Annotated in this window: 59 protein-coding genes, 3 pseudogenes and 1 riboswitch (2 of these 63 cut by a window edge); of the genes and pseudogenes, 49 read left to right on the top strand and 13 right to left on the bottom strand. The window is 48.7% G+C overall.

Annotation, left to right across the window (positions count from 1 at the left end; translation table 11 throughout):
- From ACWGOO_RS12640 to ACWGOO_RS12605, 8 genes are all read left to right on the top strand, one after another.
- Positions 1-512, top strand: the 3' portion of a protein-coding gene (locus ACWGOO_RS12640) for a ThuA domain-containing protein (RefSeq protein ID WP_354450123.1). Its footprint begins 127 nt before the window's first position; only the last 512 of its 639 coding nucleotides appear in the window; its start codon lies beyond the left edge, outside the window; its stop codon occupies positions 510-512.
- 102 nt (positions 513-614) lie between these two features.
- A complete protein-coding gene (locus ACWGOO_RS12635; protein ID WP_452483844.1) occupies positions 615-974 on the top strand; it encodes a phasin family protein in 360 nt (119 codons plus the stop codon).
- Between the two features lies 1 nt (position 975).
- Positions 976-2,646 carry an ABC1 kinase family protein gene (locus tag ACWGOO_RS12630; RefSeq protein ID WP_452484019.1) on the top strand — a complete coding sequence of 557 codons (1,671 nt, stop codon included), beginning with the start codon at positions 976-978 and terminating at the stop codon, positions 2,644-2,646.
- Positions 2,647-3,032: 386 nt separating this feature from the next.
- The gene (locus tag ACWGOO_RS12625; protein WP_452483842.1) at positions 3,033-4,481 is read left to right on the top strand and encodes a SulP family inorganic anion transporter; all 1,449 of its coding nucleotides are present in this window, start codon (positions 3,033-3,035) and stop codon (positions 4,479-4,481) included.
- A 215-nt stretch (positions 4,482-4,696) separates the two neighbouring features.
- On the top strand, positions 4,697-5,362 hold the full coding sequence (locus ACWGOO_RS12620; RefSeq protein ID WP_452483840.1) for an amino acid ABC transporter permease: 666 nt from the start codon (positions 4,697-4,699) through the stop codon (positions 5,360-5,362).
- Positions 5,343-6,020, top strand: coding sequence for an amino acid ABC transporter permease (locus tag ACWGOO_RS12615; RefSeq protein ID WP_452483838.1), 678 nt, complete (start codon positions 5,343-5,345; stop codon positions 6,018-6,020). Before ACWGOO_RS12620 ends, ACWGOO_RS12615 begins: the two co-directional genes overlap by 20 nt.
- An 18-nt stretch (positions 6,021-6,038) precedes the next feature.
- Complete coding sequence (locus tag ACWGOO_RS12610) at positions 6,039-6,794, top strand: amino acid ABC transporter ATP-binding protein (RefSeq protein ID WP_452483836.1); 756 nt, start codon at positions 6,039-6,041, stop codon at positions 6,792-6,794.
- Between the two features lie 16 nt (positions 6,795-6,810).
- On the top strand, positions 6,811-7,689 hold the full coding sequence (locus tag ACWGOO_RS12605) for a cysteine ABC transporter substrate-binding protein (protein ID WP_452483834.1): 879 nt from the start codon (positions 6,811-6,813) through the stop codon (positions 7,687-7,689).
- A 755-nt stretch (positions 7,690-8,444) separates the two neighbouring features.
- Here ACWGOO_RS12605 and ACWGOO_RS12600 read toward each other — a convergent pair.
- The 4 genes from ACWGOO_RS12600 to ACWGOO_RS12585 form a co-directional block, all read right to left on the bottom strand.
- Positions 8,445-9,275 carry a MetQ/NlpA family ABC transporter substrate-binding protein gene (locus ACWGOO_RS12600; protein ID WP_452483832.1) on the bottom strand — a complete coding sequence of 277 codons (831 nt, stop codon included), beginning with the start codon at positions 9,273-9,275 and terminating at the stop codon, positions 8,445-8,447.
- Between the two features lie 14 nt (positions 9,276-9,289).
- The gene (locus ACWGOO_RS12595) at positions 9,290-9,958 is read right to left on the bottom strand and encodes a methionine ABC transporter permease (RefSeq protein WP_452483830.1); all 669 of its coding nucleotides are present in this window, start codon (positions 9,956-9,958) and stop codon (positions 9,290-9,292) included.
- Positions 9,951-10,976, bottom strand: coding sequence for a methionine ABC transporter ATP-binding protein (locus ACWGOO_RS12590; RefSeq protein ID WP_452483828.1), 1,026 nt, complete (start codon positions 10,974-10,976; stop codon positions 9,951-9,953). Before ACWGOO_RS12590 ends, ACWGOO_RS12595 begins: the two co-directional genes overlap by 8 nt.
- A 94-nt stretch (positions 10,977-11,070) precedes the next feature.
- Positions 11,071-11,379, bottom strand: a complete 309-nt coding sequence (locus ACWGOO_RS12585) for a hypothetical protein (RefSeq protein ID WP_452484017.1) — start codon at positions 11,377-11,379, stop codon at positions 11,071-11,073.
- Between the two features lie 322 nt (positions 11,380-11,701).
- Between ACWGOO_RS12585 and ACWGOO_RS12580 the strand changes: the two genes are divergently transcribed.
- From ACWGOO_RS12580 to ACWGOO_RS12540, 9 genes are all read left to right on the top strand, one after another.
- Positions 11,702-13,225: a DEAD/DEAH box helicase gene (locus ACWGOO_RS12580; protein ID WP_452483826.1), complete on the top strand. Its 1,524-nt coding sequence runs from the start codon at positions 11,702-11,704 to the stop codon at positions 13,223-13,225.
- Positions 13,226-13,463: 238 nt separating this feature from the next.
- Entirely contained in the window at positions 13,464-14,432 is a 969-nt protein-coding gene (locus ACWGOO_RS12575) for a cation diffusion facilitator family transporter (protein ID WP_452483824.1), read from the top strand.
- A 277-nt stretch (positions 14,433-14,709) separates the two neighbouring features.
- Entirely contained in the window at positions 14,710-15,873 is a 1,164-nt protein-coding gene (locus ACWGOO_RS12570) for an AI-2E family transporter (RefSeq protein WP_452483822.1), read from the top strand.
- A 97-nt stretch (positions 15,874-15,970) separates the two neighbouring features.
- Positions 15,971-16,990, top strand: coding sequence for an LLM class flavin-dependent oxidoreductase (locus ACWGOO_RS12565; RefSeq protein WP_452483821.1), 1,020 nt, complete (start codon positions 15,971-15,973; stop codon positions 16,988-16,990).
- 231 nt (positions 16,991-17,221) lie between these two features.
- Positions 17,222-18,115, top strand: coding sequence for an ABC transporter ATP-binding protein (locus tag ACWGOO_RS12560; protein WP_452483819.1), 894 nt, complete (start codon positions 17,222-17,224; stop codon positions 18,113-18,115).
- A gap of 231 nt (positions 18,116-18,346) precedes the next feature.
- Entirely contained in the window at positions 18,347-18,493 is a 147-nt protein-coding gene (locus ACWGOO_RS12555; RefSeq protein ID WP_452483817.1) for a hypothetical protein, read from the top strand.
- A gap of 121 nt (positions 18,494-18,614) precedes the next feature.
- Entirely contained in the window at positions 18,615-19,091 is a 477-nt protein-coding gene (locus tag ACWGOO_RS12550; RefSeq protein WP_452483815.1) for a glutathione peroxidase, read from the top strand.
- A 383-nt stretch (positions 19,092-19,474) separates the two neighbouring features.
- Positions 19,475-20,836, top strand: a complete 1,362-nt coding sequence (locus ACWGOO_RS12545; protein ID WP_452483813.1) for an FAD-dependent oxidoreductase — start codon at positions 19,475-19,477, stop codon at positions 20,834-20,836.
- Between the two features lie 404 nt (positions 20,837-21,240).
- Entirely contained in the window at positions 21,241-22,089 is an 849-nt protein-coding gene (locus tag ACWGOO_RS12540; RefSeq protein ID WP_452483812.1) for a formate/nitrite transporter family protein, read from the top strand.
- A gap of 11 nt (positions 22,090-22,100) precedes the next feature.
- Here ACWGOO_RS12540 and ACWGOO_RS12535 read toward each other — a convergent pair whose 3' ends face one another.
- On the bottom strand, positions 22,101-22,376 hold the full coding sequence (locus ACWGOO_RS12535) for a hypothetical protein (protein WP_452483810.1): 276 nt from the start codon (positions 22,374-22,376) through the stop codon (positions 22,101-22,103).
- A 71-nt stretch (positions 22,377-22,447) separates the two neighbouring features.
- Between ACWGOO_RS12535 and ACWGOO_RS12530 the strand changes: the two genes are divergently transcribed.
- The 3 genes and pseudogenes from ACWGOO_RS12530 (at position 22,448) to ACWGOO_RS12520 (ending at position 26,101) form a co-directional block, all read left to right on the top strand.
- On the top strand, positions 22,448-24,580 hold the full coding sequence (locus ACWGOO_RS12530; protein WP_452483808.1) for a molybdopterin-containing oxidoreductase family protein: 2,133 nt from the start codon (positions 22,448-22,450) through the stop codon (positions 24,578-24,580).
- A gap of 17 nt (positions 24,581-24,597) precedes the next feature.
- Positions 24,598-25,504 (top strand): annotated as a pseudogene (locus ACWGOO_RS12525) (MFS transporter); the annotation flags it as partial.
- 102 nt (positions 25,505-25,606) lie between these two features.
- Positions 25,607-26,101 carry an N-acetyltransferase family protein gene (locus tag ACWGOO_RS12520; protein ID WP_452483806.1) on the top strand — a complete coding sequence of 165 codons (495 nt, stop codon included), beginning with the start codon at positions 25,607-25,609 and terminating at the stop codon, positions 26,099-26,101.
- A gap of 108 nt (positions 26,102-26,209) precedes the next feature.
- Here the strand turns inward: ACWGOO_RS12520 and ACWGOO_RS12515 are convergent, their stop codons facing one another.
- Both ACWGOO_RS12515 and ACWGOO_RS12510 read right to left on the bottom strand, forming a co-directional pair.
- Entirely contained in the window at positions 26,210-26,758 is a 549-nt protein-coding gene (locus ACWGOO_RS12515; RefSeq protein ID WP_452483804.1) for a GNAT family N-acetyltransferase, read from the bottom strand.
- A gap of 89 nt (positions 26,759-26,847) precedes the next feature.
- Entirely contained in the window at positions 26,848-27,576 is a 729-nt protein-coding gene (locus ACWGOO_RS12510) for a copper amine oxidase (RefSeq protein WP_452483802.1), read from the bottom strand.
- 206 nt (positions 27,577-27,782) lie between these two features.
- Between ACWGOO_RS12510 and ACWGOO_RS12505 the strand changes: the two genes are divergently transcribed.
- The gene (locus tag ACWGOO_RS12505) at positions 27,783-29,462 is read left to right on the top strand and encodes a glutamine--tRNA ligase/YqeY domain fusion protein (protein WP_452483800.1); all 1,680 of its coding nucleotides are present in this window, start codon (positions 27,783-27,785) and stop codon (positions 29,460-29,462) included.
- Positions 29,463-29,655: 193 nt separating this feature from the next.
- Here the strand turns inward: ACWGOO_RS12505 and ACWGOO_RS12500 are convergent, their stop codons facing one another.
- Positions 29,656-30,879, bottom strand: a complete 1,224-nt coding sequence (locus tag ACWGOO_RS12500; protein WP_452483798.1) for an MFS transporter — start codon at positions 30,877-30,879, stop codon at positions 29,656-29,658.
- A 195-nt stretch (positions 30,880-31,074) separates the two neighbouring features.
- Here ACWGOO_RS12500 and mobA point away from each other — a divergent pair, with 195 nt between their 5' ends.
- Together mobA and ACWGOO_RS12490 are read left to right on the top strand one after the other, a co-directional pair.
- Entirely contained in the window at positions 31,075-31,755 is a 681-nt protein-coding gene (gene mobA, locus ACWGOO_RS12495; RefSeq protein ID WP_452483796.1) for a molybdenum cofactor guanylyltransferase, read from the top strand.
- 137 nt (positions 31,756-31,892) lie between these two features.
- Positions 31,893-32,081: pseudogene (locus ACWGOO_RS12490) on the top strand (Lrp/AsnC ligand binding domain-containing protein); the annotation flags it as partial.
- Positions 32,082-32,169: 88 nt separating this feature from the next.
- On the opposite strand, the gene ACWGOO_RS12485 reads toward ACWGOO_RS12490, so the two are convergent.
- The 4 genes from ACWGOO_RS12485 to ACWGOO_RS12470 form a co-directional block, all read right to left on the bottom strand.
- Positions 32,170-33,102 carry a 1-phosphofructokinase family hexose kinase gene (locus ACWGOO_RS12485; RefSeq protein ID WP_452483794.1) on the bottom strand — a complete coding sequence of 311 codons (933 nt, stop codon included), beginning with the start codon at positions 33,100-33,102 and terminating at the stop codon, positions 32,170-32,172.
- A 14-nt stretch (positions 33,103-33,116) separates the two neighbouring features.
- On the bottom strand, positions 33,117-33,431 hold the full coding sequence (locus ACWGOO_RS12480; protein WP_452483792.1) for a DMT family transporter: 315 nt from the start codon (positions 33,429-33,431) through the stop codon (positions 33,117-33,119).
- On the bottom strand, positions 33,431-33,772 hold the full coding sequence (locus ACWGOO_RS12475; RefSeq protein WP_452483790.1) for a DMT family transporter: 342 nt from the start codon (positions 33,770-33,772) through the stop codon (positions 33,431-33,433). The genes ACWGOO_RS12480 and ACWGOO_RS12475 overlap by 1 nt, the downstream gene beginning before the upstream one ends.
- An 84-nt stretch (positions 33,773-33,856) precedes the next feature.
- The gene (locus ACWGOO_RS12470; protein WP_452483788.1) at positions 33,857-33,982 is read right to left on the bottom strand and encodes a hypothetical protein; all 126 of its coding nucleotides are present in this window, start codon (positions 33,980-33,982) and stop codon (positions 33,857-33,859) included.
- 274 nt (positions 33,983-34,256) lie between these two features.
- On the opposite strand from ACWGOO_RS12470, the gene cls reads away from it, so the two are divergent.
- The 4 genes from cls (at position 34,257) to ACWGOO_RS12450 (ending at position 37,697) form a co-directional block, all read left to right on the top strand.
- Positions 34,257-35,768, top strand: coding sequence for a cardiolipin synthase (cls, locus tag ACWGOO_RS12465; RefSeq protein WP_452483786.1), 1,512 nt, complete (start codon positions 34,257-34,259; stop codon positions 35,766-35,768).
- 214 nt (positions 35,769-35,982) lie between these two features.
- Positions 35,983-36,408, top strand: a complete 426-nt coding sequence (locus ACWGOO_RS12460) for a DMT family transporter (RefSeq protein ID WP_452483784.1) — start codon at positions 35,983-35,985, stop codon at positions 36,406-36,408.
- Between the two features lie 57 nt (positions 36,409-36,465).
- The gene (locus tag ACWGOO_RS12455) at positions 36,466-37,167 is read left to right on the top strand and encodes a Crp/Fnr family transcriptional regulator (RefSeq protein WP_452483782.1); all 702 of its coding nucleotides are present in this window, start codon (positions 36,466-36,468) and stop codon (positions 37,165-37,167) included.
- 38 nt (positions 37,168-37,205) lie between these two features.
- The gene (locus ACWGOO_RS12450; protein WP_452483780.1) at positions 37,206-37,697 is read left to right on the top strand and encodes a DMT family transporter; all 492 of its coding nucleotides are present in this window, start codon (positions 37,206-37,208) and stop codon (positions 37,695-37,697) included.
- A 124-nt stretch (positions 37,698-37,821) separates the two neighbouring features.
- On the opposite strand, the pseudogene ACWGOO_RS12445 reads toward ACWGOO_RS12450, so the two are convergent.
- A pseudogene (locus tag ACWGOO_RS12445) lies at positions 37,822-38,582 on the bottom strand (Rpn family recombination-promoting nuclease/putative transposase).
- A gap of 511 nt (positions 38,583-39,093) precedes the next feature.
- On the opposite strand from ACWGOO_RS12445, the gene ACWGOO_RS12440 reads away from it, so the two are divergent.
- From ACWGOO_RS12440 to ACWGOO_RS12335, 22 genes are all read left to right on the top strand, one after another.
- A complete protein-coding gene (locus tag ACWGOO_RS12440; protein WP_452483778.1) occupies positions 39,094-39,354 on the top strand; it encodes a DapH/DapD/GlmU-related protein in 261 nt (86 codons plus the stop codon).
- A gap of 212 nt (positions 39,355-39,566) precedes the next feature.
- On the top strand, positions 39,567-40,667 hold the full coding sequence (gene fni, locus ACWGOO_RS12435; protein WP_452483777.1) for a type 2 isopentenyl-diphosphate Delta-isomerase: 1,101 nt from the start codon (positions 39,567-39,569) through the stop codon (positions 40,665-40,667).
- Positions 40,664-41,158: a GNAT family N-acetyltransferase gene (locus ACWGOO_RS12430; RefSeq protein WP_452483775.1), complete on the top strand. Its 495-nt coding sequence runs from the start codon at positions 40,664-40,666 to the stop codon at positions 41,156-41,158. The genes fni and ACWGOO_RS12430 overlap by 4 nt, the downstream gene beginning before the upstream one ends.
- 142 nt (positions 41,159-41,300) lie before the next feature.
- A complete protein-coding gene (ychF, locus tag ACWGOO_RS12425) occupies positions 41,301-42,401 on the top strand; it encodes a redox-regulated ATPase YchF (protein WP_014278491.1) in 1,101 nt (366 codons plus the stop codon).
- 214 nt (positions 42,402-42,615) lie between these two features.
- Entirely contained in the window at positions 42,616-43,683 is a 1,068-nt protein-coding gene (gene prfA / locus ACWGOO_RS12420; protein ID WP_452484015.1) for a peptide chain release factor 1, read from the top strand.
- Positions 43,684-43,686: 3 nt separating this feature from the next.
- Positions 43,687-44,586, top strand: coding sequence for a peptide chain release factor N(5)-glutamine methyltransferase (gene prmC, locus ACWGOO_RS12415; RefSeq protein ID WP_452483772.1), 900 nt, complete (start codon positions 43,687-43,689; stop codon positions 44,584-44,586).
- A gap of 75 nt (positions 44,587-44,661) precedes the next feature.
- A complete protein-coding gene (locus ACWGOO_RS12410; protein WP_452483770.1) occupies positions 44,662-45,855 on the top strand; it encodes an FtsW/RodA/SpoVE family cell cycle protein in 1,194 nt (397 codons plus the stop codon).
- Positions 45,856-46,108: 253 nt separating this feature from the next.
- Complete coding sequence (gene spoIIR / locus ACWGOO_RS12405; protein ID WP_452484013.1) at positions 46,109-46,801, top strand: stage II sporulation protein R; 693 nt, start codon at positions 46,109-46,111, stop codon at positions 46,799-46,801.
- Between the two features lie 182 nt (positions 46,802-46,983).
- Positions 46,984-48,222 carry an L-threonylcarbamoyladenylate synthase gene (locus ACWGOO_RS12400; RefSeq protein ID WP_452483768.1) on the top strand — a complete coding sequence of 413 codons (1,239 nt, stop codon included), beginning with the start codon at positions 46,984-46,986 and terminating at the stop codon, positions 48,220-48,222.
- Between the two features lie 172 nt (positions 48,223-48,394).
- The gene (locus ACWGOO_RS12395; RefSeq protein WP_452483766.1) at positions 48,395-48,955 is read left to right on the top strand and encodes a manganese efflux pump MntP; all 561 of its coding nucleotides are present in this window, start codon (positions 48,395-48,397) and stop codon (positions 48,953-48,955) included.
- 85 nt (positions 48,956-49,040) lie between these two features.
- Positions 49,041-49,625, top strand: coding sequence for a low molecular weight protein arginine phosphatase (locus ACWGOO_RS12390; protein ID WP_452483764.1), 585 nt, complete (start codon positions 49,041-49,043; stop codon positions 49,623-49,625).
- Between the two features lie 78 nt (positions 49,626-49,703).
- Positions 49,704-49,785: riboswitch (ZMP/ZTP riboswitch) on the top strand.
- 285 nt (positions 49,786-50,070) lie between these two features.
- Positions 50,071-50,658: a TIGR01440 family protein gene (locus ACWGOO_RS12385; RefSeq protein WP_452483762.1), complete on the top strand. Its 588-nt coding sequence runs from the start codon at positions 50,071-50,073 to the stop codon at positions 50,656-50,658.
- Positions 50,659-50,788: 130 nt separating this feature from the next.
- A complete protein-coding gene (locus ACWGOO_RS12380; protein WP_452483760.1) occupies positions 50,789-52,039 on the top strand; it encodes a serine hydroxymethyltransferase in 1,251 nt (416 codons plus the stop codon).
- Between the two features lie 171 nt (positions 52,040-52,210).
- Entirely contained in the window at positions 52,211-52,531 is a 321-nt protein-coding gene (locus ACWGOO_RS12375) for a hypothetical protein (protein ID WP_452483758.1), read from the top strand.
- A gap of 355 nt (positions 52,532-52,886) precedes the next feature.
- Positions 52,887-53,516: a uracil phosphoribosyltransferase gene (gene upp, locus ACWGOO_RS12370; protein ID WP_452483756.1), complete on the top strand. Its 630-nt coding sequence runs from the start codon at positions 52,887-52,889 to the stop codon at positions 53,514-53,516.
- A gap of 109 nt (positions 53,517-53,625) precedes the next feature.
- Positions 53,626-54,795, top strand: a complete 1,170-nt coding sequence (gene wecB, locus ACWGOO_RS12365; protein WP_452483754.1) for a non-hydrolyzing UDP-N-acetylglucosamine 2-epimerase — start codon at positions 53,626-53,628, stop codon at positions 54,793-54,795.
- A gap of 171 nt (positions 54,796-54,966) precedes the next feature.
- Complete coding sequence (locus ACWGOO_RS12360) at positions 54,967-55,221, top strand: AtpZ/AtpI family protein (protein WP_452483752.1); 255 nt, start codon at positions 54,967-54,969, stop codon at positions 55,219-55,221.
- A complete protein-coding gene (locus tag ACWGOO_RS12355) occupies positions 55,214-55,594 on the top strand; it encodes an ATP synthase subunit I (RefSeq protein WP_452483751.1) in 381 nt (126 codons plus the stop codon). Before ACWGOO_RS12360 ends, ACWGOO_RS12355 begins: the two co-directional genes overlap by 8 nt.
- A 29-nt stretch (positions 55,595-55,623) precedes the next feature.
- Positions 55,624-56,448, top strand: coding sequence for a F0F1 ATP synthase subunit A (gene atpB / locus ACWGOO_RS12350; RefSeq protein ID WP_452483749.1), 825 nt, complete (start codon positions 55,624-55,626; stop codon positions 56,446-56,448).
- Positions 56,449-56,553: 105 nt separating this feature from the next.
- A complete protein-coding gene (gene atpE / locus ACWGOO_RS12345) occupies positions 56,554-56,778 on the top strand; it encodes a F0F1 ATP synthase subunit C (RefSeq protein ID WP_452483747.1) in 225 nt (74 codons plus the stop codon).
- A gap of 110 nt (positions 56,779-56,888) precedes the next feature.
- Positions 56,889-57,377 carry a F0F1 ATP synthase subunit B gene (gene atpF / locus ACWGOO_RS12340; RefSeq protein WP_452483745.1) on the top strand — a complete coding sequence of 163 codons (489 nt, stop codon included), beginning with the start codon at positions 56,889-56,891 and terminating at the stop codon, positions 57,375-57,377.
- Positions 57,374-57,400, top strand: partial view of a F0F1 ATP synthase subunit delta gene (locus tag ACWGOO_RS12335; protein WP_452483743.1) — the beginning only. It continues 519 nt past the right edge of the window; the window shows 27 of its 546 coding nt (coding positions 1-27); the start codon lies at positions 57,374-57,376; its stop codon lies off the right edge, out of view. The genes atpF and ACWGOO_RS12335 overlap by 4 nt, the downstream gene beginning before the upstream one ends.

The raw sequence follows: 57,400 nt of genomic DNA, 5'->3' as shown, positions 1-57,400 counted from the left end.
GTAAAATGCTGCTCAAGGAAAATCTGGCCTCATTTGATTTATGCATCTCGTACTGCGACAGCCGCAAGGAGGTTCTGTCTCCTCAGCAAACAGCAGGGCTGCTATCTTATGTCAGTGGCGGGGGTGGACTGCTCGTGCTACATAACGGAATTACGTTGCAAGGCCGGTATGAAATTGCACAGCTCATCGGGGCGCGCTTTTTGCGGCATCCTGCTGCGGGTCAGTTGTCTTTCAAGGTGACGGAGCCGGACCATCCGATTATGGAGGGGATTGAACCGTTTGAGATTGAGGAGGAGCCGTATCGGTTTGATTTTGATCCGTTTACTGAAAAAACACTGTTGATGGAATACGAACACGAGGGCCAACGGTGGCCAGCAGCTTGGTCGTTGTCCTATGGCTTGGGGCGGGTCGTCTACTTGATGCCTGGACACAATCAGCCAAGCTTCCAGCATGAAGGATATCGTAAGCTGATTCTTCAGGCTGCCAAGTGGGCTGGACGCTTGCCGGGCTAACATAGCTGATGTTGTCAAACTAGGGAGGGGAGCTGCAGACTTTATGCGGCTCCCCTTTTCGGGTTATACTATTAGGTAATTACAGGTAGGGGAGGATATATCATGAGCGATTTGTTCAAAAAAGCCATCTCATTGGGATGGGGCCTCACCATTGTCAGCAAAGAAAAGGTGGAAAAAGCCGTCGAGGATCTTGTGAACCGGGGAGAACTTGCACCCTCGGAATCCAAAGCGCTGGTGGATCGTCTGATCGAACGGGGCGCAGAGGAACAGGGACAATTCAAAACGGTGATCCGCGAGCAGGTTAGCCGCATTTTGCAGGAGCTGGATGTACCTACCGAAAATGATATCGCAAGTATGGAGCAACGTGTGGCATCGCTGGAAAAACAAGTAGCGAAGCTGGAAAAAGAAAAGGCGGCGCTTACGGGTTCGAGCGATGCTGAAGAAGGGAAACGACTGGATTAAAATGGTGGTTCGTATAAAGCACGCCGGTCGTTACCGGGAAATTGCCATGGCGCTGGCTCGTCATGGCTTTGGCTATATGGTGGAGGAAATGGGTCTGTTCCAGCTATTATCGCTGCCCCGTAAGTGGCTAACGAGAGAAACGCCAGAGTCCAAAACGCTGGGCGAACGGATTCGGCTGGTGCTGGAGGATCTGGGGCCTGCGTTCATTAAGCTTGGACAGTTGGCGAGTACGCGCGCAGACCTGTTGCCGGAGCCCATTATCCGTGAGCTGGTCAAGCTTCAGGATCAGGTGCCGCCTTTTTCCCACGAAACAGCACGTGGCATTCTGGAACAGGAGTTGGACACGTCATTGGAGGATATCATGTCCCGTTTTGACGATGTTCCACTGGCTGCTGCTTCCATTGGTCAGGTGCATCTGGGTAAGCTGCACAGTGGAGAACGGGTCGCCATTAAAATCCAACGTCCCGGCGTTAACCGTATCATTCGGCGGGATCTGGATATTTTGCGGGAACTGACGGCAATGGCGGTCAAACGCTGGGAATGGGTGGAACGCTATCAGCTGAGCCAGATGGTGGAGGAACTGGGCAGATCACTTATTCAAGAACTGGATTACAACCATGAAGCCCGCAATACGGAGAAAATATCGCTCCAGTTCGAGCAGGACCCGCATATCCATATTCCGAAAATATATTGGGACCATACCTCTTCACGTGTTTTGACGATGGAGTTTTTGGATGGTACTCATTTGGGCAATCGCGAAGAGTTATTACGTCGTGGATATGATTTAAAAGAGCTTGCGCAGCAACTGGTAAACAGTATGCTGCATCAAATTTTTATTGAAGGCTTTTTTCACGCCGATCCTCATCCGGGAAATTTGCTTGTCCTGAAAAATGGCAATCTTGCTTATTTGGACTTCGGCATGACCGGGCGGCTGAGTGAGGATATGAAGAACCATCTGGCCTCGCTCATTATCGCGCTGATGCGCAAAAATACCGATGCCATGGTTCGGGCTATCGAACGGCTGGGGCTGGTTGATCCAGATACCGATATGAACGCGCTGCGTGCCGATCTGGATAAAATGCGCGAAGATTACTCGGACGTTCCATTCTCGCAGGTCAGCATCGGGGATGCCCTGAACGACCTGTTCGGCGCAGCACAGCGGCACCGGATCGGCCTGCCTTCAGACGTCTTGCTGCTCGGCAAGTCGCTGCTGACGCTGGAAGGGGTCGTTGAGCATCTCGACCCTGATCTCAGCATTTTTGCTCTGGCGGAGCCTTTTGGTAACAAGCTGCTAAAGGAGCGCTTTAGCAGCCGTCGTATCCGGGGCAAGCTGCTGGGCGGTGCGACCGAGCTGGTCGAGACGCTGATGGAGCTGCCGGGGCAGGCGAGGCATTTAGCTTCGATTATCAGCAAAGGCAAGCTCAAGCTGGAGGTCACCGTGCCGGAGTTGGACATGCTTCTGCGCAGGCTGGATCAAATCAGCAATCGCCTGTCGTTCAGCATCGTTCTGCTGGCGTTCAGCATCATTATGGTCGGCCTGATTATCGCTTCATCGCTGAATCATCAGACGACCATGCTGTGGAATGTGCCTGCGATTGAAATTGGCTTTGTCGTCGCTCTCTTAATGGTTGCCTTTTTGCTGTATTCTATTTTTAAATCAGGAAGATTTTAGATACCGATCGGAAAGGATGAGCCATGCTGACTTTGAGAGCATGCTCCAGCATAGCTCTGACGCGGATATTCCTGACTCCCTAATGGGGCTTACACAGGAATTACGAAAATTTTAAATATAAGAAAACGAATCAAATGAAGAAAACGGTCGATATATCAAGAGAACGAATGGTTTCTTTCTGTAAACAGCCTCTTACCTGACTCGTTTCTGCGAACCCCTTACGTTATAATGATGGACTGAATGTAACGGGCGGGTTCGTGTGAGAGAAACGAACGGAATCATAGGAGAGCCTATGCGATTGGCCGCTGGACGGAGGCTCGGAACGACACCGGGCTGCGGGTCAACACGCTGTTCTCCGTTAATATAGGAGGCTGAAACGAGACTGTATGAATCTTAGACAACAATGGTTCGGTAACATCCGGGCTGATATACTTGCAGGCATGACCGTGGCGCTGGCGCTGATCCCGGAGGCGATTAACTTCTCGATCATTGCGGGTGTCAATCCGATGGTCGGACTGTACGCCTCCATTTCAATGGCTATTGTCATTTCTTTTGCAGGCGGGCGTCCGGCGATGATCTCGGCAGCAACCGGGGCTGTAGCGGTGGTGGTCGTGGGTTTGGTGAAGGATCATGGCGTGGAATATCTGTTTGCGGCTACTATTTTAGCAGGTATTATTCAGGTGCTGCTGGGTGTTTTGAAAATAGGGCGCTTTATAAGCTTTATTTCGCAGCCGGTCATGACCGGGTTTGTGAATGCGCTGGCGATTCTCGTCTTTATTGCGCAGCTCACCCACTTTCACGGAGCCAATTGGGTCATGTACGCGATGGTAGCGGGTACGCTACTCATTGTGTATATTTTGCCGAAGTTTGTGAAAAGCATTCCCGCTCCATTGACGGCAATCGTCATCATGACGATCATCACGTGTGCGTTCGGGTTAAATGTCAAAACCGTAGGCGATATCGGTACGCTGACTAGCTCACTGCCCTCATTCCATTTGCCGCAAATTGAGTGGTCGTTGCATACTTTGTGGATCTTGCTGCCGTATTCCTTTACGATGGCGCTGGTTGGACTGCTGGAATCGCTGCTGACAGCCAGTATTTTGGATGAAATGACCGAAACGAAAAGCAATAAAAACCGTGAAGCCCGTGGGCAAGGAATTGCCAACTTTGTAAATGGTTTTTTCGGCGGTATGGGGGGGTGTGCCATGATTGGACAATCCGTTATTAATGTTAGCTCGGGAGGCAGAGGGCGTTTGTCCACTTTCACGGCAGGGGTGTTTCTGGCCTTTCTGCTGCTGGTGCTCGGCGGGGTTGTGAAGGAAGTACCGATGGGCGCACTGGTGGGAGTCATGTTCATGGTGTGTATCGGGACAGTGGACTGGAATTCACTCCGCAATATCGCTAAGGTTCCCAAGGCGGACACATTTATCATGGTTACGACGGTCGTCATTGTGGTGGCTACGCATGATTTGTCCAAGGGTGTAATTGTGGGCGTGCTGCTGAGTGCCTTGCATTTTGGCTGGAAAATGGCTAAAATCCGCATCAGCGCGACAGAGGACAACGATGAAAAGGTGTACCATGTTAGAGGTCCGATGTTTTTCGCTTCGACGACTCATTTTGTCGACCATTTTGATCCTTCGGATGATCCGAAGCGCGTTGTGGTGGATTTCAGCCAATCGCATATTTGGGATGATTCTGCGGTAACTGCTATTGGGAAGGTGCTGCAAAAGTACACGAAGTCCGGTAAATTGATTACCCTGCGGGGACTGAACGAGGAAAGCCGCTTGATTGTGGAAAAGCTCGGCGTTCCTATAGTTACGGAGCCGCTGGTGTGATAATCGCATAGAATAAATCAAAGCCTGGAATAGGATTTAGCCATTTCAGGCTTTTTTGTATGCATTCTGAAATAAAACAAAGGTTTCCTTCCTGAATAGATAAATATGACAAATTTTCGTCAAAGCATTGACGTAATAATTGCGCTGGAATACAATCAATATTATTAAACTTACAAAATACATAGGATTAATTGAAAATCGAAAGGTATGTACATATGAATTTAGACTGGGAGTTTATCGTAGAGAGCTTGCCGCTGTATGGCGAGGCGATGTGGCTTACACTGAAGATTGCTTTTTGGGCCATTCTCTTTTCGCTGATCGTCGGTTTGCTGTGCAGTATCGTGTTGTATTACAAAGTGAAAGGTATCAGTGGCATTATTGTGGCGTATATCGAGCTTTCCCGAAATACACCGCTGCTGGTACAGTTGTATTTTCTGTACTATGGGTTCACAAAAATCGGTCTGCATATGAGCGAAATGACGTGCGCCATCGTTGGTATGACCTTTTTGGGCGGAGGGTATATGGCAGAGGCCTTCCGTGGCGGGATTGAAGCGGTGAGTAAAACTCAGACGGAATCCGGGCTTAGTCTGGGATTGTCCAAGGTGCAACTGGCGCGATATGTTATTTTGCCACAGGCCTTTACTATCAGTGTTCCATCGTTAGGTGCGAATGCGATTTTTCTGCTCAAAGAAACCTCTATTGTTGGCGCCATTGCATTGCTAGATATTATGAATGTGGCAAAAGATCTGATCGGCATGTACTATAAAACGGCGGAATCGCTGATTCTGCTGGTGCTGGCTTATCTCATCCTGCTTTTGCCTTTGTCGATGCTGCTGACATGGGTGGAAAGGAAGGTGCGATATGCAGAATTCGGGGATTAATGTGCTTTTTGAAGGTTCCAATTTTGAGCGTCTGTTAGGTGGATTACTCGTTACGATGGAAATTGCATTTATTTCGATTGTGATCGGCACAGTGCTGGGCATCGTGATGGGGCTATTGCGCACTTTAAAGTCGGGACCGACTCGATTTGTATTACGGCTTTATCTGGAGACGTTTCGCATTATTCCGATTTTGGTTTGGCTGTATGTCGTGTACTTCGGCTTAACGCCTTTGCTGAATGTGAACATTAGCGGGGAGCTGACAGCAATTATCGTGTTTAGCTTATGGGGGGCGGCGGAGATCGGTGACATCGTTCGTGGTGCGCTCGAATCGTTGCCCAAACATCAGGTGGAATCCGGGCAAGCGCTCGGTCTGACGTATGGACAGTTGTACCGTCATGTGCTCATTCCTCAGGCGGTGCGCCGAATGCTGCCGGGTTCTATTAATTTGGCGACACGGATGATCAAAACAACGTCATTGGTGGTGCTGATTGGCGTGGTAGAGGTGGTAAAGGTCGGACAACAGATTATTGAGCTTGGCGTGATTAAAGCGCCGGCGGCATCCTTTTGGGTGTACGGCTTTATTTTTATACTCTATTTTCTCGTATGTTATCCGTTGTCCAGACTTTCCAAAAGATTCGAACGCAGATGGAAAAATTAGCAGGATGGGGTGGGCGTAATGGCAGAGGCTGTGGAGATTTTGCTGGAGATTCGAGGGCTGGACAAAAGCTTCGGTGATCGAAAGGTACTCCAACAGATTGATCTGGAGGTAACGAAGGGGGAGGTCGTGGTTGTTCTTGGCCCTTCGGGCTGCGGAAAAAGCACACTTCTGCGATGCCTCAATGGTCTGGAGCCAGTCCAAGGCGGAGAAATCCGATATAGAGGGCAGGATCTTACGGACAAAAAGGTGAATTGGCGGGAGATACGGCAGCATATCGGGATGGTATTCCAGAACTATGAGCTGTTTCCCCATATGACCGTTTTGGACAATATATTGCTAGGCCCGCTTAAAGTGCAGCGGAGAAACAAGCAGGAAGTGCTCAAGCAAGCGGAACAATTATTGGAACGGGTCGGTCTATTGGATCGCAAAGATGCGTATCCGAGAGAGTTATCAGGCGGACAAAAGCAGCGGATTGCCATTGTACGCGCACTGTGTATGAACCCTGAAATCATGCTTTTTGACGAAGTGACAGCATCCTTGGACCCGGAAATGGTCAGGGAGGTACTGGATGTGATGCGAGAGCTGGCACGACAGGGGATGACGATGATTATCGTGACGCATGAGATGGGATTCGCCAAGTCGGTGGGGGACCGCATCGTTTTTATGGATCAAGGACAAATATGCGAAATGACTACGCCACAGCAATTTTTCACCCAACCGGAAACAGAGCGTGCCCAGCACTTTCTGGATATATTTCAGTACGAAACGATATAAACAGGGGGATAATACGATGAAAAAAGGGTTGAAGTTAACGGCGTTGTTGCTGGCTGTAGGCTTGTTGCTTATTGGAATGACGGGTTGTGCGGGAGCAGGCGGCAATGCCAACGGCAGTTCAGGCTCGGCAAAATTTTCCTCGATTGAGGACATTAAAAAGAACGGCAAAATTCGAATTGGTGTATTCGCGGATAAGCCACCTTTTGGCTACGTGGATTCGGAAGGGAAAAATCAGGGCTTTGACGTGTATATTGCGAAACGATTTGCCAAGGACCTTTTGGGTGATGAGTCCAAAGTAGAATTCGTTTTGGTGGATGCCGCCAGCCGGGTCGCTTATTTGCAATCCAACAAGGTGGACATCATCATGGCTAACTTTACCGTGACGGACGAACGCAAAGAAAAGGTCGATTTTGCTAATCCATACATGAAATTATCCTTTGGTATTGTATCACCTAACAGCGCTCCGATCACCACGATTGATCAATTGAAGAACTCGGATCAGAAGCTGATTGTCGCAAAAGGAACGACGGCTGAGACCTATTTTACGAAAAATTATCCTGACATTAAGCTGCTCAAATTCGATCAGTACACAGAAATTTTCTCAGCTCTCAAAGACAAGCGCGGCGCTGCCATCGCTAACGATAATACAGAGCTGATCGCTTGGGCGAAAGCCAATCCCGGCTTCACTGTAACCATTCCCGCCTTTGGCGGTCAGGACACGATTGCTCCTGCGGTAGCGAAGGGGAATAAAGAGCTAGCGGACTGGATCAACAATGAGCTGAATACGCTGGGTAAGGAAAACTTTGTTCATCAAGCCTACAAGAACACACTGACCTCCGTTTATGGAGAAGGCTTCACAGACCAATTGGTCGTAGAAGGCGGCAAAGTGAACTAATTATTGTAAGGTTGGGTAAAGAGCACTCGACACGTTTATACAATCATTTTAAAATGTAATTAAGTTATAAATGTCGTAAATCTATATATTTGCATAATGAATTCCTTTAAAGCAAAAAGACTCAGACTTCCAAGTGTTGGGTCTTTTTGCTTTCAACGTTACAAATAATTATGTTTACGTTTCTGTACTTGAGACAGACTAATTGTAATGATAGCAAGGTTACTGGCTGATTTTGTCATATGAAATCTCAAATCATGTTCAAGTGTCAAACTAAATTTATTCTCATGGTGCGTTACCTTTACATTGAATGAATAAAGAGTTCCATTAATTTCTATTTCTTCTTGTATGGTTTCTGATAACCTTGTTATCCTTCCCATATGTAGCGGGAATTTTTCGAATTGTTCTGGTGCTCCATAAACAGTAAAGTCATGATCAAAAATATTGCTCGTGGCTTCTTGGTTTGGATTGTAAGTTAAACTTGAGAGGCATGTACAACGTGAAGACATAGATGTGATTACAGAGATGGTCGAACGATTGCGCAACATGGATGCATTAAGTTTTCTTATAGACGAATTGTTATGGAACACATGTCGGGAAGATATAGACTTTGATTTATATAATGTAACACAGAAGCGTAAAAGGGTGAAATAAACTCCACCATACGCAAGGTACATAGTTACTTCCCCAAATGTCTTGCATACTTGTACAATCCAGAAAATATAAAAAAACCGCACCCTTTTGGATGCGGTTAGCCATTAATTGTCTACAGGAATTACTGCACCTTTGTAGGTTGTGTTAATGAAATCTTGAACTTCCTTGGAGTGAAGAGCCTCCACTAATGCTTTAATTTTATCCAGTTTCTCATCGCCTTCACGAACCGTAATAATATTGGCAAACGGGTTGTTTTCTTTAGATTCGACTGCAATCGGGTCCTTAACCGGGTCCAGGCCTGCATCAATAGCGTAATTTGCATTAATAACGACAGCGTCACCTTCATTGTTTTTGAACACTTGTGGTAACAATCCGCGTTCTACATCTGCCTTGAAAGTCAAGTTTTTAGGATTATCCGTAATATCCGATATTCTTGCAGTTACTGCATCGACTCCAGATTTTAATTTAATCACGCCTTCCCTCTGGAAAATAGAGAGGATACGCCCTTGCTCAGCTACCGCGTCACCCAGAATTACGAGGCCGTTTTGAGGAAGGTCTTTTAAGCTTTTATATTTCTGGGAGTAGATGCCGATGGGTTCAATATGAATTCCGCCAGCGTTGACAAATTTATAATCCTTATGCTCTTCCAGTACAGTGTTCAAATAAGGTACGTGTTGAAAATAGTTCGCATCAATTTCTTTGTTTGCCAATGCCGTGTTAGGCAGTATGTAGTCCTGAAATACTTTAATCTCAAGATCATATCCTTTTTCTTTCAGAAGGGGCTTGGCAGCTTCCAGAATTTTGGAATGAGGAATGTTAGATGCGCCGACCACAATTTTCTTATTATTATCCTCGGAAGAACTGTTTTTTCCGCAAGCAGTTACTAATAAAACTACAGCTATTAAAGCAGTTAAAGTTGTAATTATTTTTTTCATAAAAGATTTCCCCCTTAACGTTTATCAATTTTGTTTATAATGAAATCACCAATAAATTGGATGATAAATACAATGACCAGGATAAGCACGGTTGCCACAAAAGTTACGTCATTATGGCTCCGCTGAAATCCTTCAAGATAAGCCAGATTTCCTAAGCCACCGGCACCGATTGCGCCTGCCATGGCGGTGTAGCCGACCAGAGCGATCGTTGTCACGGCGAGACCCGATATTAAAGCGGGCAGCGATTCGGGGATAAGCACCTTCAAAATGAGCATGCTCGTTTTAGCTCCCATGGATCTGGCTGCTTCAATAACGCCCTTGTCGATTTCACGAAGTCCGATTTCAACCATGCGGGCATAAAAAGGTGCTGCACCAATAATTAAAGCGGGCAAAGCCGCGTCGGCTCCAAGCATTGTTCCGACTACCACTTTCGTAAACGGGATGAGAAGGACAATCAGTATAATGAACGGAATGGAACGAAATATATTGACGAATACTGAAATAAATGAGTACAACGACTTGTTTTCCCACAGTTGGCCTTTTGAAGTTAGGAATAACAAGAGCCCGATGGAGAGACCGAAAAAAAATGTTGCTACACCGGCAATGCCTGTCATATACAGGGTCTGTCCCGTTGCCTCAACGACTGATTCGGGAGTGACATTCGGAAATAATTGCTCAAGCATACGTCATTACCTCCACTTTTACTCCCTGTTCATGGATATAAGCAATGACTTTACTGATCTCGTCTTCTTGTCCATCGATGTGAACAAACAAGGTTCCGTAAGCTCCTGCCTGTGTATAGGAAATCTTTCCCTGAAATATGTTAACTGTCACACTAAAATGGCTCTGAATTTTCGAAATTAAAGGCTGCTCTGCTTTGCCTCCAACAAACGTTAGCTGGACAATTTGCCCGCTCGGATTGGTTTCCTGCAATTGCTTGATGGCTTCAAACGTTTCCTCAGGCTCTGAAAGCTGCCGTACGAAACGTTTTGTAACTTGTTGCTGCGGGTTTCTGAATACGTCTAGGACATTTCCTTCTTCCACTATGGAGCCTTTCTCCATAACGGCAACCCGGTGGCATATTTTACGAATAACATGCATTTCATGGGTAATAAGCAATATCGTTAATCCAAACTTCTTATTAATATCCACCAGCAGATCTAAGATGGAATCGGTTGTTTGCGGATCAAGCGCCGAGGTCGCTTCGTCACACAGCAACACTTTCGGATTATTGGCAAGAGCCCTCGCTATTCCGACCCGCTGTTTTTGCCCGCCGCTTAGTTGGGAAGGATAAGCTTCTTCTCGCCCTTCTAACCCGACAAGTTTGATTAACTCATCCACACGGGCTAGCCGCCTGGATTTGGAGAAACCCGCTACTTCCAGCGGGAACGAAATATTTTCACGAACCGTACGGGACCAAAGTAAATTAAAGTGTTGAAAAATCATACTGATCTCCTGCCTTGCTTTACGGAGCTGCGGGCCTTTGATCTGTCCCATGTTATTACCTGCAATCTCTACCATTCCTTGCGTAGGGGTTTCCAGTCCGTTCAATAAACGGATTAATGTGCTCTTGCCCGCTCCGCTGTAGCCAATAATCCCGTATACTTCACCTTGTTGTATTGAAAAATTCACCTTATGGACAGCTGTTACTTTTCCATTCTTGGCATCATAGATTTTAGATACATCCATTAATTTTATCAATTTTATCCACCTTATTTAATGAAGATTATAATAAACGATTAGTTTGCGCAATACTAAATACAACAATTCTAATGTGATTTATATGAATTAGAATTTACCACTTCATTTTAGTTTCGTCAATGATCTTTCCAAACTCGTTATCGAATGTGTTAATGTGCTCTGCGGTCAGCGCGTGTTGCTGTATCTCTAAAAAAGTAAAGTTCACCGCGTAACGGGGTAACGTTGCCGTTGAAGACGTGGAAAGCGAAGGCTGTTCAGCCGAAGGGGTCAGATCGGGTGATTTGGGTGTCAGTTTGGTAGCGGGTGATAGTTCAATCGTTAATAATATCTGGTCTTTTGTGATATCTGTTGCTGTATTTTGGTCATAATGAAAGGGAGGGAAATATCCGAGCTTTCCACGAATTACTACTTCTTCTGTTCATAATAAATGGCATGGCAACTAAATTCACCTTTTGCATCCGTTCATTAAAATGGTTTGGAAACCCGTTCATATTCGCGTATACTAGGAAAGTCATATATGGAACGGCCTGAGCCGCATTGCGGCCGTATGTTTTGGTTACATGAACAGAATCAACGATAACGGTTAAGCTCCCTTCCTGAAAAGGGTTGAATGAGAACCGATACAAAAATGGGAATTCTGAACTATGGAACGATGGATGTCATATGGCACATGAACCTATTTTACGTGACACATATTGAATACAGATAAGGGAAGTGAATATCACTTGAAGAATTTTGCAGCATTAGGCGTAGAGCAGCATTGGGTAGACGCCTTGAAAGAGCAGGGAATTACAGTACCAACACCTGTACAGCAGGAATCCATTCCGCTGTTGATGGAAGGTCAGGACGTTATTGCCGAGGCGCATACGGGAACGGGTAAAACGCTTGCGTTTTTACTGCCGATTTTGCAAAAAATGAATCTGGACAAGCGCCATCCGCAGGCGCTTGTGATTGCTCCAACGCGTGAGCTGGCGCTCCAGATTACACAGGAAGCGAACTTATTGGCGGCTACGGAGCCAAGCTTGTCGTTGCTGGCTGTTTACGGAGGACAGGATGTAGAGCGTCAGCTTCGCAAGCTGAAGGGCGGCGCACAGTTGATTATCGGTACACCCGGACGACTGCTGGATCACCTGAGACGCGGCACGCTGGATCTGAGCGGTGTTAAAATGCTGGTGCTGGATGAAGCCGACCAAATGCTGCACATGGGCTTTCTGAACGACGTAGAGACGATTCTTCAGGAAGTTCCGTACCGGAGGCAGACGATGCTGTTCTCTGCTACGATGCCAGCAGGTATCCGCAAATTGGCTCGTGTATATATGAACGAACCCGTGGATGTAAAAGTGAAGTCTGCTTCTTCCGTTCCGGTGAGCCAAATCCGTCAGGTCGTTGTACAGACGACGGATCGGGGCAAGCAGCAAGCGTTAGTGGATATGCTGAATGCGGATCGTCCGTATTTGGCTGTTATTTTCTGCCGTACGAAGCGCCGTGCTGCTGCGTTAAATGAGCAGTTGCAAGAAATGGGCTTCGAGAGCGGCGAGCTTCACGGGGATTTGTCCCAGAACAAGCGTGAGCAAGTGATGAAGGCGTTCCGTGAAGCGAAGCTTCAATTGCTTGTAGCGACCGATGTAGCCGCACGCGGCCTGGACGTGGAAGGCGTAACGCATGTCTTCAACTATGACATGCCGCAGGATGCCGAAAGCTACATTCACCGCATCGGGCGTACTGGCCGTGCCGGAGGTAAAGGTGTGGCGGTAACGCTCGCCACGCCACGGGATGTTCCAGAGCTTCGGAACATCCAGAAGGTTGCTGGTGTCACATTCACCAGCAGCGAGGGCGGCGGGCAGCGTAGACCTGCTGCCAGTACGGCTGAGCGGCAGGATGGAGAACGCCGCTCAGGCAGAAACGACCGCCGTTCCTTCGGCGGCAACGGTTCCGGCGGCGGACGCCGGGGCAGCGGCCGCGAACAGGCCGGCCGTCGTGACGGCGCAGGCCGTGGCCGCACCGAGCGGGAACAGCCGCGCGAAGGGCGCGCAGCTTCCGCAGGCGGCGAACGTCGCTCCAGCCGCAGCAGCGACGGTTCCACGCGCGGAGGCCAAGGTCGCTCCGCAGGGCAAAGCAGCGAGCGCGGCGGGTATGACCGCAACAGCGGCGGTTCCGCGCGCGGAGGACAAGGTGGTCGCGGTGGACAGGCCAAAGGCGGACCGCGCGGGGCTCAAGGACAGGGAGGCCGTCGCGGACGGTCCAGATAAAGCAAGAGTGTTCTCATAGAACGCTCAGCTATGGTTATGATAATAGCCCCGGAGAGGCTCATCTTCCGGGGCTATTCTAATCTCCACCCATGCCGCCGATGCGGTAGCATCATATGATGAAATAACCAGCATTACTGCGCTGAGAAAACAAAGAAAACTAGCAGCATAGCTGCCTTGAAAGTAACCGATTAACTTGGGGATACATTTGCTTTCAAGATAGATACGGAGGCTATACATCATGCAGGAACAGGATATGGGCAAACGCGCTATGGTGTCAGCGTGGACCAGCCTGATCAGCAACATCCTATTAACAGGCATTAAAATCATTACAGGCGTCATGTTCAACAGCAAGGTGCTGGTTGCTGACGGTGTGCATAACGCCGGGGACGTAATCGCCTCGGCAACGGCACTGGGAGCGATGCGCATATCGAGCCTGCCGCCGGATGAGGATCATCCATATGGTCACGGCAAGGCAGAGGTCATTGGGGCCAGCGTGGTGGCGGTCATTTTGTTCGCAGCCGGCATATTTATCGGCTACCATTCCATAATAGCGCTGTTTGAACCGATGCCGAAGGAGCATATACTGGCATTGGTGGCGGCGATCATCTCCCTGCTCTGGAAGCAATGGCTGTATATCTATACGATCCGTATCGGCAGGGCAGCCAATAGCCAGGGTCTCATTGCTACGGCCAAAGATCATCTGGCGGATGTGTACGCCTCCGCTGCTGCTGTACTGGGTATCGGTTTGGGCCTGATCGGGGAGCACTGGAGCATTCCGATTTTATCCTACGGGGACCCGATTGCCGGGTTTGTGGTCGCATTGCTGGTTCTGAGACTGGCGTGGGAAATGGGCCGTGAATCCATAGATGTACTTATGGAAAAGGCTATTGCAACCGAGGAAATCGAAAGCTATGCCCAAGCAGCCCTAAGTGTAGCCGAGGTTCAGCGAATTGACCGCATCCGTGCCCGTGAGCACGGCCATTACATTATTGTGGATATCCGCGCTTCTGTGGATGCCTCTCTGACGATTCAGCAGGGGCATGATATTATCCGGCTGATCAAAGGAGCTGTGATGAAGCAGGAACCGAGGGTTTACGAGGTGCTGGTGCATCTTAATCCATGGTACGCGGACACCCCTGACCCTACTAATCTGGCGCCGCAAGAACATGATAATAACCGTGTGACAGACAAGGAAGATAACCATTAGCCACAGGTCAATCGTGATACGCTGAACAGACGACGTGAATTGACAGATTACTTGCAGGCAAGAAAACAAACCTGTGACCACAACGACGGATTCCGCTGCAACCAAGACAGCGATTCTCCATAACATTCCAAAGCAAGCGAAGTTTGTATGTCGTCGTACAACTTTGTTTGCTTTTGTGTTTATTCGGGTATAACCTTGTATATTTTGATCTAAAAATATATCTTAACAATATGAAGGGTCATTACACTCATTTGCTTAAAGAGAAGGGGAATGTCATGTGGAAACAATTCCGGCATGGAAAGACCGATTCAAAAAGTTTTTTCTGAACAACAAGTTTGTGTTATTCCTGCTGGTACTGCTGCTCATCGGTTTGAATGTATTGGTACTCACCAAAATTTCATACATATTTACCCCCGTTATTGTGCTGCTGAAAACGATCATTCTCCCTGTCATTTTGTCAGGTGTTTTGTACTATCTGTTCAATCCGCTGGTTGATGTATTGGAGCGCAACAAGGTCAAACGGTTATACTCCATTATTGTGCTGTATTTGCTCATCATTGGGATTATTACCGTCGTGATTACATCGGTAGTGCCTGTGATCCGCGATCAGATTCAGGGGTTGATTCAAAATGTACCTGCATACATCGAACAAGTACAACGACAATTCGAGAAGCTGATCGGTAGCGATTTTGTGAACCAGTTCCAGAATACTGTTCAAATTAATCCATCTGAGCTGGCCTCCAAGGCTTCGGAAAAGATATCTGCTTTCATCAACAATGCATGGGCGGGTGTGGGTAGCTTCTTGGGCGTGGTCACGGAAACGGTGCTTGCCATTGCCACGGTTCCATTCGTTCTGTTTTACTTGCTGAAAGACGGACGTAAGCTACCACAGACGATTCTGAAAATGTTCCCGCTTGTGTTACGCAAGGAAACAGATCGCATTATGACCGAAATGAATCATCAAGTCAGTTCGTATATCCGGGGGCAGATTATTGTCAGTTTCTGTATCGGGGGGTTGTTGTATATCGGCTACCTGATCATCGGACTGGACTACTCTCTGACGCTTGCCGTCATTGCGTCCTTTACGAGCGTTGTTCCTTATTTGGGACCCGTGATTGCCATTACGCCTGCATTAATTGTAGCTTTGGTAACATCTCCAGTTATGCTGCTCAAGATGGTTATCGTATGGACAGTCGTACAGCTCATTGAGGGCAAATTTATTTCTCCGCAAATTATGGGCAAGTCTCTCCGGGTGCATCCGATCACCATTATCTTTGTCATTCTGACGGCAGGCAATCTGTTTGGAGTGGTAGGGATTATACTGGCGGTTCCAGGCTATGCAGTATTGAAGGTTATCGTCACACATCTGTTCAATTTCTTTAAGGAACGTTCACACCTCTATGAAGCAGATAAAGCAAGAGAGAGTCTCTACGAAAAATAGAGCTGTTCAGTCGATCACGGCACTTCTTGGGTAACTGTGGCTCTACGTGCTATAATTAACACCTATTCTTATTCCATAACAGAAAGGTCAGACTTTTATGATACAACTCAGCATTCTTGACCAATCTCCGGTATTGGAAGGCATGACGCATGCGCAAGCGTTACACAAGACCGCCGAGCTTGCTATAGAGGCGGAACGCTTGGGTTATCACCGCTTCTGGGTGTCAGAGCACCATTCGGCCTCCAATCTTGCAGGCTCCAGCCCGGAGGTACTCATTTCGCATCTGGCGGCTCGTACATCGGCCATTCGCGTCGGCTCGGGCGGTGTAATGCTGCCACATTACAGTGCTTATAAAGTAGCGGAAAACTTCCGTGTGCTGGAAGGGCTATATCCAGGGCGGATGGATTTGGGCCTGGGACGGGCCCCAGGAGGAATGCCAGTCGCCACCAGAGCCTTGCAGGAGGGTAAAATCAGGAACGGCGTTGATCTATACCCCGAGCAACTTGATGATCTGCTGGCCTATCTGCATGACAATACAGGTAGTGAGCATCGCTTCGGTTCTTTACAGGCGATGCCGCTCGTAGAAACCGTGCCGGAAATGTGGCTGCTCGGCTCCAGCGGCGACAGTGCAGAGCTTGCAGCCGAACGCGGCGTGGGTTTTGCATTCGCGCAGTTCATCAACGGCGCAGGCGGCACAAAAGCGATACAGGAGTATCAGGAGCATTTTAAGCCCTCGCAGCATAGTGACCGCCCTCGTTCACTTGTTGCCGTATTTGCTATCTGTGCGGATACCGAAGAGGAAGCCAACCGACTGGCTTCGAGCATGGATCTGTCTCTGGTGCTGCTGGAGCAGGGAATGCGTTCCGGAGGCACACCTTCGGTGGAAAAAGCACTGGCTTATCCATATACGCCATATGACCGGATGCGCATCCGCGAGAATCGCAAGCGTATGGTGGTGGGTTCGCCTGAGCAGGTGAAGCACCAAATGGAGCAATTGAGTGAGGACTATCATACACAGGAAATCATGGTCACAAGCATGATTTACGACTTTGACGCCAAGATGAAATCCATACGTCTCATGGCTGAAGCATTTGGGCTGCGTTCTGTACAGTCTTGATGTTGTCTGCCGGATATTAGAAGATCACAGCTTTGAGAAGCTGTGATCTTTTTTTGTGAAATTTCGGGGTCATTTTCAATGAAATGATTCGTATGCTAAGGTGAATGCGTCAATCAACACTTGATAATGATTATCAATATCTTTATTATATAAAGATAGAATGAAGTTTTGATGAATATCGTGCGTTAAGCCCGTGACTATATATTAGATAAGGGAAAGGAATGATTCGGCATGTTTCGTCTGAAGACGGCTAATCTGGATATTGCTTATGAAGATCGGTTGATTGTGGAGGATCTGAACGTTGAAATACCGCAAGGGAAAATCACAGCATTGGTGGGCGCAAATGGCTCCGGAAAGTCCACCATTCTGAAGACGATGGCTCGCATCATGAATCCTAAAGGCGGCAGCGTTCTGCTCGACGGTAAATCCATTCATAAGCAATCCACTCGGGAGGTAGCGAAGCAGCTGGCTATTTTGCCGCAAAATCCGACTGCACCGGAAGGATTGACTGTGACGGAACTGGTATCTTACGGACGTTTCCCCTATCAAAAAGGCTTTGGTTCTATGAAAGCAGATGATCGTAAAATGGTAGAGTGGGCCATTCAGGTGACAGGAATGAGCGAGTTCCACGATCGCCCGATCGACCAGCTCTCTGGCGGGCAGCGCCAGCGTGCATGGATTGCCATGGCGCTTGCGCAGGATACGGATATTTTGTTTTTGGATGAGCCGACCACCTTTTTGGATATGGCGCATCAATTGGAAGTGTTGCATTTGTTAGAGTATTTGAACACTTCATTCGAACGCACCATTGTCATGGTGGTGCATGATTTGAACCATGCAGCCCGGTACGCCCAGCATATGATCGCGATCAAAAAAGGGAAGGCCGAGGCTGTAGGAACGCCAACCGAGGTCATGTCCCCTGACGTGCTGCGCGAGGTGTTCGGTATTGAAGCGGATATCGTAACAGATCCTCGTACCGGTGTACCGCTGTGTTTTCCATATGCTTTGGCCGGACAACCAGCGGTAAGCCTAGCCGTAAAGGGATTGAATCTGGAAGAGAGTCAATTAGTGGGCTCCGTTTTCGAGCGGCGCGAAGCCAGACCACAGGTAGCAGCAAGAGGATAAAGGAGACCTAATGAATCCACTGGATTATGATCAGTTTGAGCAATTGGCGCGAATAGTGACAGACACACCAGAAGAATGCAGTATACTCCGGGCTCGTGGCAGAATGGCTTGAATCGGATAAGCTTAGTCTGTGATGGAGTATTATGGTGAGTTGCTGCGTGCGAAAGACGGCTTGGCCACAGCCGTTTATTTGGTGAACCAGTTGCGTGGTCTTGTGTTTGCTCAGCAACTGTGCTGTATTTTAAGGACAGAGTACAGCTATTGCTGACCGATCTACAGGATGTGGAGCATTTTGAAGAAGATTATGATGATGTGACGCGGGAGCTGGAGGAAGAGGTATTGTTTTGCGTGTCCAAGAATGTCCGCTTCAAAACGTGAAGAACGCAGACTCGAAGTGGTGGCGTCTCGCTAAAGTATCGAGGGATGTTGGCATGTCCGTTTCGTTTTGGGTAAAATAGATGATGAAATTTAAACCAAGCGAAACAAAGGAGGATGCTATATGTCGGTCTATTCACATCATGCCGTAACCCCAGCGAATCAGGAGGTTCCTCTGAATACCTACACCGGTAAGGTGCTGGTAATCGCGAATACCGCAAGCAAATGTGGACTTACCCCGCAATATGGGGATTTGCAAAAGCTATATGATGAATATAAGGATCGGGGACTGGTTGTATTAGGTTTCCCTTGTAACCAATTTGGCGGTCAGGAGCCGGGCAACAGCGAGGAAGCGGCTGAATTTTGCCAACTGAATTACGGGGTTAATTTCCCGGTGTTCGCTAAAGTGGACGTCAACGGCCCGGATACAGCACCTCTGTTTGAATATTTGAAAAAGCAGCAGCCTGGAGAACAGGAAGACGGTACGATTCAATGGAATTTTACGAAATTCATTGTGAATCGTGAAGGTGTGCCGGTGGGTCGCTTTGAACCCAAGGAATCACCAGAGGCCATGAAAGCTGCCATCGAGCGATTGCTATAATAGCCTCTGCCTAGTCAAAAATATACGTTTAGATTAGGTCGAATTTCCGGCGTTTCTCCGGATTCGGCCTTTTTTGCTTTCAGCATTTTACATTCCATTGATCGTTGCAGTGGCATTTGGAAGCCTGATAAAAAGGCATAATCAAGCCCCATACGGGAAAAACTGAATGTAGCAAAGAGACGTTTTAGCAAACGGCTGACTTTGTATCTTCCCGACTTTAAAAATGTGGACAAATTGTGAATATCATAAAATTTATTGCAATGTGAAAAATGTCACATTATAATAAGCATATAAAGTGAAATAAATCACAATGAGCAATGCCATTACGTGAAACAATTCACAATTATCATACATTGTATGCCCACACCAAGGAGGAATTCAACATGAAAGTAGCAGTTATCGGATGTACACACGCAGGTACGGCAGCCATCGTCAACACAGCCAAATGTTATCCAGATGCCGAAATTACCGTTTACGAGCGTAATGACAATATTTCGTTCTTATCCTGTGGTATTGCGCTGTACGTAGGTGGTGTCGTCAAAGATCCGCACGGCTTGTTTTATTCTTCCCCGGATCAACTGGCTGAATTGGGTGTCAAGACCAAGATGCTTCATGAGGTAACGAGTGTCGATACAGCAGGCAAAACGCTGCAAGCACGCAATCTTCAAACAGGAAAAGAATTTACGGATACCTTTGATAAATTAATTGTAACTACGGGCTCATGGCCTATTATTCCGAAGCTGGAAGGTATTGAGCTTGATCATATTCTTCTCTGCAAAAACTATAATCATTCCAATGACATCATTGAGAAAGCCAAGCATGTGCAGAATATTACAGTTGTCGGGGCCGGATATATCGGTGTTGAGCTGGTGGAAGCTTTTCAAATGAACGGTAAGAACGTAACGCTGATTGACAGCGCTGATCGTATTTTGAATAAATATTTGGACCCGGAATATACAGACCAAATTGAAGATTCCTTGAAGGAACATGGTATCAAGCTGGTGCTGGGAGAAACAGTGAGTCGTTTTGAAGGAAATAACGGTAAGGTGAATAAAGTGGTGACATCCAAAGGAGAATATGAAACAGAACTTGTTATTCTCTGCATCGGCTTCCGTCCTCAAACGGATCTGCTTAAAGGTCAGGTAGACATGCTGCCCAACGGCGCGATCATTGTGGACAATTATATGCAAAGCAGCTGCCCGGACGTATTTGCCGCAGGCGATAGCTGTGCAATCCGCTACAACCCGACAGGTAAAACAGCTTATATTCCATTGGCAACCAACGCTGTTCGTATGGGTACGCTGGTGGCACGCAATTTGGTCCAACCGACCATTGCCTATATGGGAACACAGGGAACCTCGGGTATTAAAATTTATGAAGATAATATTGCAGGAACAGGTATGACGGAAGCGGCAGCAGCGGACGAAGGCATGGCTGTAGAGGCTGTAACCATTGACGACAGCTACCGACCTGAATTTATGCCAACTTCCGAAAAGGTGCTGCTAAAAGTTGTATATGAGCAGGAGACACGGAGAATTGTCGGGGCACAAATTATGTCGAAAGTAGATTTGACCCAATCGATTAATACCCTATCGGTAGCGATTCAAAATCATATGACCATTGATCAGTTGGCCTTTGTCGATTTTTTCTTCCAGCCGCATTACAACAAGCCTTTGAATTTCTTGAATGCAGCGGGTTTGCAAGCATTACCTCCGATATCTGAACGGAAGCCAGTTACCGTATAATTCATTTTGTCTGTGACATTGTTCATAAGTTTGTCAACAATATGAAACGTACAGATGATTCCATATAGTACAATAGAGAGAGCATAAAGATTAGGGGGTAAGTGATTTATGGATTTGTTTTATATCCTTTTTCTTGTAGCCGTGGCGCTGGTAGGACTCGGAGGAGTTATTTGGTTCCTGAGGGCAGTTGAAAAGAAAGAATATAACTAAATCATAGGCACTTAGTGGCACGGTAGATGCAAGAATACACGAAAAACAGTCCTTTATCCAAGGGCTGTTTTTTTAATATTGAACAAAGTGATTTTTTTCACAAACAAAATCAATGATATTAAATAAAATATATGATATTAAATAAAATATATGAGAGAATATTCGAGTAAAAAGATGTTAAAGGAGTGGGATATATGGCAAGTTATAAACCGGGGCAAATTGCCGAAATGACGGTGAAAACAGGAGTGGCCAAAGCGAACAATCCATGGACTGTGGCAGTGGTATTGGGATTTTTGGCAGGTGCATTTATTGCGCTTGGGTTTTTGCTGGATATACGTGTTATCGCAAGCGCGCCCAAAGAATGGGGAAGTATTGCTACCTTTATTGGAGCAGCCGTGTTCCCTGTAGGTCTGGTATTGGTATTGATCGGAGGAGGAGAATTGCTGACCGGTAATATGATGGCTGTCCCTTTAGCGAGATGGGCAGGACGGATCAAGACCGGGGCTATGTTCCGTAATTTGGCGATTATTACGCTTAGTAATTTTGCGGGTGCGTTGTTTGTTGCCTTTTTCTTTGGCCATGTACTGGGTTTAACCGAGACAGGACCTTATTTGGACAAAGTGGTGGATATGGCGGGACACAAGCTGCATGAAAGCTTTTTGCAATCATTTATATCTGGTATTGGATGTAACTGGCTGGTAGCGCTGGCTGTATGGTTGGCGTATAGCACGGATTCGATCGGCGGCAAAATTATGGGGATCTGGTTCCCGACGATGGCCTTTGTAGCTATCGGGTTCCAGCACGTTGTAGCGAATATGTTTCTGATCCCGGCGGCTATTTTTGCAGGCCATTTTTCATGGGCAGATTATATTATGAACTTCATTCCGGTTTGGCTGGGGAATTTGGTGGGAGGAAGCCTGTTTGTAGCTGGGGCTTACTGGTTGGCATATTTGAAAAAGCCTCATACCGCTGTGCATCCTGTGAATGAATCATCTGAGGAACCCTCGTCTACTGCAACAACTCCGTTGAGTGACCATGCCTGATTAAGCTGGGCTTAGAAAATGGGAACAAAGCAAATCCGCCATGGCAGGTCTGGGGGAACGAAACCTGTCATGGCGGATTTTTTTGGGAGTGATCCATGATTGGCATGGAGGATGAGTGTGCTCTCGTCCATAATGCCTTGATCTCTTTTACCCTTGGTATTCAATAATGAAACAGGTAGGATCAAAATATAATAAAGAACATTAGAAATCCGTTTTGCTGTGAGCAGCAAGCGGATTTTTTGATCTTTTTGGACGAATTTGGTTTGGCAAAATCCTTCTCTTGCCATAGGGCATAGCTGTATATATGATAAGAACAGTATAAAATTTGGAAATGGTAACGGAAAGGAGCATCAATACCATGGATCATCGCAACATCGCGCCTCCTGAGGCTGTGTTTCAGCAAGACTTGCAAAGGGGGCATCGAATGACGGAGCGTACGGACGGTATTTTTCCGGCTGTATGTCCGCTGGATTGCCCGGATACGTGCGGGCTCCTGCTTCACAAGGAAGATGGAAAGATCGTCAAGGTGACCGGTAACCCGGATCATCCCATTACAAAAGGGGCTATTTGCAACAAAGTTCGCAATATGACGGAGCGAGTGTATGACCCCGAGCGGGTGCTCTATCCGTTAAAGCGTGTAGGTCCCAAGGGTGAAGGACAGTTTGAGCGAATCAGCTGGGAGGAGGCTGTCGATACCATTACAGGCCGCTTCAAGGAACTGATTCGCACGGACGGCCCGGAATCTATTCTCCCCTACAGCTATTATGGCAATATGGGCGTGTTGAGTGTGGACGGGATGGATCGTCGTTTTTTCAATGCGCTGGGTTCAAGCCAACTGGACCAGACGATTTGCAGCGTTGCTGGGAATGAAGGCTGGGCATCCGTCATGGGTTTTAAGGGCGGCACCAGTCCGGAGGATACAGAGGATGCTGACCTCATTATTGTATGGGGTGGAAATGTCATTAGCACCAATATGCATCAGGTGGTATTGGCCGAGAAGGCACGTAAAAAAGGTGCCAAGGTGATCGTCATTGATGTCCACCGCAACCGGACAGCGCAATGGGCGGATTGGTTCATTCCGCTCTACCCGGGAACGGATACCGCGCTCGCGCTGGGTGTTATGCACGTACTGTTCGAGCAAGGGCTGACGGACGATGAATTTTTGCGCCGCTATACGGTTGGTCATGAGGAACTGCGCGAGCATGTGAAGGCATATACCCCGCAGCGGGTCTCACGCATTACAGGCGTGCCGGAAGCAGATATTATCCGTCTGGCGGAGATGTACGGGCAGGCGCGAGCGGCGTATATCAACATTGGCAACGGGCTTCAGCATCACGATAATGGCGGCATGAACGTACGCGCGGTTACATGCTTGCCTGCGCTCACTGGGCAATGGCTGAAGCACGGCGGGGGAGCATCGCGTTCCAACGGCGCATACGGCAAATTCAACGGCGCCAATCTGGCGCGTCCTGATCTGCGTAAGAACCCGGATGCCCGGGTGATCAACATGATCCAAATCGGCGAAGCGCTGCTACAGAAGGACGAGCCGCTCAAGGCGCTGTTCGTGTATTGCAGCAATCCGGTTGTCGTAGCACCGGATGCCGATCGGGTGACGCAGGGGTTTGAACGGGAGGATCTGTTCACGGTCGTTCACGACCTGTTCCTCACCGATACGGCCCGCTATGCGGATATTGTACTGCCTGCGGCGTCTTCCTTTGAAGGCACAGACCTGTATAAATCGTATTGGCATCATTATATCCAGATGCAGGAGCCAGTCATTGCTCCACTCGGGGAAAGCAAAAGCAACTATGAGCTGTTTAGCCTGCTCGGACAGGCTATGGGCTTTGACGAGGCTGCTTTCACTGAAAGTGAAGAGGACATGATCGCGGGTGCACTTGATAATCCGACGAATCCTTATCTCAACGGTGTGACTTTGGAATCCTTAAAAAAGTCACCTTTTGTCAAACTGGACATGACGCCAAAGGCTACCTATCTGGATCGTCTGACGACGCCTTCGGGCAAGATTGAGCTGTATTCAGAAAAGATGAAGCAAGCGGGTCTGCCCGCGATGCCTTCGTATGTGCCGCTGATCGAAGGATATGACGGAGAGCATCGACCGCAAGCGGACGAGCGGTTCCCGCTGATGTTTATTTCGCCACCGAATCATAATTTTCTGAACTCAACGTTCGCGAATTTGCCCAAACATCAGCGGCTGGAACGAGAGCCTTTACTGCAAATTCACCCGGAGGATGCTCAGGCAAGAGACATCGCGGACGGCGATTCGGTTACGGTATGGAACGACCGGGGAACGTATGAACTGAAAGCCAAAGTCACGGATCTGATGCTGCCTGGTACGGTGATTTGCCAAGGGTTATGGTGGGAAGGTAAAGGACGCAGACAGCGTGCTAATGTGTTGACCTCTGATCGGCTGTCGGATATGGGGCGGGGGGCTACTTTCTTTTCAACGGTGGTAAATGTGAAGCGCCCATGAGATAATGTCTTTTTATGGTGTCAGATGCGGGGATTGCGATATTGTTGCAGTCCCTGGGTGGGATTTTGGGTCAGGTGTTATTATGATGGGCTTTATCGTTTTTTTAATGTCGTATCTGTGCCCGTGATTCAGGCATTTGTAGGTTTTTGCTTTGCTGACCGTCGTGGAGAGCTGTTCAACAAACGGGATTACCTCTGCGGTATTTGCCGGGTTTTTCTGGTCCTATCTGAGCAGGGTAGATCGGGAAGCGGGGGAAGTTCACCTCAGCAAGTCCGTGAAGAAAAGAACAGAGGGAATACCAGCGCGGATACTCTTCCGTGATGCCAGGCTGTATCTCTTCGTCGGATTGGGTTCGCTTTTTTTATGGTTCGGTCATTCGATGTGGAATACGGGAGTGTCCCCGTATATTATTGAGCAGGGCTTGCCTAAAACGATGTACGGGCTACTATGGACATTGAACGGTGTGCTTATTTTTGCTGCACAGCCGATTATTTTCTGGCTCAAGCGTCTTTATGCCCGGCACGCTTCGGCTCAAATGACGTGGGCCGGAGGATTTTATTTGGCAGCCTGTATCGTCATGCTAGGCACACAGAACTATACGGGGATGATATTCGCCATGGTTTTGGCGACCCTGGGAGAGATGCTGATCGCACCTGCGGTTCCGGTATTTTTGTCGGATCACGGAGGCCGGGGGCACCCTTTTACATCGGGTTAGTAGGGGGGATTGGCGCAGCCGGACGGGGATGGGGCCTTATATTATGGGAAGGCTATATGATGGCGGTGGTCTCCCACCCACACTTTGGCTGGCATCGCGCGTGGGGGTTTTATCCATCCTGTTTTTCATTCTGCATAGCGGATTGAACCGTTCCCGCCGTGAGGATGATTTTTGAGACTACATCCAAGACAGACATTTCCAGTTCTTAAGGCCTAATAAATACTGTGACAAGCCCGTGATTATGGTACAATATATGACGAATGTTGCTGCCTATGCTTCAGGAAAGCCTTCACAGGAAGGATTGAAAGAAATTGCTTACGAGTCAACCCCTGACAATACGTCATTCGGAGATGAAGGATGCTCCTGATCTGATTGCGCTGGATGAATTGGTATGGAATGAAGGAACGGCCCCCGCGTCGCTGTCATGGAAGTCACGTGGGGAATTTTTGCGCAATACGCCTCCCGGCTCTCAACTGGTTGCTATCGAACAGGGAGTGCTTTGTGGTTATATCGGATTTCGTTCTCCAACGCTGTTGGCTAGTAATTGTCATGTGTTGGAAATAAATATAGCCGTGCATCCGGCCTATCACCGCAAAGGTATTGGGACGACGCTTATGAACGCCATGAAGGATATTGCAGCCGCTGAGGGCATTCGCAAATTAAGCTTGCGGGTACTCTCGTGCAACACGGAGGCCCTTATGTTTTATGAAAAATGCGGTTTTTCGATCGAAGGACGTTTGCATGAGGAGTTTTACATAGCGGGCCAATTCGTGGACGATGTGTTAATGGCTTATTTCTTAAAATAGACATGGATTCTACAGCACAATCAGCTTCTTATAGCCTCCTATAAGCCGTTCATAAGGAACAGCGCCGCAGACCCTAAACGGATTGCGGCGCTGTTTTATGATGCAAGGTTACCGAAGCTGTTTCCACTCGCTCTGGAGCATGCCGTACACAGCATGGTTCATATAGCCGTCGGGCAGCAGTTCCGCTTCGCGGATAATACCTTCGAGCACGAAGCCCAGACGTTCCGGGATACCCCGGCTACGGCGGTTGGTGGTGGCGCAGCGGATTTCGATCCGGTGCAGGTCCAGCTCTATCAGCGCATATTCGATGAATACGCGGCATGCGCTGGTCATGAAGCCTTGTCCTTCGTAACCGTGTCCAAGCCAGTATCCAATACTGACCGAACGGTGAGTCCAATTGATTTCATGAAAGCTGATGATACCAGCCAACTCATTATCCAACCAGATTCCGGCGGTCACGCTGCCGTTCTCTACGGCTTGCTTCAAGGCGCTCTGCACGAACTGCTCTGTGTGGCTGATTTCCGTGGTGGAATCCACCCATGGAAGCCACTGACGCAGGCGATCACGGGACATTTCAATCAACTCAAACAGAGGCTGCACATGCTCTTTGGTGAGCGGACGAAGGACTGTGCGTTCGTCCAACGCGTATGTAAACATGACGGATCCTCTCCCCTCTTTCACTCGGAAAATCGCTAAACCAGCCAGTCTAGCATTTAATCCCATGCTACCTTATTCTGCGAGAGTCGTCAAAACGGAGAGGAAGCCGCAAACTCAATAGGTCCCACCCGGAACTGTCCATGCTCATATACATATTTCAGTTCCAAATCTCCTACAAATTCGGTCGGGGACACGCTGCCGGATACGGTAGCGCGCAGAGGAGGCTGTTCGGCATCATACATGACGACAGAGCTGAAATCGAGACGATCTGTAAAATGGGCTGGATCATCGTAAAACGCCGATGCTTTGGGGTCGAGCGTGTGTGTGATGCCATCAATCGTGACTGCAATATGCACCTGCTGGTTGTGGTCACGCAGTTCCACACTGCTGTGGACGCGCCGGGAGACGGCATCTGCCGCCGATTCAACCGCATACTCGTCCATGGTCTGGGCGTTGACAATATGAAGTTCTTGCAATTCGACACCCGTGCCTGAAGCGCGGGTCAGGATGACCACGGCTTCGCGAATGCCATCGCCGTTTACATCCGAGTAGTACAACTGCGGTGCGGTGGCGATATCTGCCGAGCCTGACCATGCGAATGTACGGCGCTGCTGGCCGATTTCCAGCATGGCTGTGCGGAATAGCCCCTGAGAAGGCGGCTCCTCAACATATAATTTAACAGATGAGTCTTCAGGGGCGACGGCTAACGGAGGAGATTGTACGGTTTCGGGCATCGGGTCCGGTGAAGGATAACCGGAAATCATGCCGGAGGATGACGACAGCATGGACAGCAGGATCACGATGAGTAGCTTAAACACGGGTGGGTTCTCCTTTTCCGGGTAATAAAAGATATATACACTATAACGAATTTATTTGTCAGAAATGTTAACTCTTTTTCATAACTTGTTACTTTTTTGAATGAAGAGGGCATAAGGTCTTTCATTTTATTGAGTTATGCGGTGTGAAAGGGTATATTTAAGGGAACAGATTTTGTACAGATTACACGGAAGAAAGGTTGATTAGCGTGGAGAAGCCGATCACTCCCCCCAATTTTATTAAGAGTGTCATTGAAGAGGATTTACGTACGGGTAAGGTAAAGAAAGTTGTTACACGCTTTCCACCAGAGCCGAATGGATATTTGCATATTGGACATGCCAAAGCCATCTGGATCAATTTCTCGTTGGGAGATGAATTCGGAGGACGCACCAACCTGCGTTTTGACGATACGAATCCAGCGAAGGAAGACACGGAATACGTAAACTCCATTCAGGAGGACGTGAAGTGGCTCGGTTATGAATGGGAGGAAAAACATTTTGCCTCCAACTATTTTGACGAAATGTACAACCGCGCCGTTCTGCTGATCCAAAAGGGTAAAGCCTACGTAGACGATCAAAGCGCGGACCAAATCCGCGAAACTCGTGGCACACTGACCGAACCGGGGCAAAACAGTCCTTACCGTGAACGTAGCGTGGAGGAGAATTTCAAGCTGTTCGAAGAAATGCGTGCAGGTAAATATCCAAACGGTGAAAAGGTGCTGCGTGCTAAAATTGATATGGCTTCGCCGAACATTAATTTGCGCGATCCGGTGATTTACCGTATTTCGCATACCGAGCATCACAACACAGGTGACAAATGGTGCATCTACCCAATGTATTCCTACGCTCATCCGCTGGAGGATGCCATCGAGGGTGTAACGCACTCGCTCTGTTCGCTGGAGTTTGAGGATCAGCGCCCGCTGTACGATTGGGTTGTAACTGAATGCGAGATGGAAAAGGTACCGCACCAATACGAATTTGGACGGCTGAACCTGGCTCAAACCGTAACTAGCAAGCGTAAGCTCAAGCTTCTGGTAGATGAGAAGCACGTAGATGGCTGGGATGATCCACGTATGCCGACGATTTCCGGTTTGCGCCGCCGTGGCTATACGCCGGAAGCGATCCGCAGCTTTGTATATGAGACGGGCATTTCCAAAGCCTACGGCGTGATCGACCTGCAAGTGCTGGAGCATTTTGCACGTGAGGACTTGAAGCTACAGGCACCTCGTACAATGGCGGTCATTGATCCGTTGAAGGTGGTCATTACGAACTATCCTGAAGGACAGGTTGAAATGCTGGAGGCGGAAAACAATACGGAAAATCCGGAGCTGGGTACACGCCAAATTCCGTTTTCGCGTGAGATTTATATCGAGCGTGAGGATTTCATGGAGAATCCGCCAAGCAAATACTTCCGCCTGTTCCCTGGCAATGAAGTACGCCTCAAGCATGCTTATTTCATCAAATGTAACGATGTCATTAAAGATGCGGACGGTCATGTAACGGAAATCCATTGTACCTACGATATAGAAACCAAGAGTGGATCCGGCTTTACCGGACGCAAAGTGAAAGGCACAATCCATTGGGTGGAGGCTACTCAGGCCGTTCCTGCTGAATTCCGCCTGTATGAGCCTTTGATTAACGCAGAAGACCCGGAAGTGATTGAAGAGGATGCAACGGAAAAAACCTTCCTCGACCAATTGAACCCTAACTCTCTGGAAATTGCCCATGGCTTTGTCGAGCCGAATATGAAAGAAGCACAATCGCAGGACAAGTTCCAATTTTTCCGTCATGGTTATTTCAGTGTCGATCCGAAGCTTTCCAAGCCGGGTGAGCCTGTATTCAACCGTGTGGTGTCACTGAAAAGCTCTTTCCAATTGCCTAAGCAATAGGTTATTGGAAGCGTGGGATGGACGGTAGCTTTGTGCGACCAAGCCCAAAAAAGGAGTCTGCCATCGGCAGACTCCTTTACTTGTACGTCCAGCATAGGCTCTATCTATCATGATAATTGATGGTATCCAGACATTCCCCTGTCCGTAACGGGCAAGCAAGAGAAGAAAAGGGTGTCACGTCCCACCGATGTCGTTAAGGGGCTTCTTCTTCTCGTTTGTGTTCATCGGCATGACAGGGCTGATAACCGTTCTTGTACAGCATGTACCACATGATGGCGAATCCCGCAAAGCCGAGCAAGGCGAAGAAAACACCTGCATTATACATCATTTCGCCACCGAAATTCTGGAACAGCCAGCCTCCTGCAAAGCCTGCTACAATGCCAGATATCCCGCTCCATGTCAACGTATATACGGCCTGTCCGGATGAGCGGTAAGCTATCGGTGTGAACAGGACGGTCAACTGGGTGCCTACATAGAAATATCCACCGAAGGTGACGCAATGAAGTGTCTGAATGAACACGATCTGAATCGGGTCTGTGGCCAAGGCCATGAGCTCCCAACGTAGAGCAAACAGCAAACTGACAAGGGCCAGACAGCCGAACATCACCGTCATTTTTTTCTTTAAAAAGCGGTCAAACAGCAAAAAAACAATAATTTCGAATACCGATGACATAAAGACGGCGAAACCCAGCATCAACTTGGACCCGCCCAACTCGGTGATGTACAGGGACATAAAGGCGCTGTTGATCGAATTCGGAATGGATACCAAGATACCCAACAAAATGAAAGATATAAAGTATCCGTTCATTAAAATACTGCCAAAGCCACGCAAATGAATGGTTGCCGTTTCAACGCTGCCTTTTAGCGGTGGAATCGCTAGGATACAGATCAGGGCAGCCAGAAGCAACACCGTAAAGATGGTCGATATACTGGATAACCCCGTTTGGTCAATGATCAGGCCAGCTACTGCCGCCGTCACAGCCCAGCCGAAGGAGCCCCATATGCGGAAGGAACCGAATTTACGGTCCGTGCCCTCGATGTAGCTGAGAATGAGACTGTTACTTTGGGCGAACAAAGGACTTTGGAAAAAATAAAAACCGATCATCGACACATAAATCATGACATACGTATGGATATGAAATAAAGCTTGCAGTAAAAGCAATGTACCTGCAATCATAAACAGCGAAATACGACGGAGGTTACGGCTCCGGTCACTGGTATAGCCCCAGAAAGGGTTCGCCAATACCGATACAAAAGGCCCAATCGCCATCAGGCTCCCGATCTCAAACTTGTCCATGCCGATCTCTTGCAGATACAACGGGAAGAAGCTGGAGAAAATGACCATGGCTCCATACAGAAAAAAATTGTACAGCTTTAAGGAGTATAGAGGAGTCTCTTGAATTTCTCTATTTTGCAAGACAAGCCATTCCTTTCTTAGCCCGGTAGAGATTAAAGCATAGGATGCCGATCTATGGGAAGGTTCTCTATCCAATGTATCATGTGTTGAAAGGGTTAACAAACCAATAAATTAACAATTATGTAAAATTAAAATTCGCCCAATAGTTCAAGGGTTATTTGTGAATTTATTTCATTGAGAAAAGGGGATGTGGTTGTGAATGTGACTGGTATTATTGTTGCTGGAGGACGCTCCAGCCGGATGGGACAGGATAAGGCGCTGCTTGAAATTCAAGGAGTTACTATGCTCGAACGGACGGCTGCCGCTTTAGAGCAGGTGACCGAGCGGGTTATTGTCGTCACTCATGACAGCCAAGGGTATGGGCCGATTGGTTTGGAAAATGTGCCTGATATATATCCAGGTAGGGGGCCTCTGAGTGGCATCCACGCAGGACTGTCTGCTTCTAGAACGGAGTGGAGCATCATTGTCGCCTGTGATATGCCTTTTGTACAGCCAGAGGTGCTGCATGTCCTGCTCGCTGTAACTGAGAAGTGGACAAAATTGCTAGGAACGACAAAACCAGCAGGGCAAGCTGTAATCTCTTCTGTGAACGGACGTATACACCCTTTGCTGGCTGTGTACCATCAGAGTGTGCTGCCGTCTGCCGAGGAATGTTTGCGCAGTGGACGACTTCGTCTCACTGATTGGTTGAACAAGCTGAACGTTCGTTATGCGACGGAAGAGGATCTGCCGGGGGTGAGTGAAGACATGTGGCATAAGGCCGCGTTCAACATGAACAATCCGCAGGATTACCAGCTTGCTATAGAGCAGTTGAAGCATAGCGTACAACAGAACATGCAGAGCGTGAGGAACTTAAAGGAAATACGGGGAGATTAGGATCGTACAGGCTTCCTGTTCGAGAACGGTTTGAAAGAGAAACTACCAGAGGGAATAGGATGGAATGAATTTGGAGGAATATATTTATGCTAGAAGCTATTATCCATTATCCATGCCGTTTTACTGGTATTAGGGCTGATTTTTGTAGAGAAGCGAAGGAGGTCACCGATTTATTTCGCATCAGCGGGGAATTTAATTATCTCATCAAGGTACAAACCGCGTCGGTAGAGAAAGTTGCAGAGTTTCAGGATTCACTGGTAAAATTAGGTCCTTCGAAGTCACATATTTGTATGAAAAACATACTGAAAAACAGGGTTTTACTATAATTTAGTCAAAAAAGGAAATTCAAAGTATCCAATATTCGGAATATCGAATAGAAGAATGTTTGGATTGGATGAAAAAAAGTGACGCCGATTACAACAGCGTCACTGTAATGCCTTGCTCCAGACGTTGCACGTCCTGGAGCCCGATCTTTCCGGCCATGGCGTGCAACGCCGCCGCCGTGCCGCAGGCCGCTCCCCGCCGTAGCATGGCCGGGAGCTCCAGCCCCGCCACCGCGCCGGTGACCAGTCCGGCGACCATGGCGTCACCGCTGCCGAGCGCGCTGACAATGTCCGCGTTCGGCAGGCTCACGCGGTAACGCGCATCGCGCGTCACCGCCAGCGCTCCGCGCGCGCCGAGCGAGATGACGGCCAACTGCGTTCCGGCCTCAAGCAGCTGCGCTGCCGCCGCTTCAGCGGCATCCGCGCGCGCGGCGTCGATGCCGGCGAAACGGGCGGCTTCGTCCTCGTTAGGCTTCACGAGGTCGGGCCTTCCGCGCAGCCCCAAGCGCAGCGCCTCGCCGCTCGCGTCCAGCGCCACTCGCGCGCCGCGCGCCTTCGCCAGCGTACATAGCTCGGCGTACAGATCCGGCGGACAGCCCGGAGGCAGGCTGCCCGAGAACACGACCCAAGCCGAGTCTGCGGCAAGGGTGGTGATTTTGCGCCGTAGCGCGTCCAACTCAAGCGGTCCAATGGTCGGGCCGCTTTCGATCAGCTCAGTCTGCGTGCGCGTGGACGGGTCGAGCACGGTAATGGCGAGACGGGTTTCCCCGTGCGCCGTTTCGATGAAATCGGCGCTTACGCCTTCCGCGCTCAACCCGTCGATGAGCAGTCGCCCGGTGTGTCCGGCGGCAAACCCAGTCGCCCGCACAGGCTCGCCCAAAGTACGAATGACGCGGGCGGCATTCACGCCTTTGCCGCCTGGCACCGTCAGGCCGCCCTCGATCCGGTGGACTGCATTCAGACCGAAGCCTGCAACCGTGTAGATTTTATCCACAGCCGCGTTAAGCGTTACGGTGGTAATCACAAGGCATAACTCCTTTAAGAAATCAGCTTTAATCCCAGTGCTGCGGCGAGAATCATGGCGATAAACAACACACGCAATACACTTTTTTGTTCACCATATAAGAACATGCCCGTAATCGTGCTGCCGACCGTTCCGATGCCTGTCCACACCGCGTAGGAAGTTCCCATAGGCAAGCTCTTCATTGCGTAGGTGAGCAACGAGAAGCTAATGACAAAAGATAGAACCATGAGCATGAATGCCTTCCAGCTCTTGTCGACCGTAACTCCTTTCATGCCGATGACTCCAAACACTTCCGAGCATCCCGCGATAACCAATGCAATCCAAGCCATTATGCGCCATTCCCTTCCTGAGCATCACGGTCAGTAACCAATTTCAGGCCGACCACGCCTGCCAGCAAAAGGGCGATTAACAGCGTTTTGGACCATTGGAACGATTCCCCGAACAGCAGCATTTCACTTACAACGGTCCCGCCTGTTCCAAGTCCGGTAAATACAGCGTACACCGTGCCTACGGGCAAACGGCTGGCCGCTTTCATGATCAAATAAAAGCTGGCTATCATAGCCAGCACGGTTACAATCCAGGCGAGTGCGGAATCTGCGTGCTTCAGACCCGAGACCCATACGACCTCAATAAGGCCACCCATAAAAACATAAATCCAACTGCGATTCATGATGAGCGTTCTCCTTTGAATATAGATTAGTTGTAAATGAATCGCTCGTTACGTTCTTGTTCTTTCCCGCTTCCTGAGGCGGGGTTAACGTAATTCCACGCCAAAAAATAGGCCACGCAGCGTATGTTCCAGCGGCTCATCTCTGCGATCCGAGAAATATGTAAAGATGCGTAAAGTCTGCTTATGATAAGCGTAATTCACTACCTGCAAAAACAGATCGTCCTTGCTGTACCTAACGTTCGTTAGCTTATCCTCTCATGAAAAAAAGTAAGTGTCAATCCGGCTTTATCCGGTTTTGTTTTGAGTTTTTCCCCGGATTCTTTTTTCTTCATGAGCCTTAACAAAAAAGTGGGAAGAAATAAGGTGCTCATGTACAATATATAATGAAGACGTCTATTTTTTAGCGATGAATCATCTAGTTCATATATAGTGTCTGTTTCTTGCTGTTTGATGAGGATGCAGTCCATTGGAAATGAGGTAAATTATGAGGCGAAGCTTACTGGCTGTGTTAATTGCGGCTATGGTTTTTGTAATTTATTATTTTGGTTTATTTAATTACATCGGCAGAAATGAAGGAACGGTTATCAGTATTTTCTCCACGCTGACGGTCATTTCCATCAGTCTGATTATTTTTACAGAGAATCGGAATCCCTCCACTACGATGTCCTGGATTTTGCTGCTGGCCTTGCTGCCGGTGGTTGGACTTCCTCTTTATTTTTTGTTCGGGCAAAATGTGTTCAAACGCCGCAAGTATGACAAAAAGGCATTGCGTGACCAGCAGGCTTATGAGCGTATTGAGAAGGATGCCATGCATGTCAAACGGGACTTGACCTGCTTTACAGATGAGCAGCAGCAGTTGATGCGTTTGGCGCGCAGGCTGGCCCGTTCCCCCATTTATTTTGCGGCTGAAACCCAAATTTTGAACAACGGAGATGAAACCTTCTCCACACTATTGGCGGAACTGCGCAAGGCAGAGCATCATATCCACATGGAATACTACATTTTCCGGTCGGATGATATCGGCACCAGCATTCAGAAAATCTTGATCGAAAAGGCCAAAGCTGGCGTCAAGGTGCGGTTTATGTACGATGCGGTGGGCAGCATTCAGCTGTCGAAGGCTTTTTTGAAGGAAATGCGGGATGCGGGGGTAGAAGTCGTCGCTTATGGCGGCGCACGGATCTTGTTCTTTTCCAGCCGAGTAAACTACCGCAATCACCGTAAAATTGTGGTTATCGACGGCAATATTGGATTGATCGGTGGTCTGAATGTAGGGGATGAGTATCTCAGCCGCAACAAAGCCTACGGATTTTGGCGTGACACACACATGATTGTGAAGGGCGAGGCTGTGCGGACGCTGCAACTTATATTTTTGCAGGACTGGCTTCATATGACGGGTGAATCGGTGCTGGATAAGGAATATCTGTCCCCCCAAATCGAGCCCATTACGGACGGAGGCGTGCAGATTATTGCCAGCGGCCCGGATAATGAGCGGAGAGTGCTCAAAAATCTGTTCTTCTCCATGATCACATCTGCCCGCAAATCGGTATGGATTGCCACGCCTTACTTTATCCCGGATGAAGATATTTTGACCGCGCTGCGGATGGCGGCTCTGTCCGGTTTGGACGTGCGGATTTTGTTTCCTGCGAAACCCGATAAGTGGCTGCCGTTCCTTGCGTCCCATTCATACTTCCAAACGTTGCTGGAGGTTGGGGTCAAGGTATATGAGTATGAAAAAGGCTTTCTCCACTCCAAGCTTCTCATTATTGACGGAGAGGTTGCGACCATCGGGACGGCTAATATGGATATGCGTAGCTTCCACCTGAATTTTGAAGTCAACGCTCTGTTGATTCGCACGCATAGTGTACAGCAGATGGTGGCGAATTACGAGCGAGATTTGCAGTCTGCCAGCCTGATCGTACGCGAGGAATTTATGAGAAAGCGTCTGTTAAAGCGTTTGATGGAATCACTCGCCCGGTTGCTTTCGCCACTGCTGTAGGTTGAATGAATAAAGCAAGCACGCTACAGTGCCCAGACAGCAACCTGTCGGGTCAGCTTGCTGTCTGCCGGAGCGGACACCCATAATTCAATTTCCAACATGCAGTTTATGATGGAATTTTTCTATTGTTTAAGGACATATGTCCTTTATGGTGAGACTAACCTATACTTTAATAAATATAGAAAAGTCACATAGATAGGGAGAATAACGATTCATGAGAGGAATTTTGTTTGCTTTTCTGGGAGGTGCTTGTATTACGCTGCAAGGGGTGGCGAATACACGGATTAGTCAGGATATCGGTACATGGCAGGCGGCTACGGTTACTCAGTTGACGGGTGTCATTTTGGCGGCATTGGTCTGGATGTTTACACGAGATGGCAGTTTGGCAGAGATGAAGCAGGTGAAGCCCATGTATCTCTGGGGCGGAGCTTTTGCAGCTATCATTATATTCAGCGAAGTGACCGCTATTCATCATATTGGGATTACGTTCACGATCTCGGCGCTGTTGATTGCCCAGTTGTGTCTGACCTTCCTGGTTGATATAAACGGATGGTTCGGTGTAGTGAAGCAGAAGATGAAGCTCCCGCAATTTATAGGCATTAGTATGATGATCGCGGGTGTGATCATTTTAAAGCTCTAAATAGAGCTTCATTCGGAAAAGGAACCCAGAACGTAGAAAACGAAGGTGAGCCCAAGCATGAAAGAAATTCAGGATCAAGAGCAATTGAAGCATTTTTTACAATTGCATCAGTTAGAATCCATACTACATGAGCCGCTACGGCCTTATTTGTCACTGCATCGTTTGGAGCAAGGGGAAAAGCTATGCTCACAAGGGGATTCCATTGAATATCTGTACATATTGGTACAGGGAAAGGTCAAGATTTATACCAGTTCAACGGAGGGCAAAACACTGGTTCTCTGCTTCAAAACACCGATTGAGATCATAGGAGATGTTGAATATATTCGCAGCAGCAACGTGATCAATACGGTGGAGGCTGTGTCTCCTATATATGTAATCGGTATTCACCACCAGTGGATGAATAAATATGGCAAAGACTACGCTCCAATGCTGCAATTTTTGCTGGATATCGTTACTCGGAAGTTTTGCATGGATTCCGACTTCTCCAGCTTTAACTTAATGTATCCTGTGGAAGTCAGGCTGGCCAGTTACCTGATATCCATTTCTTTTGACGAGGGTGATGCTTCTTTCCATGAGGAACTGCGGGCATCCAGTCTCGTAGATGTGGCGAATTTAATCGGAACCAGCTATAGGCATCTCAACCGTGTGATACGCAAGATGAGTGCAGATGGATTGGTGGAACGAGCACGGGGCTATATTGTAATTCGTGACAGAGAAGGTTTGGGCCAACTGGCAGGCCATAATATTTATGAAGCATAATCATTCATAAAAGAATTAGTGGGGGAGACCTGGAAACCATGCTATTAGGAATTATACTGGCTGTTATCGCAGGGGCCTTTGTCAGCCTGCAAACGATATTCAATAATAAGGTGAACGAACGAACAGGTTCATGGGCCACAACCACACTTGTGCTGGGAACGGGATTTTTGGCCTCCTTGCTCGGCAGTCTTCTTTTTGCAGGGAAAAATACATTTACGTTACAGCATATGCAGCCGTGGTACTGGTTTAGCGGAATGATTGGTGTCGGCGTGGTGTTCTGTCTAGTACAAGGAGTGAAGCTTCTTGGCCCGACTTATGCGATCTCTATCGTGTTAACGGCACAATTGAGTACTGCTTTGCTGTGGGATTCGTTAGGGTGGCTGGGACTGGAAAAGATTCCGTTCACCTTCACCAAGCTGATCGGTGTGCTGGTCATTATCGGCGGTATTCTGATATTCAAGTTTGACAACGGGCGTACGAACGAGCAGCAGGGAAGCATTTCACATGTGCCTGATCCGATGAAGGGATAAAGGGCGTTATGATGATCCTTATCTTGACAGGGTAAGGGTCATGGGTTCGATCCCCATCCGTCCTATACGTCAAAAGCCTTGATACTCAAGGTTTTTTTTGTTTGTTTAGGAATGAATCAAGATCTTATTGCAAAGGCTTCAAAGCCCTAACCTCATCTTCCGATAATCCAGATGCTTCAACGATCACAGGAATGTTAATACCAAGGGCAAGAAGCTTTCTCGCAACCTCAACTTTGCCTTCATTTCTCGCTCCTTCGATCATTGAAGCTTCATCGTGAAGGAATTTTTGCCGTGCCGCATACTGCCTTCGTGCTTCTTCATTCTGACTCAGAAACTCCAGCGTATCCATCGCTTTTTTTAATACAGGCTCTTTCATCGTCAGCACCTCCCATTTGGATTGATCCGTTCCTTTGAGAAATAACAGCCAGTTGACAAGTCCACCCTCTTCCATGGAAACAGCTTGCTCATCCAGCTTGGGTAATTCCAGAAAGTGAACTTCAATATCGTCCATCAGCGAAATCCCGGTGTGATCACTCTCGTAAATGAAATACATTGTGATATAAGTCATTGGGCAAAAAGGAGTAATTTAAAATGTTGACTCCAATAGAACAACGTTCTTTTTTCGGTATCGTACTTATTAAAAAGCTGCATCTCCACATTGATAATTTCACCTTCTGTCGTTCTGGCACGAATGTCCAAGATCGACTGCTTGTCGCGTGGAGAATCTTTATCCGTGTAAGGATTGAGCAAGATGATCTCACGAAGAGGCGTTTTCCCAGCTTCTGCAAATGTTCGATTCAAAAAAGCCAACAGAACATCCCGATTCTCTTCACTGCCAAAAATACGTTTAAACAAAAAATCATTCCGTGGATTAAGCAGCTTCATGAATGATCAACTCTGTTTTCTTTGTTATATCATTATCACTGTTTGTTGCGTAAGCCAAACGTAAATACTCCAACCATTCTTTACCTCCAGAAGAGAAAACATAAATAGACCAAAGTTTGGTCGGGTCACACATTTATTATTCAGATACTTATAATTTCACGCCTGTTGGATATCCATAATAAGTGGTTTAATTAATACCATTAGAGACACGATTGAGAAGAACATGCTGAATCTGAATCAGCCACATGTTTGGGCCACGTCGTTTGAGCAGCATCAAATAGCCATTTGAGCAGGACATAGACAATGAGCGCGCAGAAGAATTTGCGAGCTTTGTCTTCATACCTCACCTCCTCAGTAACCAGAGAAAGGAAAGTGTATATGGCCACGAATAAAGAGAATATGTTAGAAGGCAAATTATATATGGCTGGCGGAAAAGAATTGGCAAAGGATAGCAAGAAATCGAGAATGCTTACCCGCTTATTATACAGCTGGGCATCCGATAGATTCAGATGTGCGTAACACCTTGCTGGAATTTGGTAAACCGATAACGATTGGGAACAATGTATGGATTGGCGCAAATACCGTAATCACTCCAGGTGTAAATATTGGGAATAATGTAGTTATTGGAGCGGGATCTATCGTTACCAAAGACATTCCTGATGATGTGGTTGCCGTAGGAAATCCATGCAATGTGTTAAGGGAAATTACAGACGAAGACAGACGGTACTGGGAAAAGCAAAAAAATGATTATTACGAAAACATTGAGGACTAAGTTACAAACAAAATTCAACTGAACGGTTTATATAAGCAGAGGAAAGGCTCGCGATTGTGTATATATTTTTCCATCCATGTTACAATGAAGGTATCTAAATAATTGCCTGAAATCATACATAAATAGATCGGTTACCTTGTGCGGGAGCGGTCTTATTTGTGTTTTCAGACCAATGTAAATACATGAAGTGACCTGAATGAGGTGGAACATAGATGAGTAATGTGGACAATAAACCTGAAGTACCTGAGAGTTCTGGCAGATCCGGCTCTTTGCTGCCTGCTGCACAGACAGGTGAACGGAAGATCGAGCATGTCCGCGTTTGTTTGCAAGAGGACGTGGCAGGTCAAGGCATCACGAATGGGCTGGAGCGCTATGCCTTTAAACACTGTGCGCTGCCTGAGCTGCATTTTGATGAGGTGCGTCTGGACACTACTTTTCTGGGACGTGCTGTGCGAACGCCGCTGCTGGTTAGCTCCATGACAGGCGGCAGCGCCGAGACGGGAGCGATTAATGAGCGCTTGGCAGAAACAGCAGAGAAACGTGGCTGGGCGCTAGGGGTAGGCTCGGTGCGGGCTGCGGTGGAAAAAGAAGAACTGGCTCCGACCTTTGCGGTTCGCCGTCTGGCACCGAGTATTCCGATCCTTGCCAATCTGGGAGCGGTGCAGTTGAACTACGGATTTGGCGTGGACGACTGTCGCCGTGCGGTGGAGATTGCCGGAGCGGACATGCTGGTACTGCATTTGAACGGATTGCAGGAGGTTTTCCAACCCGAAGGGAATCTGGATTTTAGCGGATTGTTTGGACGCATTGAAGAGCTGTGCCGCCAGCTTTCAGTGCCCGTAGGAGTGAAGGAAGTAGGCTGGGGCATAGATGGCGAGATAGCTTCGAGATTGTATGATGCGGGGGCAGCCTTTATTGATGTCGCTGGCGCAGGCGGAACAAGCTGGAGTCAGGTGGAAAAATTCCGCAATTCTGATCCTGTACGCCGTGCAGCGGCGGAAGCATTTGCGGATTGGGGAAACTCCACCGCTGATTGTATCGTAGAAGTTAGGGCGGCCCAGCCGAATGGCGCAGTGGTTGGCAGTGGCGGACTGAGAGACGGTGTTGATGCAGCCAAGGCACTTGCCTTGGGCGCTGATATGGCGGGTTTCGGACGGTCGCTGCTTGGATCGGCGGTCGCCTCCACAGAGGCGCTGGAAGCGCGGCTGGAGCAGGTGGAGCTGGAACTGCGAACAGTCATGTTCGGAATTGGAGTAGCCAGGATTAGGGGACTTAAAGACACGACTCGATTGAGAAGGAAGGCGAACGCATGAGCAGCATTATAACCTTGGTACCGATGGACGCAGAGCAATATGAACGGTTTGAGCAGCGCTCACTCGCGGACTACGCGGATGAAAAAATCCAGGCAGGCACATGGACGGTGGAAGAAGCGCCGGAACGCGCAGCAGAAAGCTTTGCCCGATACCTGCCGCAGAGACTGGAAACTCCCCATGCTCACCTTTACATGCTGATGTATTCGGATACGGATGATGTGGAGAGCCAAGAGGAAGCGGGCTATATCTGGTTCAATATTACGAAGGGCGCACAAGGAAAAGAAGCTTTTCTACTGGATATTCTCGTCTACGATTCATATCAGGGGCGGGGGCTGGGTACGCTGGCGATGGGAGCTTTGGAACAGGAAGCTCGCAGGCTGGGAGTTGTCCGCATCGGTTTGCATGTATTTGGGCATAATGGGCGGGCTTTGCATGTGTATCGCAAGTCCGGCTATCGGGTTACGGATATTCAGATGAGCAAAGAGATTTAAATGAGGATGTAGAGGATGTAGCAAAATCCTGAAAGTCACAGCCGTATGCTTGCCGCATGTATAGGTTCTCATATATAATGTGGGTTGGTAAACTAACGGATGGCATAACGCACATTTTATATAAACGGGAGTTGTTCTGATTATGGCTTTAAAAGCGGGGATCGTGGGTCTGCCGAACGTCGGCAAATCAACACTGTTTAACGCAATAACGCAGGCGGGTGCGGAATCCGCAAACTATCCATTTTGTACGATTGACCCGAATGTGGGTGTCGTTGAAGTACCGGACGAGCGGCTGGATAAGCTCACTGAACTGGTTGTGCCTAACAAAACGGTGCCGACGGCTTTTGAATTTGTTGATATTGCAGGCCTTGTACGCGGCGCGAGCAAGGGCGAGGGTTTGGGTAACAAGTTTCTGGCTCATATTCGTGAAGTGGATGCGATTGTACATGTGGTGCGTTGTTTTGAAGATGAGAACATTACCCATGTGGACGGCAAAATCGACCCGATCAGTGACATCCAGACCATTAATCTGGAACTGATTCTGGCGGATATCGAAAGCGTAGACAAGCGCATTGAGCGTTCCCGCAAAAACATGAAGGGTGGCAACAAGCAATACACCCAGGAAGTTGAAGTGCTGGAGCGGATCAAGGAATCACTGTATGCTGATAAGCCTGCGCGCAGCGTGGAATTGTCGGATGAAGAACAATTGATTGTACGTGATCTTCATTTGCTTACGATGAAGCCTGTACTGTACGCAGCTAATGTCAGCGAAGACGGTGTAACGGAAGCCGACAGCAATCCATATGTGCAAAAGGTACGTGATTTTGCTGTAGCGGAAAATGCAGAAGTGGTGCCGATTAGCGCCAAAGTAGAATCTGAAATTGCCGAGCTGGAAGGCGAAGACAAGGCGATGTTCCTGGAGGAACTGGGACTGGCTGAATCCGGTCTGAATCGTCTGATCAAAGCAGCTTACCGCTTGTTGGGTCTGTATACGTATTTCACAGCAGGTGTGCAGGAAGTACGCGCATGGACCATTCACAAAGGAACTAAAGCACCGGGTGCTGCGGGCGTTATCCACACGGATTTTGAACGCGGATTTATTCGTGCCGAGGTTGTATCCTACAATGATTTGGTCGCTGCTGGCTCTATGAACGGGGCCAAGGAACGTGGTCAGCTTCGTTTGGAAGGTAAGGAATATGTGGTACAAGACGGAGACGTTATGCATTTCCGTTTTAATGTATAACATTAGGTTTGCAGAATAAAAAATTGTGCTTATTAAAGTAGTCGCTGCCTGTGTTGGGTGGCGGCTTTTTTTATTGAAAATTATCGTTGTTATTCAATTCATGAATTAGAAGTATTTTTAGTAGCTAATTAGTTAATTAGTTGGTATAATAAAGAGCTGTAGCCAGTGAATTTGAATCTGGCTTCATATTAATTTAACTGAAGAGGTGAATCGCTTGTTGGACCGATTGCAATCATTGGCGGACCGCTACGATAAACTGAGCGAACTGCTCTGCGATCCGGATGTAGCGAACGATAGCAAGAAACTTAGAGATTATTCCAAAGAACAGTCTGATTTACAGCCTGCTTATGAAGCATATACCGAATATAAAATTGTCGTTGAGGAGTTAGACGCTGCTAAAGCTATGCAGGCCGAAAAGCTGGACGACGAGATGCGTGAAATGGTGAAAATGGAGATTGATGAGCTCAGTGCCCGCAAGCGGGAGCTGGATGAGAAAATCCGCATTTTGCTGCTGCCGAAGGACCCGAATGATGATAAGAATGTGATTATCGAGATTCGTGGTGCAGCGGGTGGAGACGAAGCGGCATTGTTTGCGGCGGATCTGTACCGGATGTACACTCGTTATGCCGATACCCAAGGCTGGCGTGTAGAGCTGATGGACGCGAACATGAATGACCTCGGAGGCTTTAAAGAGGTTATTTTCCTGATTAACGGACGCGGCGCATACAGCAAAATGAAATTTGAAAGCGGAGCACACCGCGTACAGCGGATTCCGACGACGGAATCCGGCGGACGTATTCACACGTCTACATCTACGGTATCCGTTATGCCTGAGGCCGAAGAAGTGGATGTTGAAATTTCCGACAAGGATATCCGCGTAGATACGTTCTGCTCCAGCGGTGCTGGCGGTCAGTCCGTTAATACGACCAAGTCGGCGGTACGTGTAACGCATATGCCAACAGGCATCATGGCAACCTGTCAGGACGGCAAATCCCAAAACTCCAACAAGGAGAAGGCACTCCAGGTTTTGCGTGCCCGTATTTCGGATATGCTTCGTCAGGAAGAGGAAGCCAAATATGCAGGCGAGCGTAAGAGCAAAGTAGGTACCGGGGATCGCAGTGAGCGCATTCGTACCTATAACTTCCCACAAAGCCGTGTAACAGATCACCGCATCGGGCTGACCATGCACAAGCTGGATCAGGTGATGAACGGGGAGATCGAAGAAATCGTATCGGCGCTCACGATTGCAGAGCAGGCTGATTTGATGGAACAAGAGGTTTAAGTTTTGGGACACGAACGCAATCTTGTGTATCGAATGTCGCCGGAACGGAGTATGAGTATCAGAGAAGCCTTAGTTGAGGCTTCTTCTTTTTTAGGAAGCTGCGGCGTGCTGGAGCCGCAGCATAACGCCCGTCTGCTGCTGGAGCATGTGCTCAGGCTGGAAGGCACGGCGTTCTACGCTGCGCTGGGCGATCCGTTCCCAGCCTCAGGCAAAGAGGCGTGGGAAGCGGTTATAGCCCGCAAAGCAGCGGGTGAGCCAGCGCAGTATATTATCGGACGGCAGGAGTTTTATGGCCGTCCGTTCGCAGTTTCGCCGTCAGTGCTGATTCCGCGCCCTGAGACAGAATTGCTTGTCGAGGCCATACTTCAGCACGGCGACCGGCTGTGGCCGGACGGCGCTCCGCAGGCGCTCGATATCGGCGCGGGCAGCGGGGCGATTGCCGTCACGCTGGCGGCTGAGCGGCCCCGGTGGCGTGTGGCGGCGGGGGATATTTCCGCCGCAGCGTTGGAGATGGCGGCGCATAACGCCGCTGCCAACGGCGCAGCCGTGGAGCTGCGCGAAGGCGACCTCCTGGTGCCGTTCGCGGGAGAGGCGGTGGACATCCTGGTGTCTAATCCGCCGTACATCCCGGCCGCCGACATCGCAGGCTTGCAGCCGGAGGTGCGCGACCATGAGCCGCGTATGGCGCTGGATGGCGGGCCTGATGGGCTTGGCCCGTATCGAGCGATGCTGGAGCAGCTTGGGCTGCTTCAGACCCCGCCGCGGCTGATCGGGTTCGAGTTGGGCATGGGACAGGCCAGAGACGTGGCTGGACTGCTGGAGCAGGCAGGTCATTGGAATACGATTCTGATCGTTCCGGACCTTGCTGGAATCGAACGCCATGTCCTGGGCGTTGCGGAATAATGGTGCATTTTCTTTTTGCGAGTCTTTCCTTTAGAATAAGAGGAGTATGACCGAGAAACGGCTCAGGGGGAAATCATGCTTCAGAAATTGAAAAGAATTGACGGTCCGGTTATCTTCATTCTGGTTTTGCTGATGGCGATTAGTATCATAACGGTGTATAGCGCCGGTAGAGGTCCAACCAACATTGCGGAGCACGGTAACGACTACCAGAAGATGATTGGGTATTATATATTGGGTTTTGTGGCTATTTTGGGTTTAGCGTTGGTTGATTTTCGTATTTTTATTAAAAAGGCGCTGTATGTATATGGCGGTGGAATATTCCTGTTGGGTCTCGGCTTTTTTGGCGGGACGGTTAACAACTCTCAGGGCTTTTTGAAAATTGGTGGCTTGAACCTTCAGCCTGCTGAGGTGTTTAAGCTGGTGCTTATTATTTTTCTGGCTTATATGCTGATAAAGAAACGCAAGAGCAAGCTTTATTTTATACAGGATGTACTTCCAGTTGTTTTAATGAGCTTTGTCCCGTTCGCTATGGTTATGGCGCAAAATGACTTGGGTAATGCGATCGGTTATATTGTCATCGTTATTGGTATGTTGTGGATCGGTAATGTGAAGGCCTCTCATGCGTTGATCGGATTTACGATTTTTGCAGTCGCCGCAGGCGGCGGGATCAAAGCGTATATTTCTTTCCACGATGAGATTGATACCTTTATGAAGGACATTGGCCGTAGTCACTGGGTTGAGCGTCTGGACCCTTGGCTGGTACCGGAAAAAGCGACCGCGAAGGCATCTTATCATACGAAAAACGCCAAGTTGGCCATTGCCTCCGGTGGAATGATGGGCAAAGGCTTTTTGCAGGGGACTTCGGTGCAATCCGGTCGTGTGCCTTACACCTATGCGGATTCTATTTTTGTGGTCGTAGCGGAGGAATTCGGCTTTGTGGGCTCATCGGTGTTACTGCTGCTATATTTTATTTTGATTCACCGAATGATCCTGATCTCGCTGGAATGTCGTGACCGTGCCGGACCGTATCTTATCGTCGGCATTGTGTCCATGCTGCTGTATCAGATTTTTGAGAATATCGGCGCGTTTTTGGGCATCATGCCACTAACGGGAATTACGCTCCCTTTTATAAGCTATGGGGGGACGTCATTGCTCATTAACATGACTAGTATTGGCTTGGTTATGAGTATCAAGGTACACGGTCAGGAGTTGGAGGACGATCTGCCACAGCCATACCGAATGAACTTGACGATGGAGAAAAAAGCTTAATGCCATGCTTCTAAATGGATACCATCTGATATTTAGGTGAGAAAAAATAGTGAGATACAAAGGGTCCAGATTGTGAAATCTGGGCTTTTTCGCATTCGGGGGTAACTCTGTAGCTTCGGCCCAGATCTATGTGCTCGATGTAGGGTGTATTGGGTATTTTTAAAATGATCTTGAACATTTTACGAGATTCATAGGTTTAGCCTCTCCCAAACCGGATAGACTGATAGACATGATAGAGTTTGGGGGGATTGGGATGAGAAGCTGGACCAAGCAAGCTGCAATGATACTATTTTGTGTTTCGATATTAATGATGTCGTGGGAAGGTCAAAAAACAGATGCCGCCATGACACCAGGGGCAAGAGGGCCTGTAGGGGCAGGGATGGCAACGACAGGAGCGGGCGTCATTCCTCATGATTCCATCCGATTGCGTATTTTGGCCAACTCGGATCGCCCGGAGGATCAGCTGGTAAAACGTGAAATAAGGGATTCCATCGTACAACAGATGAGTGCGTGGGTGGGCAAGCTGGAAAACCCGCAAAGTTTGGAGCAAGCCAGAGTGCTGATTACTGCTCATTTACCCGAAATTGACCGTTTAGTAGGCGCGGAACTGGCTCGACGGGGCATTTCATACGATCATCAGGTGGAATTGGCAAACGTACCTTTTCCGACGAAGATGTACGGTGGACTTGTCTATCCCGCAGGTAAGTATGAAGCGCTTCGGGTCACGTTGGGACAAGGTAAAGGGCAAAATTGGTGGTGCGTGCTGTTTCCTCCGTTATGCTTCATTGATGCAGGCAGCGGGGAAGCGGCGGCACAAACCGTCTCGGCAAAAGCGGACCAAGGAGGCGGACGGACGAATGCTGCTGACAAGGAGCCGGAAGTACGGTTTTTTCTATGGGATGCGTTAACGGGGTTGTGGGGATGGGTGAGTGGTCTTTTTGCCTAATCGTCGTAAGTTGTAGAAAAGAGAACAACGGGTGCATGACCCCGGTATGTTATAATGGGATATAGGGTTTACAGCTATGAGACATGGACAGATTCGGTTTAGATAAGCCGCCAAAGTAAGTTCTTTGGGGATAGAGCAAACTGAACAGGACTGTATGACAATAAGGTGTGGGATGATCTGATATGAGCGATAAATCGAATCAAATACAAGGTTTGCGCGGAGAGTCTGTGCAGAAGGAAAAATATGAGCGGGTACTGGATGAACAGGGGCTTCATGAACTAAAGCCGCCGTTGGCGGATTCCCATACGAAATGGTGGGACGTAAGAGGCTTGGTTGTTGAAGGGGAATTCTCTGGTGAAATGTCATCTGGACAAGCCCGTATTGCGGCGGAAAAAGGCATTCGTGAGGCCGCCGCGCTGCTGCAAGCAGGAGAGACGGTAGCGTTCCCTACCGAGACGGTGTACGGCTTGGGCGCGGATGCGCGCAGCACGCAAGCGGTAGAATCGGTATTCGCCGCCAAAGGGCGTCCTTCCGATAATCCGCTGATCGTGCATGTTTCCGACCCTGCCCAGTTGGACGGCATGGTAACGGAAGTGAATGATATGGCGCGGGCGCTGATGGATGCGTTCTGGCCGGGACCGCTCACGCTGGTGCTGCCCGTGATGCCGCAAGCACTGTCGCCCCGTGTGACGGCGGGGCTGAACACGGTCGGCGTGCGCATGCCGGATCATCCGGTAGCGCTGCGCCTGATCGCGGAAGCGGGCTGTCCGCTGGCTGCGCCAAGCGCCAATCGCTCGGGTAGGCCCAGTCCGACCCTTGCACAGCATGTGCGGGAGGACCTGGAGGGCCGCATCGGCGGCATTTTGGACGGAGGCCCCACGGGTGTGGGGCTGGAGTCCACGGTGGTGCAGGCTGGTGACGATGGAACCGTCACCATCCTGCGCCCCGGCGGAGTGACGGCCGAGCAGCTCGCTGCGGTCGCTCGCGCCGTCGAGCTGGACCCGGCGCTCGCCGCCGCTTCGCCCGGCGAGGACGACGACAGCCCGGCACCGCGTTCGCCGGGCATGAAGTACACGCACTACGCGCCGCGAGGCCGCTTGAGCGTAGTGCAAGGCCCGTCACCCGCTGAGGTGACGGGCTGGATTCGCGCCGCGCTGGCGGAGGCGTCCGCGCGCGGGGAGCGCACGGCGGTGCTCGCGTTCGAGGAGCATGCCGCTGGCTATGCCGGAGAGCGCGTTTACGCGCTGGGCAAGCTGGATGCGCTCCATGAGGCGGCGCAGTGCCTGTACGGCGTGCTGCGCCGCTGTGACGAGGAAGGCGTCACCTACATCTTGGCGGAAGCTTGTCCGCCGAAAGGGCTGGGAGACGCTGTCATGAATCGCCTGCTCAAAGCAGCAGGCCATCGGATCGTCCGTCTCTAGGACGATCTGGACATTTGTCCATAGATGTAGAGGCTTTAAATTGATTAGCCTTTCAGCATCATTATCCTATCACCTTATCCCGGTGCAGCCACGTTCACCGTATGCTTGTACTGTTTTGCCTCTTGTCCGCATAACGTGTACAAGAAGCGGACGGATACTGGGGGGATGGAGTATGCTGGCAGCCTCTGCCCATGCCGGGCAGATTGTAACAATTTTGGTCATGGCTGTAGCGCTGGGGATGGACGCGTTATCGTTGGGCGTAGGGATCGGTATGAAAGGGATACGCTTGCGGGACGTGCTGCGGATCAGCACGATCATTGGCTTTTTTCACATTTTGATGCCATTGCTAGGTATGTTCACAGGCCATTATATGAGTTCTTTACTGGGTCATGTAACGACCTACTTTGCAGGGGGATTACTCATCCTTTTGGGCGGGCATATGGTTTATAATTCCTTCAAGGGGGACGGAGTACAGGTGCTGGACCATCGTTCGTCCTTGGGCCTTTTGTTATTTGCGCTTGGAGTGAGCGTCGACTCCTTTTCTGTTGGGGTGTCACTTGGCATGTTCCAGAGTGATTTAGTACTGACCGTTCTGGCGTTTGGCTTTTGCGGGGGGGCGATGGCGATGCTGGGACTGCTGTTAGGCCGCAAGGTCAGCCGCAATCTGGGAGACTATGGAGAAGCGGTGGGCGGTGCCATTTTACTGGCGTTCGGCTTTATGTTTATGTTTTGATTTTGGGGCGGACAGTGTAAAATAAATACAGGATTTTGGTAATCCTCATGTTTATATATTTTTTCAACATACGGGGGTGAAGACGTTGAAACATATCTTATTCGTATGCACAGGGAACACCTGTCGCAGTCCGATGGCTGAAGGGATGCTGTGCAAGCTGGCTACTGAGCACGGGCTAGGGTTGGAAGTGCGTTCAGCGGGAGTAGCCGCGATGGAAGGCACACCCATTTCCCGACATGCAGAGGCGGTGCTACGTGACCACAATATCTTGGATCAAATCACCTCAACTCCTTTGAACGGTGGGCTTGCCGAGTGGGCACATCTGATTTTAACCTTGACCCAAGGGCATAAGCAGCACTTAATTCAGCGCTTTCCCCAAACGGTGGGCAAAGTGTTTACGCTCAAGGAATATGTGGAGGACCGGGATTCGGTGCTGAATGATGTGCAGGAGCTGGATGGCCTGTACGCCTTGCAACAACTGATGGGTTCGCTGGGTCAGGAGCTATCGGCACAGGAGCGTGAGCGGATGATTGAACTGCGTCAACGTATTTCAGGCTTTGATATTTCCGATCCGTTCGGCGGTTCGCGTGAAGATTATGATGTCACGGCTGCGGAAATCCTAACGGCGCTGCACAAGCTGGTGGACAAGCTAAAGGCTTTGTCCGAATAAAGTTTGTATCACTCATCTATTTTGTACGCGATCTGTTGATTTTCGGCGGTTAATCCGTTAAGATAAGGTGGAAAAACAAGAATCCGGTGTAACTGGCGACAAAAGTGGGAGTAACCACGATGGAGCACCGGATATACGGCCGGTCGCCTGGGCAAAAGAGCAAATCCACATAGGTTGTGGACTGCTCTTTTTTCGTATATGAGCTAGGTCCGGCCTCCAGTGGCCTTCCGTTCGGACGAATGGCCATTATTACTTCCGTATGCTGTTACTTCGAGTATCCAAACCGAGAAGGGTCCTTTAAGCGGTTCTTCCATTTTTCCTGCTCGAAATCCGATTTATCGGCTATAATATAGTCAAGATTGTGATATCAGGAGAGAGTGTGTTGAACGTGGGGCATAAGCCCGTGTCCAGTCTCTGTGGGGCTGTTCAACCAAAGGAGGTTCCAATGGTAGGACAATTGGATCATGAGGTTACGCTTAAAGCACAGACCGCTTCTGTCATGAAGGAAATAGCAGAAGCAGCCAGTCTCAAGGCTGGTCGCCTGTTAGTTATCGGCGTAAGCACCAGTGAGGTGGCGGGAAGCCGGATTGGCACGGCGGGAGCGCTCGATGTGGCGCAGCAATTGCTGGCTGGAGTGGAGTCTGTTCGCAGGGCGTACGGCTTTGATGTAGCGTTTCAATGCTGCGAGCATTTGAACCGTGCGCTAGTGCTTGAACGAGCCGTACTGGAGCGGCTGGGACTGACGGAGGTTGCCGCCGTTCCCGTTCGTACGGCAGGCGGATCTATGGCTACCGCCGCCTATCGTTCGCTGGAAGATGCCTGTCTGGCGGCGAATGTACAGGCGCATGCGGGAGTAGACATTGGCGAGACGCTGATCGGTATGCATTTGCGGCCGATTGCCGTTCCGTTTCGTCCAGGCCTTCGCTGGATTGGCGAAGCGCGTGTTACGGCGGCGTTCACTCGTCCTCCGCTCATTGGCGGACAACGAGCGGTGTATAGTCTGGAGCAAGAAGGCGGCGGAAGCTGCGACTAGCATTTGTATTTTGGCTGGGACTGCATGTTTGTACTGATCTTTTTTTTGCATTGATGATGAGGTACCCAACAGAGGAGCAGGCGTTTGCCTGTATACCTGACAATTGACCATGGAGAGGGAGTAATCAATCATGATGGAACATCTGCGTAAAAGTGACCCGGCAGTGCTGGAAGCAATGGGACTTGAACTGAAACGACAACGCCACAATATCGAGCTGATCGCATCCGAAAATATCGTCAGCGAAGCAGTAATGGAAGCAATGGGCTCTGTACTGACAAATAAATATGCTGAAGGTTATCCGAGCAAACGCTACTACGGTGGCTGTGAGCATGTAGATATCGTCGAGGACATTGCACGCGACCGTGCCAAAGAACTGTTCGGTGCAGAGCATGCTAACGTACAGGCTCACTCTGGAGCGCAAGCGAACATGGCGGTATATCTGGCAGCTCTTAAACCTGGAGATACCGTACTGGGTATGAACCTGGCGCACGGCGGTCATCTTACACACGGAAGTCCAGTTAACGCCTCCGGCTTGTTGTATAACTTTGCCGCTTACGGCGTACGTGAAGACAACTTCCGCATCGACTATGATGAAGTGCGCAAGGCAGCCTTCAAGCATCGCCCTCGTCTGATTGTAGCCGGAGCGAGCGCGTATCCGCGTACCATTGATTTTGAAGCCTTTGCCTCCATTGCCAACGATGTGGGCGCTCTGTTCATGGTCGATATGGCACATATCGCGGGTCTTGTGGCAGCGGGTGTTCATCCAAGCCCGGTTCCGCATGCTCAATTTGTAACAACAACGACACATAAAACGTTGCGTGGTCCGCGTGGAGGTTTGATTTTGACTCGCAAAGCGTGGGCGCAAGCGATTGATAAAGCGATTTTCCCAGGTATTCAAGGGGGACCGTTGATGCATGTGATCGCATCCAAAGCCGTTGCCTTGGGTGAAGCGCTCCAGCCTTCCTTTAAAACTTATGCGCAAAACGTAGTTCGCAACGCCCGGGTGCTGGCTGAGTCATTGCTGGCTGAAGGCATTAACATTGTATCCGGCGGTACGGATAATCACTTGATGCTGCTGGACACGCGTAACTTGAATATCACTGGGAAAGAAGCGGAGCATGTGCTGGATTCCGTGGGCATCACGGTCAACAAAAACTCGATTCCTTTCGACCCGACCAGTCCATTCGTTACCAGCGGAATTCGCATTGGTACACCTGCTGCAACATCCCGTGGTATGGATGAAGAGGCTATGGTCAAAATCGGTAAAATCATTGCTGAAACTCTCAAAAATCCGAAGGACGATACGGTATTGTCTAAAGCCAGCCAAGCTGTTGGCGAACTGACAGACAAATTCCCGATCTACCCAGGTATTCAATACTAATTCATCTACTTGTTTGATAAGGCTGTTTTTCTTCCGTAAGCTGGAGGGGAAACAGTCTTATTTTGATTTCTAGCGACTAAAAACTTACATTTTTAGGTAATAACCGATTGCAGTAAGGATTTGTTGCGCTTCCCTTCATAGGGTCATTCCGTTCCTGCGGGGTTGCTCATCGTGATCGAGTTGACCTTTCAGGTTCCGTGCTACTTTCTGTTCGTCAATTCCGTGGGCAAGCACTGCATCACCAAGGAGTTCAAATTCGTACCCGCTTTCAAAAGTATCACGTCCAGTGACGAGATGACAGGTGATCTGGGTGCTGAGATATCCCGGCATGTGAGTGAAGGCGAGATATGGAGGAGGAACTTTCAACGTTTCCCAAAGAGACTGAATCAGGATCTGAGCAGTAGCATGCAAGCCTATATAACGGGAGTCATTACGAAGGACGAAATGCTTCAGCAATTTCAGGGAGCGTGGGGCAATTTGAAGTATAGATAAAAGTTTGATGCTGTATCAGGACACAAAGCCTGTAGCTTGGGCAGGAAAGTCCAAAGTTCAAGGCTTTGAAGGTCAAGTGCCGTCAGAGCCTTTTTTATGAACTTTTTGTATGACAAAAGTCACTCCTGAAGTGGGCGAAGTACGCATTTTATCTGTCCTATCTTTTCTTGACAAAAGGTTGCGGTGTCAGGTGTTAAATCAATCAAGGGAATGTTATAATAAACAGGATTTACAGGCACGCATTGCATCTATGCTTATTTGGTTTGTACAAATAGGCTACATAGATCCTTTCTATAAAGGATGTTCGATATTCTGGTGCGAAAGAACGTGACGATAATAGCGGAGGGAATATATCATGGCAAAACTGGTGATTTGTGATCACCCTTTGATTCAACACAAACTTACATTTATCCGCGACGTGCGGACCAACACCAAGGATTTCCGCGAACTGGTGGATGAAGTAGCAACTTTGATGGCTTTTGAAATTACGCGAGACATCCCGCTGGAAAGCATTACGGTGCAAACACCGGTTGCTGAGACAGAAGGTAAAGTGATTTCCGGACGTATGTTGGGCCTCATTCCGATTTTACGTGCAGGCTTAGGTATGCTGGATGGCGTCGTAAAGCTGTTGCCAGCAGCAAAGGTAGGACATGTGGGACTGTTCCGTGATCCCGAGACATTGCAGCCTGTGGAATACTATACGAAGCTGCCTACAGACGTGACTGAGCGTGAATTAATCGTGATTGATCCGATGCTTGCAACAGGCGGCTCGGCGATCGCGGCTATTGATGTGTTAAAAAAGAGAGGCTGCACCCAAATTAAAATGATGAATTTGATTGCCGCTCCTGAGGGAGTCAAGGCCGTTCAGGATGTCCATCCTGATGTAGATATTTATGTTGCTGCACTGGACGAGCGTCTGGATGATCACGGCTACATTATTCCGGGTCTTGGTGACGCAGGAGACCGTCTGTACGGAACCAAGTAAACGGCCTCTGGTCATTTGGCATAATATATGGGCGTTACGGACAAGTTGTTTTTCATAGGAGAACGATTTTGGAGCCGGACGTTTATTTTGAAAAGGGGTTCAACAGAAAATGTCCAAAATCAAAGTGATGACTATTTTTGGCGTGCGTCCGGAAGCGATTAAGATGGCTCCTCTTATTTTGGAGCTTCAACGTCACCCCGAGCACATTGAGTCTGTAGTATGCGTAACGGCTCAGCATCGCCAAATGCTCGATCAGGTTCTAGAAGTATTTAATATTCACCCTGACTATGATCTGGATGTGATGAAGGATCGTCAGACGCTTAATGAAATTTCCATTCGTGTACTTCAAGGTCTGGAACCCGTGTTACGTGAGGCAAAGCCTGATATCGTGCTCGTTCACGGAGATACGCTGACGACTTTTCTGGCCAGCTATGCGGCCTTTATGCAACAGATCGAAGTAGGGCATGTGGAAGCAGGCTTGCGGACGTGGAACAAGCTTTCTCCGTACCCTGAGGAAATGAACCGTCAGTTGACAGGAGTGCTGTCTGATCTTCATTTTTCTCCTACATCTTTATCGGCTGGAAATTTGCGGAAGGAAAATAAACCTGAATCGCGAATATATGTAACAGGCAATACAGTGACTGACGTATTCCAGTATACGGTTCGCCAGGATTACGAGCATCCGGTGCTGGAATGGGCTAAAGGCAAGCGCCTGATTCTGATGACGGCACACCGTCGGGAGTCCCAGGGGGAACCACATCGCCAAATTTTTAGTGCGGTCAAACGGATTGCGGACGAGTTTGAGGATATCGCTATCGTGTATCCGGTTCATCCGAGTCCGGCTGTGAAGGAGCCTGCATTTGAGATTTTAGGCAACCATCCGCGTATTAAGCTGATCGATCCGCTGGATGTGGTGGATTTACACAATTTTTATCCGCACACTCATCTCATTCTTACCGATTCCGGTGGTCTTCAGGAGGAAGCACCTTCATTCGGCGTGCCTGTATTGGTACTGCGCGATACGACTGAAAGACCGGAAGGAATTGAAGCTGGCACACTGGAACTGGTGGGTACAAATGAAGAGAATGTCTTCAATCGAACCAAGGCTCTTTTGACGGATTCTGCTTTATATGAGTCTATGAGTCAGGCAGCAAACCCTTATGGCGATGGACAAGCATCGGTAAGAATTGTAAATGCGATTTTGCACCATTATGGTGTTCAAACCGAACGTCCTGAAGAATTTCACACAATGTTCACAGAGGGTGTTCGTACGATATAATTATTCTTTATAAGGTAAGCATACAGTTAAACTGTACGGTTACCAAGGAATACAGCAATTTTAAGATGCTTTGTCGACTGATTTTATACTTTAAGGCGCTAAAAATCTCAATTGACAAAGCATCTTATATTTAAGTAAAATGGACTGGAATTGCAGGGGTGACATGGAAAAGTGGCCAAACCTTCCAAGCAAAACAACAACCGAAATAACACCGGAAATGCCTTCAAGGCAATTGGACTGGTGAGTGCTATCGGCATTGATTTGGCGATATGCACACTGGGTGGTTTTCACGCCGGAAAGTGGTTTGACGCCAAACTGGGTGGCTCCGGAATTTGGATTGGCGTAAGCGTTCTCGCAGGCTTGGTTGTAGGCGCATTGAGTATTGCCCTTGTGATCGGAAAGGTTTTGAGGAATAACCATGAGTGAGATGACCCGAATGCAAAGAATGCTATGGATCGTAGCGCTTTTTATTATGGCTCTGTGTTTCCTGGTCTCTGTTTTCATGCCCCAACATCGTGATATTGCTCATGGACTTGTTCTGGGAACGGGAGTAAGCTGTCTTAATGTGCTGTATATGTCCTACAAAATTCGGCAGGTTGCGAGTGCGGCCGCCGATGAAGGCAAGAAGAGAGCGGTGGGCATCGGCTTGGGTGTTCGCTTAGCGACCTCTATTCTGGCAATGGGGCTGGCATTGAAATTTCCGGCCTATTTCCATGAGATCGCTGTAGCGGCAAGCTTGGTGACTGGACAATTTCTTCTTTTATTTATTGGCATCATATTCGCGCTTCAGGAAAAATGATGGCTCAACTGAGAAAGGGGTGAGAAAACATGTTGCATGAATCACCGGTTATTCAATTGGGCGGGTTCAATATTGACTTGTCCATCATTATTATGTTAGTTGTAACCTGTACGATTGTGTTTGGACTTGCCTTTGCCGCGACGCGTAATTTGTCCGTGGATAATCCCGGCAAGCTGCAAAACTTTATGGAATGGGTTGTTGAATTCGTTCAAGGACTGTTATCCAGCACAATGGATTTGAAGAAAGGGAAGCCATTCCTCACATTGGGGATAACGCTGATCATGTTCATCTTCATTGGGAATATGCTTGGGTTGCCGTTCGGAATCGTGACTAAGTTCGATAATGTGCAAAGCGCACAAGTATTTGGACATGAAATCGTTCCAGTCAAGGAAGCATTAGAACAAGCACAAGCGTCTCATCCGGGTGAACCTGCTTATGTGGGTGTCAACTGGTGGAAATCACCTACCGCAGATGCGGGTGTATCTATGGGATTGGCGGGTATGATCTTCCTATTGGTTCATTTTCTGGGGATTTTCCGTAATACTAAGGCATACTTTAAGCATTACATTCAGCCATTTCCTTTCTTTCTGCCGATTAACCTGATTGAGCAGTTCTCAAAACTGCTAACGCATGGTATGCGTCTATTTGGTAATATTTTTGCCGGCGAGGTTTTGATTAGTGTCCTGCTGAAAATGACGACGATTGGCGTTGGAGGATGGATTGCTTCCGTATTGGGGCTGGTTGTCTGGCAAGGATTCAGTATTTTTATCGGCAGCATTCAGGCATTCGTCTTTACCATTCTGACGTTTGTGTACATTTCACAAGCAATCGATACGCATGAAGAAGAGCATTAGGCAAGTTCAGTTTTCTGGTTTTTAGTTAAGTTCAGGAGTACGCTTCGCTCTTAACTGCAAATACATGTACAACACAAATACACATCTCTAAGGAGGATTTTTAAAATGGGAGTTTTGGCATATGTCGCAGCTGCAATCGCAGTAGGTCTGGGCGCGCTGGGCGCTGGTATTGGTAACGGTCTGATCGTAAGTAAAACAGTTGAAGGTATCGCTCGTCAGCCGGAAGCAAAATCCACGCTGCAAACAGTAATGTTTATCGGTGTAGGTCTGGTCGAAGCCCTGCCGATCATCGGGGTCGTTCTGGCATTCATTTTCTACGCAGCAGCTTAATTGAATGGAAACAAGGTTTGGCGGGGAAGGCCACAGCCATCCACGCCTTCTTTGTTGGTTTGAACATGAAAGGTCTAGGACTGACGTTCACCGGAAAGGAGTGACTTCAATTGCATTTTGAATGGACAAACATCGTTTTTACTGTGATTTCATTTTTGATCTTGTACTGGCTGCTGAGCCGTTATGCTTTCGGTCCCCTCTTTTCTGTCATGGAGAAGCGGCGTGAGCTTGTTTTGAAGCAAATGAATGAAGCGGCACAGACGCGCGAACAGGCTGCTGCCTATGTTGAGGAACAAAAGCAGGCTCTCCAACAGGCACGCAAAGAAGCCTACGATATTATTGAGCAGTCGAAACAAACAGGTAGCAAGCAAGCGGAGCAAATTATCTTTCAGGCTAAAGACGAAGCTGTTCGCCTGAAGGACGAAGCTGTTCGTGAGATCACCAGCGAGCGTAATAAGGCAGTTGCCGAGCTTCGCAGCGAAGTGGGCCGGGCTTCGGTACAAATCGCTTCCAAGCTGATTCAAAAAGAAATCAAGGAAGACCAAGTCCAGGGAGAGCTTGTCGACCAGTACCTTAAAGAGGTAGGAGGCAAAGCATGAGCCGGGATACGGTAGTTGCCAAA

It is taken from the genome of Paenibacillus sp. NPDC055715 (genome assembly GCF_053617595.1).
Note: the sequence above shows the minus strand (reverse complement) of the source record. Positions and strands in the feature narration are given on the sequence as shown.

What these genes read in the sequence shown, in the direction of transcription:
- ACWGOO_RS12635 (WP_452483844.1), top strand. Translation starts at nt 615, where the DNA reads ATGAGCGATTTGTTCAAAAAAGCCATCTCATTGGGATGGGGCCTCACC.
- ACWGOO_RS12630 (WP_452484019.1), top strand. Translation starts at nt 976, where the DNA reads ATGGTGGTTCGTATAAAGCACGCCGGTCGTTACCGGGAAATTGCCATG.
- ACWGOO_RS12625 (WP_452483842.1), top strand. Translation starts at nt 3,033, where the DNA reads ATGAATCTTAGACAACAATGGTTCGGTAACATCCGGGCTGATATACTT.
- ACWGOO_RS12620 (WP_452483840.1), top strand. Translation starts at nt 4,697, where the DNA reads ATGAATTTAGACTGGGAGTTTATCGTAGAGAGCTTGCCGCTGTATGGC.
- ACWGOO_RS12615 (WP_452483838.1), top strand. Translation starts at nt 5,343, where the DNA reads ATGCAGAATTCGGGGATTAATGTGCTTTTTGAAGGTTCCAATTTTGAG.
- ACWGOO_RS12610 (WP_452483836.1), top strand. Translation starts at nt 6,039, where the DNA reads ATGGCAGAGGCTGTGGAGATTTTGCTGGAGATTCGAGGGCTGGACAAA.
- ACWGOO_RS12605 (WP_452483834.1), top strand. Translation starts at nt 6,811, where the DNA reads ATGAAAAAAGGGTTGAAGTTAACGGCGTTGTTGCTGGCTGTAGGCTTG.
- ACWGOO_RS12600 (WP_452483832.1), bottom strand. Translation starts at nt 9,275, where the DNA reads ATGAAAAAAATAATTACAACTTTAACTGCTTTAATAGCTGTAGTTTTA.
- ACWGOO_RS12595 (WP_452483830.1), bottom strand. Translation starts at nt 9,958, where the DNA reads ATGCTTGAGCAATTATTTCCGAATGTCACTCCCGAATCAGTCGTTGAG.
- ACWGOO_RS12575 (WP_452483824.1), top strand. Translation starts at nt 13,464, where the DNA reads ATGCAGGAACAGGATATGGGCAAACGCGCTATGGTGTCAGCGTGGACC.
- ACWGOO_RS12565 (WP_452483821.1), top strand. Translation starts at nt 15,971, where the DNA reads ATGATACAACTCAGCATTCTTGACCAATCTCCGGTATTGGAAGGCATG.
- ACWGOO_RS12560 (WP_452483819.1), top strand. Translation starts at nt 17,222, where the DNA reads ATGTTTCGTCTGAAGACGGCTAATCTGGATATTGCTTATGAAGATCGG.
- ACWGOO_RS12550 (WP_452483815.1), top strand. Translation starts at nt 18,615, where the DNA reads ATGTCGGTCTATTCACATCATGCCGTAACCCCAGCGAATCAGGAGGTT.
- ACWGOO_RS12545 (WP_452483813.1), top strand. Translation starts at nt 19,475, where the DNA reads ATGAAAGTAGCAGTTATCGGATGTACACACGCAGGTACGGCAGCCATC.
- ACWGOO_RS12540 (WP_452483812.1), top strand. Translation starts at nt 21,241, where the DNA reads ATGGCAAGTTATAAACCGGGGCAAATTGCCGAAATGACGGTGAAAACA.
- ACWGOO_RS12535 (WP_452483810.1), bottom strand. Translation starts at nt 22,376, where the DNA reads ATGGCAAGAGAAGGATTTTGCCAAACCAAATTCGTCCAAAAAGATCAA.
- ACWGOO_RS12530 (WP_452483808.1), top strand. Translation starts at nt 22,448, where the DNA reads ATGGATCATCGCAACATCGCGCCTCCTGAGGCTGTGTTTCAGCAAGAC.
- ACWGOO_RS12515 (WP_452483804.1), bottom strand. Translation starts at nt 26,758, where the DNA reads ATGTTTACATACGCGTTGGACGAACGCACAGTCCTTCGTCCGCTCACC.
- ACWGOO_RS12480 (WP_452483792.1), bottom strand. Translation starts at nt 33,431, where the DNA reads ATGGCTTGGATTGCATTGGTTATCGCGGGATGCTCGGAAGTGTTTGGA.
- ACWGOO_RS12475 (WP_452483790.1), bottom strand. Translation starts at nt 33,772, where the DNA reads ATGAATCGCAGTTGGATTTATGTTTTTATGGGTGGCCTTATTGAGGTC.
- cls (WP_452483786.1), top strand. Translation starts at nt 34,257, where the DNA reads ATGAGGCGAAGCTTACTGGCTGTGTTAATTGCGGCTATGGTTTTTGTA.
- ACWGOO_RS12460 (WP_452483784.1), top strand. Translation starts at nt 35,983, where the DNA reads ATGAGAGGAATTTTGTTTGCTTTTCTGGGAGGTGCTTGTATTACGCTG.
- ACWGOO_RS12455 (WP_452483782.1), top strand. Translation starts at nt 36,466, where the DNA reads ATGAAAGAAATTCAGGATCAAGAGCAATTGAAGCATTTTTTACAATTG.
- ACWGOO_RS12450 (WP_452483780.1), top strand. Translation starts at nt 37,206, where the DNA reads ATGCTATTAGGAATTATACTGGCTGTTATCGCAGGGGCCTTTGTCAGC.
- fni (WP_452483777.1), top strand. Translation starts at nt 39,567, where the DNA reads ATGAGTAATGTGGACAATAAACCTGAAGTACCTGAGAGTTCTGGCAGA.
- ACWGOO_RS12430 (WP_452483775.1), top strand. Translation starts at nt 40,664, where the DNA reads ATGAGCAGCATTATAACCTTGGTACCGATGGACGCAGAGCAATATGAA.
- ychF (WP_014278491.1), top strand. Translation starts at nt 41,301, where the DNA reads ATGGCTTTAAAAGCGGGGATCGTGGGTCTGCCGAACGTCGGCAAATCA.
- ACWGOO_RS12410 (WP_452483770.1), top strand. Translation starts at nt 44,662, where the DNA reads ATGCTTCAGAAATTGAAAAGAATTGACGGTCCGGTTATCTTCATTCTG.
- spoIIR (WP_452484013.1), top strand. Translation starts at nt 46,109, where the DNA reads ATGAGAAGCTGGACCAAGCAAGCTGCAATGATACTATTTTGTGTTTCG.
- ACWGOO_RS12400 (WP_452483768.1), top strand. Translation starts at nt 46,984, where the DNA reads ATGAGCGATAAATCGAATCAAATACAAGGTTTGCGCGGAGAGTCTGTG.
- ACWGOO_RS12395 (WP_452483766.1), top strand. Translation starts at nt 48,395, where the DNA reads ATGCTGGCAGCCTCTGCCCATGCCGGGCAGATTGTAACAATTTTGGTC.
- ACWGOO_RS12385 (WP_452483762.1), top strand. Translation starts at nt 50,071, where the DNA reads ATGGTAGGACAATTGGATCATGAGGTTACGCTTAAAGCACAGACCGCT.
- ACWGOO_RS12380 (WP_452483760.1), top strand. Translation starts at nt 50,789, where the DNA reads ATGATGGAACATCTGCGTAAAAGTGACCCGGCAGTGCTGGAAGCAATG.
- upp (WP_452483756.1), top strand. Translation starts at nt 52,887, where the DNA reads ATGGCAAAACTGGTGATTTGTGATCACCCTTTGATTCAACACAAACTT.
- wecB (WP_452483754.1), top strand. Translation starts at nt 53,626, where the DNA reads ATGTCCAAAATCAAAGTGATGACTATTTTTGGCGTGCGTCCGGAAGCG.
- ACWGOO_RS12355 (WP_452483751.1), top strand. Translation starts at nt 55,214, where the DNA reads ATGAGTGAGATGACCCGAATGCAAAGAATGCTATGGATCGTAGCGCTT.
- atpB (WP_452483749.1), top strand. Translation starts at nt 55,624, where the DNA reads ATGTTGCATGAATCACCGGTTATTCAATTGGGCGGGTTCAATATTGAC.
- atpE (WP_452483747.1), top strand. Translation starts at nt 56,554, where the DNA reads ATGGGAGTTTTGGCATATGTCGCAGCTGCAATCGCAGTAGGTCTGGGC.